The 56,081-nt window shown below is 60.1% G+C and carries 60 protein-coding genes and 1 pseudogene (1 of these 61 cut by a window edge); 35 read left to right on the plus strand and 26 right to left on the minus strand.

Features of this window, described 5'->3' with window-relative positions:
- Window positions 1–288: the 5' portion of a PAS domain S-box protein gene (locus NKH52_RS06820; protein ID WP_352728499.1), read on the minus strand. 2,115 nt of this gene lie to the left of the window's left edge; 288 of the gene's 2,403 nt are visible here — the first part of the coding sequence; its start codon is at window positions 286–288; the stop codon falls past the left edge of the window.
- A gap of 527 nt (window positions 289–815) precedes the next feature.
- On the opposite strand from NKH52_RS06820, the gene NKH52_RS06825 reads away from it, so the two are divergent.
- The 6 genes from NKH52_RS06825 to xth all read left to right on the plus strand — a co-directional run bounded on the left by NKH52_RS06825 (window position 816) and on the right by xth (window position 5,992).
- A complete protein-coding gene (locus NKH52_RS06825) occupies window positions 816–1,136 on the plus strand; it encodes an ArsR/SmtB family transcription factor (protein WP_352728497.1) in 321 nt (106 codons plus the stop codon).
- A complete protein-coding gene (locus NKH52_RS06830) occupies window positions 1,129–1,614 on the plus strand; it encodes an SRPBCC family protein (RefSeq protein WP_352728495.1) in 486 nt (161 codons plus the stop codon). Before NKH52_RS06825 ends, NKH52_RS06830 begins: the two co-directional genes overlap by 8 nt.
- Window positions 1,615–1,688: 74 nt before the next feature.
- Window positions 1,689–2,102: an MAPEG family protein gene (locus NKH52_RS06835; RefSeq protein WP_352728493.1), complete on the plus strand. Its 414-nt coding sequence runs from the start codon at window positions 1,689–1,691 to the stop codon at window positions 2,100–2,102.
- 1,424 nt (window positions 2,103–3,526) lie between these two features.
- The gene (locus NKH52_RS06840; protein WP_352728492.1) at window positions 3,527–4,279 is read left to right on the plus strand and encodes a DUF4142 domain-containing protein; all 753 of its coding nucleotides are present in this window, start codon (window positions 3,527–3,529) and stop codon (window positions 4,277–4,279) included.
- Between the two features lie 30 nt (window positions 4,280–4,309).
- Window positions 4,310–4,915 (plus strand): hypothetical protein, encoded by a 606-nt coding sequence (locus NKH52_RS06845; RefSeq protein ID WP_352728490.1) that lies wholly within the window; start codon window positions 4,310–4,312, stop codon window positions 4,913–4,915.
- 279 nt (window positions 4,916–5,194) lie between these two features.
- The gene (xth, locus tag NKH52_RS06850; RefSeq protein ID WP_352728488.1) at window positions 5,195–5,992 is read left to right on the plus strand and encodes an exodeoxyribonuclease III; all 798 of its coding nucleotides are present in this window, start codon (window positions 5,195–5,197) and stop codon (window positions 5,990–5,992) included.
- A gap of 78 nt (window positions 5,993–6,070) precedes the next feature.
- Here the strand turns inward: xth and ligD are convergent, their stop codons facing one another.
- From ligD to NKH52_RS06885, 7 genes are all read right to left on the minus strand, one after another.
- Window positions 6,071–6,457, minus strand: coding sequence for a non-homologous end-joining DNA ligase LigD (ligD, locus tag NKH52_RS06855; protein WP_352966734.1), 387 nt, complete (start codon window positions 6,455–6,457; stop codon window positions 6,071–6,073).
- Between the two features lie 420 nt (window positions 6,458–6,877).
- On the minus strand, window positions 6,878–8,650 hold the full coding sequence (locus NKH52_RS06860; RefSeq protein WP_352728486.1) for an SLC13 family permease: 1,773 nt from the start codon (window positions 8,648–8,650) through the stop codon (window positions 6,878–6,880).
- Between the two features lie 154 nt (window positions 8,651–8,804).
- Window positions 8,805–9,098 (minus strand): PAS domain-containing protein, encoded by a 294-nt coding sequence (locus NKH52_RS06865; RefSeq protein WP_352728484.1) that lies wholly within the window; start codon window positions 9,096–9,098, stop codon window positions 8,805–8,807.
- A 277-nt stretch (window positions 9,099–9,375) separates the two neighbouring features.
- Complete coding sequence (locus NKH52_RS06870) at window positions 9,376–9,555, minus strand: hypothetical protein (RefSeq protein ID WP_127297448.1); 180 nt, start codon at window positions 9,553–9,555, stop codon at window positions 9,376–9,378.
- Between the two features lie 433 nt (window positions 9,556–9,988).
- Window positions 9,989–10,201 carry a hypothetical protein gene (locus tag NKH52_RS06875; protein ID WP_127297446.1) on the minus strand — a complete coding sequence of 71 codons (213 nt, stop codon included), beginning with the start codon at window positions 10,199–10,201 and terminating at the stop codon, window positions 9,989–9,991.
- 633 nt (window positions 10,202–10,834) lie between these two features.
- A complete protein-coding gene (locus NKH52_RS06880) occupies window positions 10,835–11,503 on the minus strand; it encodes a Crp/Fnr family transcriptional regulator (protein WP_352728836.1) in 669 nt (222 codons plus the stop codon).
- A gap of 1,361 nt (window positions 11,504–12,864) precedes the next feature.
- The gene (locus tag NKH52_RS06885) at window positions 12,865–13,815 is read right to left on the minus strand and encodes a LysR substrate-binding domain-containing protein (protein WP_352728834.1); all 951 of its coding nucleotides are present in this window, start codon (window positions 13,813–13,815) and stop codon (window positions 12,865–12,867) included.
- A 123-nt stretch (window positions 13,816–13,938) separates the two neighbouring features.
- Here NKH52_RS06885 and NKH52_RS06890 point away from each other — a divergent pair, with 123 nt between their 5' ends.
- From NKH52_RS06890 to NKH52_RS06980, 19 genes are all read left to right on the plus strand, one after another.
- Complete coding sequence (locus NKH52_RS06890) at window positions 13,939–14,979, plus strand: aromatic ring-hydroxylating dioxygenase subunit alpha (RefSeq protein ID WP_127297837.1); 1,041 nt, start codon at window positions 13,939–13,941, stop codon at window positions 14,977–14,979.
- Entirely contained in the window at window positions 14,976–16,103 is a 1,128-nt protein-coding gene (locus NKH52_RS06895) for a 2Fe-2S iron-sulfur cluster-binding protein (RefSeq protein WP_352728481.1), read from the plus strand. The genes NKH52_RS06890 and NKH52_RS06895 overlap by 4 nt, the downstream gene beginning before the upstream one ends.
- A 46-nt stretch (window positions 16,104–16,149) precedes the next feature.
- Complete coding sequence (locus NKH52_RS06900) at window positions 16,150–17,271, plus strand: aminotransferase class I/II-fold pyridoxal phosphate-dependent enzyme (protein ID WP_352728479.1); 1,122 nt, start codon at window positions 16,150–16,152, stop codon at window positions 17,269–17,271.
- The gene (locus NKH52_RS06905; RefSeq protein ID WP_352728477.1) at window positions 17,268–18,275 is read left to right on the plus strand and encodes an FAD-binding oxidoreductase; all 1,008 of its coding nucleotides are present in this window, start codon (window positions 17,268–17,270) and stop codon (window positions 18,273–18,275) included. Before NKH52_RS06900 ends, NKH52_RS06905 begins: the two co-directional genes overlap by 4 nt.
- A complete protein-coding gene (locus NKH52_RS06910; protein WP_352728475.1) occupies window positions 18,181–18,786 on the plus strand; it encodes an FAD-binding oxidoreductase in 606 nt (201 codons plus the stop codon). Before NKH52_RS06905 ends, NKH52_RS06910 begins: the two co-directional genes overlap by 95 nt.
- A gap of 71 nt (window positions 18,787–18,857) precedes the next feature.
- Window positions 18,858–20,828, plus strand: a complete 1,971-nt coding sequence (locus NKH52_RS06915) for a DUF2817 domain-containing protein (RefSeq protein ID WP_352728473.1) — start codon at window positions 18,858–18,860, stop codon at window positions 20,826–20,828.
- A 72-nt stretch (window positions 20,829–20,900) separates the two neighbouring features.
- Window positions 20,901–21,698, plus strand: a complete 798-nt coding sequence (locus NKH52_RS06920; RefSeq protein ID WP_352728471.1) for a transporter substrate-binding domain-containing protein — start codon at window positions 20,901–20,903, stop codon at window positions 21,696–21,698.
- Between the two features lie 76 nt (window positions 21,699–21,774).
- On the plus strand, window positions 21,775–22,482 hold the full coding sequence (locus NKH52_RS06925) for an ABC transporter permease (RefSeq protein WP_352728469.1): 708 nt from the start codon (window positions 21,775–21,777) through the stop codon (window positions 22,480–22,482).
- Between the two features lie 4 nt (window positions 22,483–22,486).
- On the plus strand, window positions 22,487–23,257 hold the full coding sequence (locus NKH52_RS06930) for an ABC transporter permease (RefSeq protein WP_352728467.1): 771 nt from the start codon (window positions 22,487–22,489) through the stop codon (window positions 23,255–23,257).
- A gap of 644 nt (window positions 23,258–23,901) precedes the next feature.
- Complete coding sequence (locus NKH52_RS06935; protein WP_352728465.1) at window positions 23,902–24,606, plus strand: heme-binding protein; 705 nt, start codon at window positions 23,902–23,904, stop codon at window positions 24,604–24,606.
- Window positions 24,603–26,483 (plus strand): methanol/ethanol family PQQ-dependent dehydrogenase, encoded by a 1,881-nt coding sequence (locus NKH52_RS06940; protein WP_352728463.1) that lies wholly within the window; start codon window positions 24,603–24,605, stop codon window positions 26,481–26,483. The genes NKH52_RS06935 and NKH52_RS06940 overlap by 4 nt, the downstream gene beginning before the upstream one ends.
- Window positions 26,464–27,333 carry a substrate-binding domain-containing protein gene (locus tag NKH52_RS06945; protein ID WP_352728461.1) on the plus strand — a complete coding sequence of 290 codons (870 nt, stop codon included), beginning with the start codon at window positions 26,464–26,466 and terminating at the stop codon, window positions 27,331–27,333. The genes NKH52_RS06940 and NKH52_RS06945 overlap by 20 nt, the downstream gene beginning before the upstream one ends.
- On the plus strand, window positions 27,330–27,863 hold the full coding sequence (locus tag NKH52_RS06950; protein ID WP_352728460.1) for a c-type cytochrome: 534 nt from the start codon (window positions 27,330–27,332) through the stop codon (window positions 27,861–27,863). The genes NKH52_RS06945 and NKH52_RS06950 overlap by 4 nt, the downstream gene beginning before the upstream one ends.
- 14 nt (window positions 27,864–27,877) lie before the next feature.
- A complete protein-coding gene (gene coxB / locus NKH52_RS06955; RefSeq protein ID WP_352728832.1) occupies window positions 27,878–28,873 on the plus strand; it encodes a cytochrome c oxidase subunit II in 996 nt (331 codons plus the stop codon).
- A complete protein-coding gene (ctaD, locus tag NKH52_RS06960) occupies window positions 28,870–30,843 on the plus strand; it encodes a cytochrome c oxidase subunit I (RefSeq protein ID WP_352728458.1) in 1,974 nt (657 codons plus the stop codon). Before coxB ends, ctaD begins: the two co-directional genes overlap by 4 nt.
- Entirely contained in the window at window positions 30,840–31,445 is a 606-nt protein-coding gene (locus tag NKH52_RS06965) for a cytochrome c oxidase subunit 3 (RefSeq protein ID WP_352728457.1), read from the plus strand. Before ctaD ends, NKH52_RS06965 begins: the two co-directional genes overlap by 4 nt.
- Before the next feature lies 1 nt (window position 31,446).
- Window positions 31,447–31,788: a hypothetical protein gene (locus NKH52_RS06970; RefSeq protein ID WP_127296109.1), complete on the plus strand. Its 342-nt coding sequence runs from the start codon at window positions 31,447–31,449 to the stop codon at window positions 31,786–31,788.
- Window positions 31,785–32,663 (plus strand): cytochrome c oxidase assembly protein, encoded by an 879-nt coding sequence (locus tag NKH52_RS06975; RefSeq protein ID WP_127296108.1) that lies wholly within the window; start codon window positions 31,785–31,787, stop codon window positions 32,661–32,663. Before NKH52_RS06970 ends, NKH52_RS06975 begins: the two co-directional genes overlap by 4 nt.
- Window positions 32,644–33,060 (plus strand): c-type cytochrome, encoded by a 417-nt coding sequence (locus NKH52_RS06980; RefSeq protein ID WP_352552145.1) that lies wholly within the window; start codon window positions 32,644–32,646, stop codon window positions 33,058–33,060. Before NKH52_RS06975 ends, NKH52_RS06980 begins: the two co-directional genes overlap by 20 nt.
- 80 nt (window positions 33,061–33,140) lie before the next feature.
- On the opposite strand, the gene NKH52_RS06985 is transcribed toward NKH52_RS06980, so the two are convergent.
- The 5 genes from NKH52_RS06985 to NKH52_RS07005 all read right to left on the minus strand — a co-directional run bounded on the left by NKH52_RS06985 (window position 33,141) and on the right by NKH52_RS07005 (window position 37,211).
- A complete protein-coding gene (locus NKH52_RS06985) occupies window positions 33,141–33,980 on the minus strand; it encodes a hypothetical protein (protein WP_352728454.1) in 840 nt (279 codons plus the stop codon).
- Window positions 33,977–34,369, minus strand: a complete 393-nt coding sequence (locus NKH52_RS06990; RefSeq protein WP_352728452.1) for a phage holin family protein — start codon at window positions 34,367–34,369, stop codon at window positions 33,977–33,979. The genes NKH52_RS06985 and NKH52_RS06990 overlap by 4 nt, the downstream gene beginning before the upstream one ends.
- Window positions 34,366–34,974: a hypothetical protein gene (locus tag NKH52_RS06995; protein ID WP_352728450.1), complete on the minus strand. Its 609-nt coding sequence runs from the start codon at window positions 34,972–34,974 to the stop codon at window positions 34,366–34,368. The genes NKH52_RS06990 and NKH52_RS06995 overlap by 4 nt, the downstream gene beginning before the upstream one ends.
- Window positions 34,975–35,275: 301 nt before the next feature.
- Window positions 35,276–36,121, minus strand: coding sequence for a manganese catalase family protein (locus NKH52_RS07000; RefSeq protein ID WP_352552153.1), 846 nt, complete (start codon window positions 36,119–36,121; stop codon window positions 35,276–35,278).
- 172 nt (window positions 36,122–36,293) lie between these two features.
- A complete protein-coding gene (locus tag NKH52_RS07005; protein ID WP_352442897.1) occupies window positions 36,294–37,211 on the minus strand; it encodes a glycoside hydrolase family protein in 918 nt (305 codons plus the stop codon).
- 359 nt (window positions 37,212–37,570) lie between these two features.
- Here NKH52_RS07005 and NKH52_RS07010 point away from each other — a divergent pair, with 359 nt between their 5' ends.
- Window positions 37,571–38,743, plus strand: a complete 1,173-nt coding sequence (locus NKH52_RS07010) for a glycosyltransferase (protein WP_352728448.1) — start codon at window positions 37,571–37,573, stop codon at window positions 38,741–38,743.
- A 2-nt stretch (window positions 38,744–38,745) separates the two neighbouring features.
- On the plus strand, window positions 38,746–39,888 hold the full coding sequence (gene glf, locus NKH52_RS07015; RefSeq protein ID WP_127296102.1) for a UDP-galactopyranose mutase: 1,143 nt from the start codon (window positions 38,746–38,748) through the stop codon (window positions 39,886–39,888).
- A gap of 87 nt (window positions 39,889–39,975) precedes the next feature.
- Here glf and NKH52_RS07020 read toward each other — a convergent pair whose 3' ends face one another.
- Complete coding sequence (locus tag NKH52_RS07020) at window positions 39,976–41,142, minus strand: beta-glucosidase (protein WP_352728446.1); 1,167 nt, start codon at window positions 41,140–41,142, stop codon at window positions 39,976–39,978.
- 205 nt (window positions 41,143–41,347) lie between these two features.
- On the opposite strand from NKH52_RS07020, the gene NKH52_RS07025 reads away from it, so the two are divergent.
- From NKH52_RS07025 to NKH52_RS07040, 4 genes are all read left to right on the plus strand, one after another.
- Window positions 41,348–42,223, plus strand: coding sequence for an MBL fold metallo-hydrolase (locus NKH52_RS07025; RefSeq protein ID WP_352728445.1), 876 nt, complete (start codon window positions 41,348–41,350; stop codon window positions 42,221–42,223).
- A gap of 338 nt (window positions 42,224–42,561) precedes the next feature.
- A complete protein-coding gene (locus NKH52_RS07030) occupies window positions 42,562–43,296 on the plus strand; it encodes a Crp/Fnr family transcriptional regulator (protein ID WP_127296099.1) in 735 nt (244 codons plus the stop codon).
- Between the two features lie 19 nt (window positions 43,297–43,315).
- Entirely contained in the window at window positions 43,316–43,552 is a 237-nt protein-coding gene (locus NKH52_RS07035) for a DUF6894 family protein (protein ID WP_127296098.1), read from the plus strand.
- A gap of 285 nt (window positions 43,553–43,837) precedes the next feature.
- A complete protein-coding gene (locus NKH52_RS07040) occupies window positions 43,838–44,014 on the plus strand; it encodes a hypothetical protein (RefSeq protein WP_352728442.1) in 177 nt (58 codons plus the stop codon).
- Between the two features lie 599 nt (window positions 44,015–44,613).
- Here the strand turns inward: NKH52_RS07040 and NKH52_RS07045 are convergent.
- The 3 genes from NKH52_RS07045 to NKH52_RS07055 form a co-directional block, all read right to left on the minus strand.
- Window positions 44,614–45,666, minus strand: a complete 1,053-nt coding sequence (locus tag NKH52_RS07045; protein WP_352728441.1) for an NAD(P)/FAD-dependent oxidoreductase — start codon at window positions 45,664–45,666, stop codon at window positions 44,614–44,616.
- Entirely contained in the window at window positions 45,663–45,947 is a 285-nt protein-coding gene (locus NKH52_RS07050; protein ID WP_127258401.1) for a DUF6894 family protein, read from the minus strand. Before NKH52_RS07050 ends, NKH52_RS07045 begins: the two co-directional genes overlap by 4 nt.
- Window positions 45,948–46,058: 111 nt before the next feature.
- Window positions 46,059–46,307 (minus strand): hypothetical protein, encoded by a 249-nt coding sequence (locus NKH52_RS07055; protein ID WP_352728439.1) that lies wholly within the window; start codon window positions 46,305–46,307, stop codon window positions 46,059–46,061.
- Between the two features lie 516 nt (window positions 46,308–46,823).
- On the opposite strand from NKH52_RS07055, the gene NKH52_RS07060 reads away from it, so the two are divergent.
- Entirely contained in the window at window positions 46,824–47,150 is a 327-nt protein-coding gene (locus NKH52_RS07060; protein WP_352721459.1) for a low affinity iron permease family protein, read from the plus strand.
- The gene (locus NKH52_RS07065; protein WP_352728437.1) at window positions 47,095–48,483 is read left to right on the plus strand and encodes a phospholipase D-like domain-containing protein; all 1,389 of its coding nucleotides are present in this window, start codon (window positions 47,095–47,097) and stop codon (window positions 48,481–48,483) included. Before NKH52_RS07060 ends, NKH52_RS07065 begins: the two co-directional genes overlap by 56 nt.
- Before the next feature lie 114 nt (window positions 48,484–48,597).
- Here NKH52_RS07065 and NKH52_RS07070 read toward each other — a convergent pair whose 3' ends face one another.
- The 5 genes from NKH52_RS07070 to NKH52_RS07090 form a co-directional block, all read right to left on the minus strand.
- The gene (locus NKH52_RS07070; protein ID WP_352728435.1) at window positions 48,598–48,819 is read right to left on the minus strand and encodes a hypothetical protein; all 222 of its coding nucleotides are present in this window, start codon (window positions 48,817–48,819) and stop codon (window positions 48,598–48,600) included.
- A 9-nt stretch (window positions 48,820–48,828) separates the two neighbouring features.
- Window positions 48,829–49,029, minus strand: coding sequence for a hypothetical protein (locus NKH52_RS07075; RefSeq protein WP_127296093.1), 201 nt, complete (start codon window positions 49,027–49,029; stop codon window positions 48,829–48,831).
- Between the two features lie 741 nt (window positions 49,030–49,770).
- Window positions 49,771–50,064 carry a hypothetical protein gene (locus NKH52_RS07080; protein ID WP_352728433.1) on the minus strand — a complete coding sequence of 98 codons (294 nt, stop codon included), beginning with the start codon at window positions 50,062–50,064 and terminating at the stop codon, window positions 49,771–49,773.
- Window positions 50,065–50,249: 185 nt separating this feature from the next.
- Window positions 50,250–50,852, minus strand: a complete 603-nt coding sequence (locus NKH52_RS07085; protein WP_352728431.1) for a DUF4142 domain-containing protein — start codon at window positions 50,850–50,852, stop codon at window positions 50,250–50,252.
- Window positions 50,853–50,906: 54 nt separating this feature from the next.
- Window positions 50,907–52,304 (minus strand): cytochrome B6, encoded by a 1,398-nt coding sequence (locus NKH52_RS07090; protein WP_352728429.1) that lies wholly within the window; start codon window positions 52,302–52,304, stop codon window positions 50,907–50,909.
- Here NKH52_RS07090 and NKH52_RS07095 point away from each other — a divergent pair.
- Window positions 52,288–52,617 carry a hypothetical protein gene (locus NKH52_RS07095; RefSeq protein WP_352728427.1) on the plus strand — a complete coding sequence of 110 codons (330 nt, stop codon included), beginning with the start codon at window positions 52,288–52,290 and terminating at the stop codon, window positions 52,615–52,617. The genes NKH52_RS07090 and NKH52_RS07095 overlap by 17 nt on opposite strands.
- Here the strand turns inward: NKH52_RS07095 and NKH52_RS07100 are convergent.
- Entirely contained in the window at window positions 52,596–52,841 is a 246-nt protein-coding gene (locus NKH52_RS07100) for a hypothetical protein (RefSeq protein ID WP_352728425.1), read from the minus strand. The genes NKH52_RS07095 and NKH52_RS07100 overlap by 22 nt on opposite strands.
- 702 nt (window positions 52,842–53,543) lie before the next feature.
- Between NKH52_RS07100 and NKH52_RS07105 the strand changes: the two genes are divergently transcribed.
- Window positions 53,544–54,053: a ferritin-like domain-containing protein gene (locus tag NKH52_RS07105; protein WP_352728423.1), complete on the plus strand. Its 510-nt coding sequence runs from the start codon at window positions 53,544–53,546 to the stop codon at window positions 54,051–54,053.
- 121 nt (window positions 54,054–54,174) lie between these two features.
- Here the strand turns inward: NKH52_RS07105 and NKH52_RS07110 are convergent.
- The 3 genes and pseudogenes from NKH52_RS07110 to NKH52_RS07120 form a co-directional block, all read right to left on the minus strand.
- Window positions 54,175–54,327: pseudogene (locus NKH52_RS07110) on the minus strand (NADH-quinone oxidoreductase subunit D); the annotation flags it as partial.
- Window positions 54,328–54,375: 48 nt separating this feature from the next.
- Window positions 54,376–55,221 (minus strand): SIR2 family NAD-dependent protein deacylase, encoded by an 846-nt coding sequence (locus NKH52_RS07115; protein ID WP_352728421.1) that lies wholly within the window; start codon window positions 55,219–55,221, stop codon window positions 54,376–54,378.
- Between the two features lie 41 nt (window positions 55,222–55,262).
- On the minus strand, window positions 55,263–55,571 hold the full coding sequence (locus NKH52_RS07120; RefSeq protein WP_352728419.1) for a hypothetical protein: 309 nt from the start codon (window positions 55,569–55,571) through the stop codon (window positions 55,263–55,265).
- Between the last annotated feature and the right edge of the window lie 510 nt (window positions 55,572–56,081).

Below are 56,081 nucleotides of genomic sequence, written 5' to 3' on the forward strand. Positions count from 1 at the left end.
CGTGCGTAACGCGACCGCCATCGGCGTTTCAGCGCGATTGATTTCCTGGCCGCCGAAATAGAGTTTGTATGAGCCGCAGAAGAGCTCGGTGTCGTCGCCGATGCGCGGAGCGCGGCCCCACAGATCGACGGCACGCTTGTTGAACCATAAGACACGCCCTGAAGCATCGCAGGCATAGGCGGCGACCGGGAGCAATTCGACGAAATCCGGTGGAATGTCGAGCATGGCCTGAAGGCGGTGTGAGTCGGACTGGATCTCACCGATGGCGTGAGAGCTTGACTGGGTCATTTTGGCGCTCCCTGATGGGACTTCGGCACTTGCCCGTCCGGTTCCCTCAGCCAGTGCAACGAAACATGTTGCGACTGGCCGAACAGTCTGACTGGATTCCTACTAAGCTCTTTCTGATTAACACCGACTCCCGCCAAATGCGATATGAAACGCATGGCCGAACGGCAGCCGGACCGGCGCCCTGGTATTAGGTGGTTCGCCTTCCCATCGAATGGTATATCGGGCACCGAACATGACGTAGGTCGTTTCATATCCAGAATCGGACGCACATTGGATCTCGCACCCGACACGCCCCTCAACCAAGCGCTTGAGGCATCGTTCCATGGACATCAACCCTACCACCGATCAATCTCCCTGGCGGAGATCCTGGGGCAGGATCCGAACGCATCTTGCCGCCTGCGCTCTTTCGGACGGTGAACTCGAAGCAGTCGTGACAAGCAACGCAACGGTACAGGGGTTCAACATCCCATTGCAGCGTCCACCACTTCAGGTTGACAGGTCGGGGTCATCGATTTAAGTTCGCGTTAGTGGTAACTAACGCGAACTACTGGACAGCGCTCGGAGATCCAACGAGGCGCACGATCTTCGAACTGTTGGTCGAACAGCCTTGTTCGGTCAGCGGACTTGCTCATGCGCTGCCTGTAACCCGGCCGGCGGTCTCTCAGCACTTGAAGGTACTCAAGGATGCCGGGCTTGTGGCCGACACGCGCTTTGGCAAGGAACGCATATACCGTATCGATCAGGACGGCCTGGCAAGGCTGCGCGCGGAAATCGACCAGTTCTGGAGCAAGACCCTGGCGGGCTACAAATTAGCCGTCGAGCATCCAAAAGGGGACCAGCATGAGTAAGAAACCTGCACTCGCGCCCGTAAAGCACTCCGTCGTTGTTGAGGCACCTATCGCGCGTGCCTTCAGAGTCTTCACCGAGGATTTCGGCAGGTTCAAACCTCGCGAGCACAATCTTCTCGCAGTGGCGATCGCAGAGACGATCTTCGAACCTCGGGTCGGTGGTCACGTTTACGACCGCGGAGTAGATGGCAGCGAGTGCCGCTGGGCTCGTGTGTTGACTTACGATCCGCCCAACCGGCTGGTTCTGAGCTGGGACATCAGCCCTCGGTGGCAGATCGAGACCGACCCGAACAAGACGAGCGAATGGGAAGTCCGGTTCACCGCCGAGACCGAGAATAGTACCCGGGTTGAGATCGAGCACCGGAATTTCGAACGCCATGGCGAAGGCTGGGAGGGCGTACGCGGTGGGGTGGATGGCGATCAGGGCTGGCCGCTCTATCTGCAGCGGTTCCACGCTCTTTTCCCTCCTCGGACCTGACCCGTTCTGCGGTTCAAGGGGCGTGACTCGCAAATACCATTTGGTTCACTGCGATTCCACGGAGCGGAGACAACATGGAAGGCTATTGGTTAAGCATCCTCGGCTTACTCGCGCTCTGTCTGCTATCGGTAGTGTTGGCAGTCTACTCGGGTTCGTCCAAGGGATTTGCAGGAGCGCTTTCAGGACCGGTAATCCCGGCAGACGACGACAACCCGCTCTACAGGATCGACCGAATCCACATGAACTCGGTCGAGGCACTGGCGCCCTTCGTCGTGCCGGCGGTGCTAGCGATGATGGTTGGTGTTGGAGCGGCCACTTTGGCGGCGCTTGTGTGGGTCCACCTGGCGATACGCTTGCTCCATCTGGGAATCTACCTGCGTGGCGGAAACGCTGCCAAGGGAGGCAGTGTCAGGACAATCTTGTACGTCTCTGGAGCGCTGGTCACGCTTGCCCTCATGCTTGTGACTGGATGGGCAGCACTCAATTGACGCTTTGGCTTCACCTCTCGGAGAGGCAATGTCGCCTGCGCCGGCGGCCACGGCCAGGATTTCGTGATTTTCAAGGATATGGCTACCACGGCCAAGGGCAGCTGCTGCGGTTGACGACGTAGCGCCTTCGGTCAGTTCCGGTGCCGATTCTAGAGGTTCGGATCGTGCTGGCCGAGGTCAGTCTTCACGTCCGGCTCGGTCATCGTGAAAGGTAGCTCCTCGCTCTGTCCGCCCGCATGCAAATGCAGCTTTGCCGTGAAGGCGTGCGGCTCGGCCGGCGCTGTCTGGCTTTCGAGCCAGTGATGATCGCCATCGACCCGGGATAAGCGGCAGCGTTTCGATCACGCCCCCGGAACGCTCGATGGCAACGCGTGCATGCAGCCCTTCGGCGTGCCGGGAAACCCTCAGGCGCATGCGTTCGCCCTGAGGCGTGGCGACAATTTGCAGAAGGCCGTCGCCAGTCTGCCTCCCACGTGAAACGGCTGTGGCGCGTGATGAGACAACCGCCCTGATGCGCTTCCTACGCTTCGCGCGGAGCGGAACCACCGTTCAGTTCTCGGCATTTTCACTTCCAACATTTCGTATGAAGGATAAAAACACGGATCTCCAAAAGGCCTGAAGATATGAACCCTTCAGCTCGTTGCTAAGCGCAGCCTCCTCGCACCAGCTTTCGCAACAACATGACCAGGCCTGGAATCGCGCAAAATCTTAAGGCTGAGGCTCTTAGCTCTTGGCATGCGGCAGAAGCGCAAAAAGCAACCATCTGGGAATGGCGTCGTAAGGGGGGCGCCATTACTGGCTCCGGTCCTGCCGTGGCTCTAAGTCTATCGTCCCCGTCATAGTGCACCTTGTCTCGATCTCCGTCGTTCGTTTTGACAGGGGTTTGGCAGCAGCCTCCCGTGTGTCCCGAGCCTTACCCTTGCAGGCCCCTGGCCCGGCATGTCGCGTGATGATTTCGGCGTCCATGATAGTTTTCCCTTCGGATTTGTTGTCCGGACGAAACACGTCGACGATTGTTAAGTTCCCCTCTTCCGCGACGAGGCACGCGCGCCAGATATTGCGCAAATACGCGATCCACGAGCCGAATTCGGTCACCCCGCGGCAGTGACGCCCAGCGGCGGGTGTTCAGCGCTTGGCTTCGGCCGCTTTCGGCGACTTCGCCGGCCAAGCTTTAAACATCGGCGGTACATGCCACCGGGCAGAGCTTCTTCTGAAATGGCTGGCGTGTCTGTCAGCACTAAGAACACCGGCACGCGGATAGAAAGTCCGGTGGGGTAGCCCGGCCAAGATCAAAGGTAATAATGCACCAGCTTCGGCGGACGTCTGAATTTTAGTCGGTTGGATAATCGCTCATGCAGCGGAACAAAGCCGATTGACGCTTGTTAGCTCGACAGCACATCCGTGCCCAACGAGGACAAGCCCCTATGAAAACTCACCTTATTCTGGCTTCCCTGGCCACCGCCACAGCCATGACGTTCACCCTGCCCGCGTTCGCCGCCGACAGCGCGCAAGGCTTCGTCGACAAGGCTGCGGCCGGTGGGATGTTCGAGGTTGATTCCAGCAAGATCGCCGAGGGCACGGCTCAAGACCAGTCGGTCAAGGATTTCGCGCAGAAGATGATCGACGACCACGGCGCAGCCAACGCCAAGCTTGAGACCATCGCCGGCAAACAGAAGCTGACGTTGCCGAAGGAACTGGACGCCAAGCGCAAGGCTGATCTCGACACCTTGAAGACCGCTAAGGGCGCCGTCGACAAGCCTTATGTCCAGATGCAACGCGATGCGCATTCGGAAGCGGTCACGCTGTTTGAGAGCTATGCAAAAGACGGCGACAATGCGCAGTTGAAGACATTCGCCGCTGAGACGCTGTCGACGCTCAAAATGCACAAGGACATGATCGAGAAGATCGCCACCACGGGCGACGCAGCGTCCACCACGAGCTCTACGACGCCAGCCGTAGCCACGACCGGCGCCACAAACCCCGCCGCCCCGGTTCCCGGCGCCAACAGCTTCACCGAGGAGCAGGCCAAGACCCGCCTCCAAGACGCCGGTTTCACCGATGTGTCCGCGTTGACTAAGGACGACAAGGGTATCTGGCGCGGCCAGGCAACCAAGGACGGCAAGAACACGACGGTGGCGCTCGACTATCAGGGCAACGTCGTTGCCGGCGCCAACTGACCAACCGAACCCAGATCGAGGAGATTTACCATGAAGACCGTAACCGGACTTTTCGACGATTACGATGACGCCTCCGATGCCGTAGGCGAACTGGAAGCCAGCGGTGTTCCGCATGGCGACATCAGCATCGTCGCCAACAATTCAGATGGTCGGTACGACGATGGCTACCGCTCTGACGCTGCCGAGGATGCAGCCGGCGGTGCCGGTCTCGGCGCGGTGATCGGGGGCGCCGGCGGTCTCCTGACAGGGCTTGGCCTCATGGCCATCCCGGGTGTCGGCCCCGTGGTGGCCGCAGGCTGGCTGGCTGCTACGGCAGCCGGTGCTGTGGGCGGCGCAGTCGTGGGCGGTGCGGCCGGTGGGATCGTCGGCGCGCTCACCGATTCCGGCGTGCCGGAAAGGGATGCCCATGTGTATGCCGAAGGCGTCCGTCGTGGCGGCGCTCTGGTGACGGCCAAAGTCAGCGACGGGCTTGTCGAGCAAGCGGAGCGCATTCTCGGGCAGACCAACTCGGTCAATTTGGAACAGCGCCGCAGCGCATATGAAGCCGACGGCTGGAGCCGCTTCGATGCCGATGCCGAACCTTACGGCGACATAAAGGCCGAGCGCGACAGAATTCGCAACGCCAGCCCGCTCTGAGGATCAAGGCCCCGCCGCCAAAAAAAGCGGCGGGGCGTTCGTCCCATTCCCTTATCCAGGAAGCATTGAATCGATCGCAACCAGCGCGGGTCGCGAGGATCGAACTCGGTAGGCTGGATGACCCGCCGTCTTCAATGTGCGCGCCGGCCCAGCGGCGGGAGCAAATTGGCGAGGCCGCAAAGTTCTACAAGGCGACTGGCAACTTCCCGTGCAACGTGGAGGGATCAACTGCTGAGCCATTCACGTTAATACCGTGAAGAGTTTTGGAGAGAGATCCTGATGACCCGTATCGCAACATTCAACGTCAACGGTGTGAACGGTCGCCTGCCCGTGCTCATCAAGTGGCTGGGTCAGACCGACTATGACATCGTGTGCCTTCAGGAATTGAAGACCTCGGATGAGAAATTCCCCGCGGAAGCCATCAGGAACGCCGGTTACTGCGCAATCTGGCACGGGCAAAAGTCCTACAACGGCGTAGCCATACTCGCTCGTGGAAAAGAGCCGCTGGAGCGCCGACGTGGGCTCCCGGGCGATCCCGACGATACGCACAGCCGATATCTCGAGGCTGAGGTGGATGGGATCGTCGTCGGCTGCCTTTACCTGCCTAACGGCAATCCCGCTCCTGGCCCGAAATTCGATTATAAGCTGCGCTGGTTCGACCGCCTGATCAGCTACGGCCAGCTGATGCTCAGGGAAGGTATCCCCAGCATTCTCTGCGGCGACTACAATGTCGTGCCCACCCCGATCGATGCCGTGGTGCCGCGACGTTGGCTAGGCGATGCAGTCTACTTTCCGGAGAGCCGGCAAGCCTATGCCCAGATGCTTGATGGCGGCTGGATCGATGCTGTCCGACATATCCATCCGGAGAAAGGCGTCTATACGTATTGGAACTTCGCCTATCAGGGCGGCTATGATCGAAGTTCCGGCCTGCGGATGGATCATCTTCTGGTCAGCCCATCACTTACGAACAGATTGTGCGACGCCGGCGTCGACGCTGACGTGCGAGGTTGGGAAAAGCCGAGTGATCATGCGCCAGCCTGGATAGAACTCGACCGGTCCGGCAATTACACGACGTGATCGGTTGTTCGGGATGGCTACGCGTCTTTGCTATTTGCCACTGAAATCCCGGCGAGATTTTCGTTTCCGGCGATGCGCTCACCCTGCTTTTCTGACGGCTGTCCTGAACGGACGGTCGATGGTGAAGACACCTGGACGGATGGCTCCCTCAACCTGGCTCCAGGTCATCGGATGGGCGATTGGACAACCGGGCCGGACCCGCGGCGAGAAGGCGCCGACCGGAGCGTTGCCGAGCCCATTGGGGAGATAATCAATGAAGATGCGGCCTGTTCGGGCTGACGGCGCGGCGGACAGCAGGTGGCGTCGCTTCAGCGAGCTGATTGGCGATCGACTTGGCCAAAAGGCGGCCGCTGTCCTGCGTGATCTTCGCCTCCAGCGGGGCATCAGGTGAATGCCCTTGCCCAGGTCACCTTCGTTCGGCCAGCTCTCCAGCCCTTCCGCTTCCAGGATGTCGCAGAGCGCCAGTGGCCTCGATGAGGTCCCGCTCGACGCCCTCGCCTAGGCCAAGGCCCAGAACGATGCGGCAGTCCCAGCAGCCGGCAAGGTCTGCACGCCGCACGCGAACACCTTCGCCACCTTCGCGCTTCTGCAGCCGCAACTGATGCACCCCCGCCGGAATCTTCGGCAGTGCGCCTCTGTGATAGAAAGTCGCGCCATGAGATGGCGGACCAGCTCAGCGGACGGTGGCCGAGATGGACCAGGGCGGCAGTGATGGCGTTCTTGTAAGGGACATGGATCACGCCTTCGGTACGACCGAGCAAGCGGACAACTCACAAAGTATGCCCCCCGTCTTCTGAACTGCAGCCCGAGCCTGCGCGGCGGTGACCTCATTCACGAATGTAGCGTCATGTGGGATTTCCGAGGAGGGCATCCGAATATCGGATGTCAGTTCATTGGCCAAACGATCATAAGCATCGGCACCGCAACAATGACTACGAGGAAAGATAGGGGCAGTCCCAGACGCGGATAGTCGCTGAAGCGGTAGCCACCCGGGCCCATGACGAGCGTGTTGCACTGGTGTCCGATCGGGGTGAGAAAGTCACAGCCGGCGCCGATGGCGACAGCCATCAGAAACGGTTCCGGCCTGTAGCCTAGATCACTAGCAAATTCGGCGGCGATAGGCGCCATGACAAGGACGGTGGCGGCATTGTTGAGGAATGGCGTAACGGCCATGGCGGCGACAAGGATGAGCGTCAGTGCGCCGGACGCCGGAAGGAGGGTTCCCAGTCTAGCAAGCTCGCCGGCAACTACTCCCGTCGCTCCTGTACCGCGTAGCGAATCGCTCACTGGAATGAGAACGGCGAGCATGACGAGGATAGGCCCATCGAGTGATTGGTAGACGTCGCGGAGCGGAATGACCTTGAAAAGCACAATCGCGACCGCGGCCGCGAAGAAAGCGACGGAGACTGGCAGTAGCCCAAACGCCGTCGCCACCATGGCGAGAGCAAGGACTACTACCGGCACGATACCCTTGCGGACGCTACCAAGAAGGATAGCCCTTTCTGCCAGCGGTAGGCAGCCGAGTTCACGAAGTATCTCGGGCATCGTCGCCGCACTCCCCCGCAAGACGACAACGTCGCCGAGCCTCAGCTCGACTTCGGCCAGCCTGCGGTCGAGGCGCTCCCCGCGACGGCTGACAGCCAGGAGGTTGACATTGAAGCGATCGTAAAGGGCAAGGCGCTGGGCGGTCCAGCCGATCAAAGAGGAGCTTTCACCGATTACGGCTTCGATAGCGACCATTTCGTTGGTGGTGTCGTCACCACCGACCCTATCCCCGGTCACACTGAGCCTGCCCTGGGAGACAAGGCGATCCAGCGCTTCTGGGTCGCCCTCGAGCAAGAGGATGTCATTCACCTTGAGGACCGCGTCGGGCAGTGGCGTCATCCGCATCGTGCGATTGCGCAGGATCGACGTCACGATTGCATCGCCGCCGGCGAGCTTCATGAGGTCTGCGACGGTTTTCCCGAGCACTGTGGAATCGCTGACAATTCGAGCCTCTGCAAGGTAATTCTTGATGTCGAGGGCTTCATTCAGTGACCCGCCAAGCTTTTCGCGCACCGGCAACAACCAATAGAAAAACAGCAGGAAGATCGTTCCGGCAGCGGCTATGGCAGCTCCAACAGGTGTGAAGTCGAACATTGTGAAGGCGGTTCCGGTCAGCTCCTCTCGCACTCGGGACACAACGATGTTGGGAGATGTTCCCACCTGCGTCATGAGACCGCCGAGCAGTGACCCGAACGCCATAGGCATCAGGAATATCGAGGGTGAAATGTTAGACCGGCGCGCGAACTGGAAGGCGATCGGAATCATGATAGCGAGCGCCCCGATATTCTTTACAAAGGCAGAAAGGATCGTGACCACGATCACCAGCAGCGCCAGTTGCGACCGAACTCCCGATAATTTCGGAGCAAAGCGCTTGATGGCGGCCTCCATAATACCCGAGCGTGCTATCCCTGCGCTCACCAGCAGAGCACTGCCGACAATAACCACGATATCGTCGCTGAACCCGGTGAAGGCTTCGTCAAAAGGCACAATGCCAACCGCGAGAGCAAGCAACAGTGCCGCAGCCGCGACCAGATCATATCGATAGCGACCCCACACGAATGCTGCCATCATCACGAAGGTTACGGCAAATGACAAAATTTGCGGCGTAGTCATGTCTTCGAATGCCCCAGCCGCCAATGCGACTGATCAGAACGGCCAAACCGCCCCTTTTGTTGCTTCGCTGATTGCGGCTTTGCCAGCACGATCCTGAATGCCGTCGGGCGGATGGCCGCTGACCCACGGCTTCCAGCGCAGTCGCCTGCGATCGTCAGCTTTCAGGCAATGGCAAAACTGACCTGTGCTTGATGGATCCGTCCCGTGCTCTCAAACGGGCGGGATATCTCGTGATCTTCTCGTCACGGGTGAGCCGGCTTAAAATGTCGTTGATCAAGTCCCGTTCGAGGTAGAAGTCGGCGACGTGGCGACCGACATAGTCCTCGGCAGGATAGCCAAAGAGATGGAGCTCTGCCTTGGTGGCATGGAAGATGAGGCCATCGGCGCTGATCAGATCGAGCAACCGCGCCGCTTTCAAAAAAATCCTGGTAGTCGAAATCGCTGTCATTGCCCGACGAACCGGGGTTGTTGAAGGCGACAACATTCGCCCGTAACACCCCATGCATCCCAGACCCCAGCTATTTGTAATTCAACCAATTATAATGGGGCTTGGAGCAATGGTTACCGTCGCTTGGCATCTCCACCTTAACCGCATGGGAACTTGTTCCCGAAGGATACGCAGCGTCGATTCCTGCTTGATCTACAAATGTGCGATCATGCACATATGGGCAGGCCGGGCAGCAGAAGATGACCGGATAACTTTGCTCTGAGCACCTATCTTCGGCCTAACGCAGGCGTTGCCGGAGCAGTTGCCGCGCCTCACGAAGCAGGGAATTGCGGTCGGTGCCGATCAGGCGAATGAGCTCGCGCACCTGACCCTCGGTGATGCCGGTCTCTCTGACAATTGACCGCACTACTGCTTCATTCTCTTTCTCGCTCTGACGGTCGTCGTTGTCGTCGCCCATGGTGAATTACGCCTTCTCCATAGCCCCAACCTCTCAGTCTGGTAACTTGTTCCTCGACAGCACGGTAAACCTTATTGTGCGCGTTTGAGCGGCAGGCAGAAGTAGCCTCAATTGTTTCCGCTTTCAGGACCCTGGCCTCGCGCAGCAACGATGACCAGTCAGCTCCCACCACATTGAGCAGGACCGAATGGGAACAGTGTGCATCCCCGAGCGCTTCACGTCAAAGCAATGGAACAATTATGGCTAGGTTTGGTTCATCTCCGCCGTGCGGCTATAGCCGCCAGAAATGCACGGGCCGCTGCATCGCATGCCACGCGCGAAGGGCCGTTGGAAACCATGATGATTTTTGCGGCCTTGATCGTCAAACCATGTTTAGCAGCGAACTCGGAGGCTTCGTATGCCGGATCGTCTGGGTCAACATTTCCCCCCAACCTTACTTCGGCCACGAGACCTCCAGATCTCGTATGTTCTGGCGGGTTTGTTGCAGCGAGTGGTGCATGCGAGCCAGCAATTCATCGGCGGCCGCAGTCGGGCTGCCTTCGTGGGCGAGCAAACCCGCAATGATGTCCTGCTTGGAAACGATACTTTCGGTGTGACCAAGTTGGCCCATCAAATACGCGAATCTGATCTCTAACTGTGCAGACATCGGCTTTGTCCCTGCTGGGGTGAAAGCCTGATGATCGCTCCCAAACGCCCCATCCCTGTTTGTTCTTGCTTTTGAGGCGACTTCGACAGTCTGCGCTTGTTAGGCGTCTATAGCGATCGTTCGTTCGGTTACGTTTTGACGTGCGCGTTAGGCTGCCAGCCGACCTCCGCTGCGCGACTATCCCGTCGGGGGAGTGATGCGCGAACTGCCTCGGAACATCTATGCTGACGTGGTTCTAGCCATGGTCATCTACTTGATGACCACGCAAAGATGACATCGGTTTCGCTCGCAGATGCGATTGCGGAAGTTCACAGGGTCGTCAGTACCAAACTCGCCAACGACATTGAAGTGCTTGTTGTCAAAATGGCCTCATCGCGCGCCTTGGCGGTGATACTTGACCGAAGAGTGGCCGGAACCTAACGATCGGGGGCGAGCTTAAGTCTAAAAACCCAGGGCCGGCATGAGGGCGCCGAACCCGATGATGAACGGGAGAATTCCTCGGCGATAGGCGGGACCTTCGGCAATGATTATAGCATGAAAGCTCACCATACGCCGCCCGATCTCGGCCCATGATGCGAACCGGCTCATTGAAAGATGCGCCCTGCCCGGGAGATTTGATGGTCCACGTCAGTGTCAGTGAAGCTGCCCGATCAAGCGCGCGTACTCGGCTTCGGGCTTTCCGTATGAGCCGGCCGCGGTCTCGATGAGACCGGCCCGGTCGCGGATGACGACCTTCCCACGCGTTGAGCGGATCAAACCCTGGCCCTCCAGTGTCTGGAGCGCGATCGTCACGCCCGGACGTCTCGTCCCGAGCATCACCGACAAGAATTCATGCGTTATTGCCAGACGCTCCCGTTCGACGCGGTCAGCACACATCAGCAGCCATCTGGCCAGTCGCCCGACGATGTTCAGTCGGGCATTGATCAGCCCGGTGTAGCTGGCCTGCAGGTGAAAATAATGGACGTACCGGAGGAGGAAAGGCCGCAAGGTCGGGCTCTTTGCAAGCGCTGCGGCGAACGGGCCAGCATCGATGCTCAGAGCATCGGCGTCCACTTGAACGTAGCAGTCATGCATGGATTGATCGTCCCCCATGATGAGGGCCGATCCGGTCATCCCTTCAAAGCCGATGATGCCCACCTCCGCTTCGATCGCCGAACTCAGTTCGGCCACCACCGACCCAACCCCGCTCTCGAAGAAATATACCGCCTGGATCTTTGCCCCCGCTGTCTCAAGCTGGGTTCTCAGCGGGAGGGACACGCTTTGCAGATGAGGCCGCAGAAGTGCCAGGTCTGCTGGGTACATCCTCAGCAAGAGCTCATTCCTGTAAACAGGCTCTTGGATGATGATAGGTTGGGCAGAAATGTCCGATTGTCGATTGGAGCTAGTCATAGCCACCTGCCTGGTTGGGGCGGAAGCACGATGATCGCTCACAGCCGGCGGTGCCCTGAAAACTGACCGCCGATCAACGCACGGTACGCTTATCTCAGCGCATGTCGAATCTTCTCGTTTACCTTCATCGAAACCTCGTGCGCTTTTTCGACGATCTGCAGCAAATCTCTTATCGATTCCGCCATGAAGGAGCGATTACGACGGCATTCCTCCCGAAGAGCCTCGCCGTCCTCTGAAAGGACCATGTGAACGTGCACAAGCTCATCGATGCGTCGCTGACCCGGGTTCATCGTCCCTTGCCACGCAACACCTCGTAGAAAGCAGCCTCGTCAAAAACCTCGCCGGTGTGTCGGAAGAGCGACATTGCTCGCGCGCTCAATTCCGCCGCGTCCGGGCTACCTTCACGCAGCACATTTTCTCGGCAAATCCGGTCATACACCCTCCGCAATGCGGCGAGTTCTTCTGGATACGCGATGCGAGTTGAGAGTGGAGTTCGGTCATGGCTTCCTCCTCATGGAGCGGAAGCGCGATGGTCACTCACAGCCGGGGAGGCCCTGAAAAACTTCCGCTAACAGACATGGTAGAACCGAATCTATGAGAGTCGAGCCGGGTCCTGGTTTTGGTTATGAACGTACAATCGGACAAACAGTGCTGATCTTTGTCTGCTATAGCAAATGTCCCGAGCACTGAACGACCTTGCTCAAATGAACGAAAACCCCGCCACTTGAGGTCCCACCATCCGCCGAGACTCGGCGGCATCTAATGCGGGGAACCTGCCGTTTCGCTCCTAGCCAACGGTCCGCACAATTGACGTCTGGCACGCCCGCCGGGCGTCGTTTTGCATTCGACAGGCGCTGAACGGTGGCGTGCCCCGCCACTGCACAACAGACGCCAAATGTCGGTCCAGTATGCCGTGACCAGCGAATCCAACGCACGGCAGCCTTGCCCGCCAATTCCCGAGCTTCCACCGGTCACGCCGGCCCGACCGCGAATAGATGCCGGCTGGCCCGGTGGAGAGCTCGGTCCAGCGCGCGCTCTCTCGTCCAATGATCGGCCCAACACCGCGAAGAAAATGGTTGCACGCCCTGGCAAGTGGGCGACGTGGCTGTCGGCTCGCCATTCATCTTCCTTGGCAGGACATCATCCCTGCCTTCGCCGCTATCAACCCGCACGCGACAGCCCCAAAGCTCATGGGGTGGTCCTTCGGTCTACCAGCGTCGCTATCTGACTGGAAAGCGCGAAACACTCGTGCCTTTCATGTTCATTTTTCGGCTCTATCGCCGCAGCATCTCCAGATCAGTGTTCGACTGTCCTGCTAAGGTTGCACCCAGTTGCCTGGAAATCGAAACAATCCAGGCTCGCAACTCAGGACCAAAGGACTTCTCCAGTATAGCCCGATCCCAAGCCAAAAAATAGGGTTCCGGCAGTCTGATCCGCTTGTCGAACGGAGCGACGAGCCTGCCCGACGCGATATCGTCGCCGGCCATCGACAGTTGCGCCAGCACAAAGCCCCTTCCGTTGGCCGCCGCATCAATCGCCGCGCTCGACAGGGAAAAGGCCACTTCGCCGGATGTTCTGCGGTGCACCTCGCCGATGGTTGCGGCCCATTCCGCCCATGTCGGCGGCGAGCGGTGATCGCGGGCCCATTCGATGCTGAGAAGCGGCAGATCGAGAATATCGGCGGGCTTGCCGACCGGATGTTTCGCCAGCAGCGTTGGCGAGCAGGCCGGTACCACCCAGTCTGTGAACAATTCGGTGTAGTGCTCGAAATCACGATATTTCGTGCCGTACGAAATACGGAAGTCGACTTGTTCGGCGCCCAGCCTTGGCTCCGTCTCGGCGCCGACCAGCCGCACGGTCGCGCCTGGGTGGGCAACCTGCCAATCCAGCAATTGCGGTCCGATCCATTTGCTGGCCAAGGACGGCAGGCAGGAGATGGTCAAAGTGTCCGCGGACCGGGCCCGTTCGATGAGATCCTGGGCTTCGCGAATGTGTTCTAAGCCAACGGAAACCGCTGCGTGGTAAACGCGGCCCAGCGCGGTAAGGGCGACACTCCTGCCGCGCCGTTCCAAAAGCCGCGCCTCCAGGGCCTCTTCGGCCTTGCGGATCTGCTGGCTGACCGCGCCGACGGAGACGCCGAGCTCGTTGGCCGCTGCCGTCACGCTGCCACGCCTTCCGAATGCCTCGAAGGCCTGTATCGCACGAAGTGGGGGCGTCTTCTTCACCTGGGCAACGATCTTGGGGTCAGCTTGATTTAGTTTTTCTAAAATAGAACGCAGATGCAAGCCCTATGTCGCCCCAGGCCCGCAAGATATTGGTTTAAACGTTCACAAGCTCGGGAGGACGCCATGTTTCTTCGAAACTGCTGGTACGTTGCCGCATGGGACCATGAGGTCGCCGACAGGCTGGTGCCAACCCGGATACTTGGCGAGGATATTGTCCTCTACCGCCGGACCGATGGCGTGGTGGCGGCGCTTGAAGATGCATGCCCTCACCGCAAGCTGCCGCTGTCCATGGGCCGCATCAAAGGCGACACTGTCGAATGCGGCTATCACGGCCTGACCTTCGACAGCACGGGAACCTGCACACGGGTGCCAGGCGCGGAAAAAATACCACATGTTGCCTGCGTCCGCTCCTATCCGATCGCTGAGCGCTACGGCTTGCTCTGGGTCTGGATGGGCGAGGCGGCAAAGGCCGATCCCGCGCTGATTTTCGCGGTCGACCACTGGGGCGATCCGGCGTGGGGCGTCAATCGCGGCGAGTCCATGGCGCTCGATTGCAACTACCTCTACATGACCGACAACCTGCTCGACCCCTCGCATGTATCGTGGGTCCATCAATCCTCCTTCGGCGGTGTCCAGGCCATGGAGGATGCGCCGCTCGAAACCACCGTGGGCGCTGATGGCGTGACGGTGTGGCGCTGGGTAGTCGATGCCGCGCCGGCTCCCTTCTATGCACCCTTCCTCAAATTCTCCGGCAATTGCGACCGCAAGCAGCACTACGAGGTGCGCTACCCCTCCAACGCCATCATCAAGGCGATCTTCGTGCCGGCCCGCACCGGCGGCGAGGACAAGCCGCTGCACGAGGACGTGTTCCTCATGGACAGCTACAATTTCATGACGCCGGTCGATGAAAACCAGACGAAATACTACTGGTTCCAGATGCGCAATTTCGCCCCCGACGATCTGGAGGTTTCGCGCCAGTTCGCCACCTCCGTGCGCGGCGCCTTTGACGAGGATCGCACCGTGCTCAATGCCGTGCATAAAGGCATGGCCAACAAGCGCACGCCCAATCTCGATCTCAAGATCGATGTCGGACCGCTGCGCTTTCGCCGCAACCTGGCCAAGCTGATCGCCAGCGAGAGCCAGCAATTGGCGGCTGCCGAATGAACGCATTCACCGCTCGCGACACCATCGCAACGAGCGGGTTTCGCGACCTGAAAGTGGTCGCGAAGGTGCGCGAAAGCGCCATCATCACGTCGTTCCATATCGAACCGGTCAATCCACAGGACTGGCGCGACTTCGAGCCGGGCCAGTTCCTGGTGTTCCGGATTCCGGTAACGCGGGAGGCAGCCGGCGAAAGGGGATATGTGCTGCGCAACTACAGCGTCTCCTGTTCCCCCGACAGCACCCGCTACCGGATCAGCGTGAAGCGTGAGGCAGCACCCGCGCCAGGGCTGCCCGACGGGGTAAGCTCGTGCTTCCTGCACGACCGGATCGAGGTCGGCGATGTGCTTCAGGCCGAAGGGCCGCGCGGCGATTTCGTGCTCGACAAGGGCAGCAACCGGCCGGTCGTGCTGCTCAGCGGTGGTGTCGGGCTGACGCCGATGGTGTCGATGCTGCATGCGCTGGCTTCGATGCCGGACCGCCGCGCCGTCTTCATCCACGCTTGCGAAAACGGCGATGTGCATGCCCTGCGTGACGAGGTGACCGGCCTGGTCACGATCCGGCCCCGCCTGGCCGCGCACTACTGTTACCGGTCCCCGTCCGAGCGCGACAAGGCCGAGCAGCGCTTCCACAGCGAAGGCATGATTTCGCGGGACGTGCTACAGCGCCTGCTGCCGATCGATGATTATGATTACTACCTCTGTGGTCCACCGCCGTTCATGCAGGCGATCTACGCCCTGCTGCGCGAGCTTGGCGTGCCGAGGCATCGCATTGCCTACGAATTCTTCGGCCCGGCGACGGTGCTTGAGCCCGATGTCGTGCAAATTCCCGCGGTTCCGGCGCAGCCGGCAAGGGTCGAGCCGGCCGGGGAAGCGACAACCGTGGAATTCCGGAAGTCGGGGCTGACGGCCGTCTGGGATAGCTCGGCCGCATCGTTGCTCGACTTCGCCGAAAACCAGGGGCTGTTGCCGCAATTCAGCTGCCGGGCCGGGATCTGCGGCACATGCAAGTCGCAGCTGATCTCGGGCGACGTCGCCTATTTCGAAGAACCGCTGGACGAGCTTGGGGAAGGCGAAGTGCTGCTGTGCTGCTCGAAGCCGCGCGGATCAGTCGTTCTGGATATTTGACTAGTCATAATGCCGCGTGCGGGTGCGGGGAAACGGAAATTGGGATTTGGAACAGTCGGTCAAACCAGCGTCGAGCCTGCCGCTCAATCCATATGTTGCCGCCTTGCCGCCCTACAATGCCGGCATGAACATCGCAATGGCGCGGGCGCTGAGTGGCCGCCACGATATCGCCCGGCTGGCCAGCAACGAGAACCCGGATGGGTGTTCTCCCGCTGTCTTGGCCGCATTGGCTTCGTCAGCTTTCGAGCCATGGCGCTATGCCGATCCGGCCTGCATTGCACTGCGGTCGGCGCTTGGCGAAAAACTGGCGGTCGATCCAGGCCTGATCGTTGTCGGCAATGGTTCCGAGGAGATGATCGCTGCCATCTCGCGCGCCGTCCTGGTGCCGGGCGCCTCGGTCGTCACGACGGTGCCGAGCTTCGGCCTGCATGAGATAGAGCCGCTGGCGGCGGGTGCCGATGTCGTTAAGATTGCGATGACACCCGAAATGGGGTTCGATCTTGCCACGCTCGAAGCGGCGATCGCCGTCGGGCCTCGGATCGTTTTCATATCCTCGCCTTGGAACCCGGTCGGGCCGGGTCTTGACCACCCCAGCCTGCAGCGGCTGATCGCCACCGTGCGGCCCGGCACGCTTCTTGTCCTGGACGAAGCTTATTTCGAATTCGCCGATCCCGGCGCGCCCGACGGCATCGAGGTCCTGCGCGACACCAGCATCGATTATGTGGTGCTGCGGACATTTTCGAAAGCTTATGGGCTGGCGGGGCTGCGCGTTGGCTATGCTGTCTGTTCCGGCCTCGAACTGGCAAGAGTGATCGCAGCCGCCAAGACGCCGTTCAACGTCAATGCGGCGGCGCAGACCGCCGCCATCGCGGCACTCGCCGACGAAAGCTGGATGAAGGCGTCGGCGGGCCGCGTCAGGGCCGAGCGCGCGCGCACCGCCGCCGCACTTGCCGGCCTTGGCTTCGGGGTTGCGCAGTCGCAGACAAACTTCCTTTTTTTTGACTGCAGGAGCGACAGTTCGAGCCTTGCGGCGGGTCTCCTGAAGCAGGGGATCATCGTCAAGGCGTGGCGCGAAGCCGGCTACGAGCACTATCTGCGCGCCACCATCGGCTTGCCGGCCGACAACGACCGGCTGATCACAGGACTTCAGGGATTGGCGGCGCGATGAGCAGCCTCGCGTCTCCCAGCCAAACGACCTGCATCGAGCAAGCGGTGCCGTTGTCGGTTGTCGCCGCGATCCGCGATGTCGTTGGCGCCTCGAATGTGCGGACCGGTGATGATGTCGGGGCGATCGAGCTTGGTTCGAACGGGACTGATTGCGGCGCCGGCATCGTCGTTGCGCCTTCATCGACCGGCGAGGTCGCGGCAGTGGTGCGCTTCTGCCGCCAGAACGAGATTCCCATGGTGCCGCAGGGCGGGCGGACCGGCCTGGTCGGCGGCAGCGTTTCGCGGCCGGGCGAGATCGTTCTTTCCCTAGCACGCATGAACCGGATCGAGCGGCTCGATCCCGTCGAACGCGTGGCGGTCGTCGGTGCCGGTGTTACCCTCGAAGCTTTGCAGTCTACCGCATTTGAGCACCGGCTGGAGCCCGGTATCGATCTTGCCGCGCGCGGCTCGGCGACGATCGGCGGCATGGTGTCCACCAATGCGGGTGGCGTGATGGCCTTTCGCAACGGGGTCATGCGCCACCGCGTCCTTGGCCTGGAGGCCGTGCTGGCCGACGGATCGGTCTATTCCGATCTGACCCGGGTGGTGAAGAATTCCGCCGGCTACGATCTGAAGCATCTTTTCATCGGTGCCGAGGGCACGCTTGGCATTGTGACCCGCGTGGTCGTCAAGCTCGACCCTTCGCCGCGAGCCACCGCCACCACCCTTTTCGGCCTGCCGTCGGTTGAAGCGGCTCTGCAGACCATTCGCCTGGCGCTTGAATCGGATGCTGGGCATCTGCGCGCGGCGGAAGCGATGTGGACCTCGTATTTCAGCCTGGCCGCCGCCGCGCATGAATGGTCCGAACCGAGCGTGCCGCTCGACCAGCCGCTGTTCCTGCCTGTCGCTTGGCGGCGCGCGCGAAGAGGCGTTGCGCGAGGATTTCGAGCGCATCTATTCGGAAGTGATGGAGTGCTATCCCGAAGCCACCGGCATCATCGCCGGCTCGCGGCGGCAAGAGGATGACCTGTGGCGGTTGCGCGAGGACACCGGTGTGCTCTATCGCGCCCATCCCAATGCGCCGTCCTTCGACGTGTCGGTGCCGTTGTCGGAAATTCCGGCCTATCTCGGAAGAATCCTGCCCGGGCTCGCCGCGATCGAACCGGGTCTGGCGCCCTATATCTTCGGGCATCTGGCCGATGGGAACCTGCATATCATCCTCAACCGCCAGGGGCCGCTGGCGCCTGACATGGCGGAAGCTGTCGAGGGCGTCCTGTATCAACAACTGCAAGAGATTGGCGGTTCCTTTTCGGCCGAGCACGGTGTTGGGTCGAAACGCATCCATTCCTTGTTGGCGACGGCTGATCCGACGAAGCTCTTCGCGATGGAGCGGGTGAAACGAGCCCTGGACGATCGATCGATCATGAACCCCGACAAGGTGCTTCCCTCCGACGCCTGGTTCGTCCGGTCCTCCAGGCCATTCCTTTCCGGCAAGGAGCGCCGATTGCCCTCACAACGCGAGCGATCACAACGATGAATAGGCCCACGGTGGAACGACAGGGAATAAACGGATTGACCGCAACCGCCAGCCGTCCCGTGGGATCAACCATGCGCCATGATGAGCCGGCATCAGCCTATGCCTTTGATTTCGCCACCCTGCGTCAGGGATTTCGCGAAGCCGCTGAGCGGGCGGGCGCGGAACTGTCTGAATATGTCCATCCGCTGAACGGCCCGGATGGCGAGACGCTGGCGACGGATGTGGCGCTGCTTGGCCGCCGCGATGCGCGCAAGCTGATCGTGCTCATCTCCGGCACGCATGGTGTCGAGGGGCCGTTCGGCTCGACCTGCCAGACCGCCTGGCTCGGCCAGAAGAACCTGCGGCGCTTACCCAACGACACGGCGATCCTTGCCATCCACCTCATCAATCCCTGGGGCACAGCTTGGTCGCGGCGCGTCAACGAAGACAATGTCGACCTCAACCGCAACTTCATCGACTGGTCTTCGAGCACTCCGGTCAACAACGGTTATGCCGGCCTGCACGACGCCGTGGCCTATCGCGAATGGGAAGGGCCGGATCGCATAGCGGCCGACGAGAAGCTCGCCGTGGCGCGCAAGAGGCTTGGGCATGCCGGGCTGGCGGCGATCGTCGAAGCCGGCCAGTATGAGTTCGCCGACGGCATGTTCTACGGCGGTGGCGGCCCGGCCTGGTCGAACCGCACCTTGAACGAAATCCTGAAGACCTTCGCCGGCGCAGCACGCCAGGTCATCGTCTTCGACCTGCATACCGGCGCCGGGCCTTACGCTTATCCGGCTCTGCTTTCTGTGGCGAATTCCGAGCATGACGGCCTTGCCTGGGGCAAATCCATCTTCGGGCCGGCGCTGGCGACAGTCCTGACAGGCCAGGGTGCCAAAACCGACACCGGCATCGCAGCAACGGCGACCGGCTATGTTTCCGACGCCGTGCGCAAGGCAATGCCGAATGCGCGTGTGCTGCCACTTGTCGTCGAATGCGGCACGCTGGACGGCCCGGCCGTCATGGAGGCGGTGCAGGCCGACAACTGGCTGCATCAGTTCGGGAAACTTGATTCGCCCCTGGGCAAGCGGATCCGGGACACGCTGCGCGCTGCCTTCATTCCCGATGATCCGGATTGGCGGCGCACCTGCCTGTCCAGCAGCCTGCGCTATTTCGACCGGGCGCTGGCGGACCTGCGGACTGTCGAGGTAACCCAGGACGCGGCCCTCAGCAGGGAACAGACGCCGCCAACAATTCCCGCCGTGGCGGCCGACACGGCGCCCGCCGACGAAGCGAACATCGCCACGCCGGCCGTGCAGATCGACGAGCTTCACAAGAGCTTCGGCTCGCTTCTGGTGTTGAAGGGCGTCAACCTCACCGCCCATGCCGGCGAAGTCATTTCCATGATCGGCTCGTCGGGCTCGGGCAAGAGCACGTTCCTGCGCTGCATCAATCTTCTGGAGCAGCCTGATGGCGGCAAGGTCGCCATCGACGGTGAAGTCATCAAGATGAAGCCGCTGTCGAACGGCCGTCTTGGGCCTGCCGACATGGCGCAGGTCGAACGCATCCGTGCGCGCGTCGGCATGGTTTTCCAGAACTTCAATCTGTGGCCGCACATGACGGTGGTGGAGAACATCATCGAGGCGCCCCGGCACGTGCTGAAGGAGCCCCGCGACAAGGCCGTCGAACATGCGCACGCCTTGTTGAAGAAAGTCGGGCTCGCCGACAAGCACGCCCACTATCCGGGCCAGTTATCAGGCGGCCAACAGCAACGCGCCGCGATCGCGCGCACGCTCGCGATGCGTCCCAAAGTCATCCTCTTCGACGAACCGACTTCGGCGCTCGATCCCGAACTGGTCGGCGAGGTGCTGCGGGTGATCCGTCAACTGGCGGAGGAAGGCAACACCATGATCCTCGTGACACATGAGATGCAGTTCGCGCGCGAGGTCTCCCACAAGGTTCTGTTTCTCCACCAGGGAAAGGTGGAGGAAGAGGGTGCGCCCGCGGAGCTGTTCGGCAGCCCGCGCTCGGAGCGTCTGCGCCAATTCCTGGCACGGACACTGTGAGGGAAGCCCGCATCCTCGAAGCGTCCGGTTCGCACCGGACAACCGCAATGAAGATCAACAAGGGGAACTGACATGAAACTGAAATTCTTGACGCTGCTCGCATGTCTCGCGGGAAGCATGGGAAGCGCATTGGCGGCCGAAGGCGAGTTGTCCATCGGAACGGAAGGCGCCTACCCGCCATGGAGCATGTCCGACGCCAATGGCAACGTCACCGGTTTCGACGCCGATGTCGGCGCGTTGCTGTGCACCAAACTCGCGGTGACCTGCCATTTCGTCGTGCAGGCGTTCGACGGGTTGATCCCGGCGCTGAAGGCCAAGCGCTTCGACGTCATCATCTCGGGCATGTCGATCACCGCCGATCGCAAGAAGGAGATCAATTTCAGCGTCGGCTATGCCGAACTGGCCAACATGTTCGTCGCGGCCAAGGGTTCTGATCTGGCCGCCATCACCGACGTCGACACGCTGCTGAAGTCGCTCGACGGCAAGAAGGTCGGCGTGCAGGCTGGCACCACCCACGCGCATTTCCTCGAGAAGCGTGCGCCCAATGCCGACCTGAAAACCTACGACACGCTCGACCAGATGCAGATCGACCTGGCGAGCGGCCGTATCGACACGGCTTTCGCCGATCAGTCCGCCTTGCAGGATTTTCTGGACAAGCCCGATGGCAAGAACTTCCAACTGGTCGGCGTTGAGATCAAGAGCACATACGACCCGACGCTTGGCGAAGGCATCGGCGTCGGCATCGCGCAGGACAACACCGAACTCAAGGCCAAGATCGACAAGGCGCTTTGCGAGCTGATCGCGGACGGCTCGGTCGGCAAGGCAAGCCAAAAATGGTTCAAGACGGACATTTCCCGGCCCTGCAAATAACGCGTTGGAAACCTCGCATGCGCCCGGACCGCCGGGCGCATGCGCTTCATTGGCACGACAGACTAGGGCAACGCAGATGGAATTCGGTCTCTGGCAGGTTTGGGAAGCGGGTTGGGTGACCGCCATCCTGCGTGGCGCGTCGATAACGATCCTTGTGGGTCTTGTCAGCATGGCCGCCGGGTTGGTGATCGGCATTGTCTGCGGCCTGATCAAATGGGCCCGGATAGTTCCGCTCTCGCTGCTCGTTGATGCCTATACTTCGCTCGTGCGTGGCGTGCCCGAACTGCTCATCATCTACCTGTTGTTTTTCAGTTCGGTTGAATTCGTGACCAAGGTCGTGACCGCCTTCGGCTATGCCGGTGTCGCGGAGAGCGGCTATGCGTTCGTCATCGCGGTCATCGCCATCGGCGCGATCTCCGGCGCCTATTCGACCGAGGTCGTGCGCGGAGCCTTGGGGGCGATCCCCGATGGGCATATCGAGGCCGCTCGCGCGCTCGGTCTATCGGGCGTGCGGATCTTTCGCCGCATCATCGCGCCGCAGATGCTGCGCATCGCGGTTCCCGGCATCAACAATGTCTGGCAGACCACGATCAAGGACACGGCCCTGGTCTCGGTGGTGGGCCTTCAGGAATTGATGCGCATTTCATTCATTGGCGCCAATTCCACCCGCCACCCGTTCATCTTCTACCTGATTGCGGCTGCCGTTTATCTGGTCATCACGCTTGTAAGCCAGGCCGGTTTCGATGGAATCGAGCGCCTGCTCAGGCTCCGGACAAGAAAGTAGCACGATGGAACTCATCCAACTCGCGGTTCCGGTTTTGCTCAAAGGCCTGGGGATGACGGCGATATTGACGGCCGTTTCGGTGCTGATCGGCTTCAATCTTGGTCTGGGATTGGCGCTGATGCGGCTATCGTCGAACCGCTTCCTGTCGGGCTTCGCCAAATATTACTCCAATGTCTTTCGTGGGACGCCGCTACTGGTGCAGATTTTTCTCTTCTATTACGGGCTCGGCCAGCTTTCCCTGATCAAGGACAACGCGGTTTTGTGGTGGTTGATTAGTGACGGCGCGCGCTGCGCCGTGCTGGCGCTTGCGCTGAACACCGCAGCCTACACGTCCGAGATCCTGCGCGGCGGATTGATGTCGGTTCCGATTGGCTTCGTCGAAGCTGCCCAGGCGTGCGGCATGTCGCGCATGCTGCGGTTCCGGCGCATCGAGTTTCCGCTCGCCATCCGCCAGGCGCTGCCAGCCTATGGCAATGAGCTCATCCTCGTCGTCAAGGGGACCAGCCTTGCCTCGACGATCACGGTGCTCGAGATCACCGGCTACGCCAAGCGGCTGATGAGCCAAACCTTCGCGATCTTCGAAATCTTTGCCATTGCCGGCGTGCTCTACCTCGTGATCAATCTGCTGCTGATTGCGATCATCCGCGCCATAGAGCGTTTTCTCATGCGCCACGAGGCCTCCTCTGGCCGACATTTGACCGGGCCGCAACCAAATCGGCCATCAGCGCTGATCAAATGGAGAGCAACCGCGCCGTTGTCGAAAAAATCCTGGTAATCGAAATCGAGGCCGTCATTGCCCGACGAGCCGGGGTTGACGCCATAGCTCAAGACCCCTCAAGCGCATCAGCGCAGCGTTGCAAAAGGTCAAGCTGCGTTGCGGACCTCGGGTCTGCCGTTCGTTCTCCTCCGTCACGGCTGGTATACGGAGAACCACACGCCTTCCGTGATCCCTGACCTCTCTGGGCAGCATGATCCCGACCGCGATCATTTCCACTAAATTCAATGCTTTATGAGGAAAGCCGGTGGTACCGTTGGATGGGATCAGTTCACCAATCAAGTAACTGTTTTTATTACGTTTTCTTCCTGCCGGGTGTTGTTTGTATCACAATACGTATCACAGCAGGTAGCACAATCTCGGCCGCGGATATTCCGCCGGCGACACGGACAGACGGCAACTTGCATCGGCGTACGAGGGGCTGCGCAATTTTTTGCAGAAGCAGGAACATAGCTGCATCGCCCAAGTTAAATACCGACGGCATTGGATCACGGATTCATTCTCGTATTTTCCGGTCTGCCAGAGTGCTCCGGGATTCTTTGACGCTCGAACGAATGGGCAGGACAATGTATCGCTGTCAGCTTTTGCTATCAGCCTTTGGTCTGGTGTTATTGACGGGTGGCCTGTTCCCAAAGGGCCAGGCCATGGCACAGGCGCCCTGCCCGGCCGACCACGATAAGCTGCTCGCTGTCCTCAAGGCCAATGTGAAAGCAAGCGGCGGACCTGCCAACGGTGGCTTTGAGACCAACGAATGGGCCGCTATCGTCGCCCGCGACGGCGCCGTATGCGCGATCGCTTTCAGCGGTCCCACCGCCGATTCGCAATGGCCAGGCAGTCGCCTCGTCGCGGCAGAGAAGGCCAACACGGCCAATGGACTCAGCCTGGCGCAGATGGCCCTATCGACGGCCAATCTCTACGCGGGGGCGCAGCCGGGCGGGCCGCTTTTCGGCTTGCAGGAGACCAATCCGGTCAACCAGGCCGCGGCCTATGCGGGCGATCCCAAAGCGTTCGGAAGCGCCAGCGATCCCCTCGTCGGCAAGCCGATTGGAGGCGTCGTTGTGTTTGGCGGCGGGCTTGCCCTCTATGACGGCAAGAGCATCGTCGGAGGCATCGGAGTCTCCGGAGATTCCTCATGCGCCGATCACAATGTCGCCTGGCGTGTTCGCGCGGCGCTCGGCCTCGACAAGGTTCCAGCCGGGGTCAATCCCAGTCGCAAGGACGCCATCGTCTACGATCTCGATCCCGGGGGCAAAAGCGCATCGGGCTGGGGCCATCCGCTTTGTGCCGGCACCGAGGCTGACATCGCGGCGGAGCTCGGCGCCGGCGTGGGAGGCTCGATCCACAAATGAAAGGCATGCTGCACCCGGCACCGGCGCGCGTTGACGCAGGACGAGGCGCCCGCGCATTGGCGATCTGGAATTCTTTTCGCACCTGCATACTCTCGGTGATGCTGCTGGCATGCGGCCCATTCCTGAGCGGTGCCTCGGAGCCCCCATCGGCAGCGGCTATTGCGCCGCCCGCCGCCGCAGCGCCACCCGACGACGGGCAATGGACGATGCCAGCCAAGAACTACGCGTCGACCCGCTTCAGCGACCTGACCGAGATCAACGAAGGCAATGTCAAGAACCTGCAGGTCGCCTTTACCTTCTCGACCGGTGTGAACAAGGGCCAGGAAGCAGCGCCGCTGGTCGTCGGCAACATCATGTACATCGTCACGCCCTTTCCCAACATCGTCTACGCACTTGACCTCTCCAGGCCGGGTGCGCCGATGAAATGGAAGTACGAGCCCAACCCCGAGCCGGCGGCACAAGGAGTGGCTTGCTGCGATGTAGTCAACCGCGGCGCGGCCTTCGCCGACGGCCGCATCTTCTTCAACACGCTGGACGGCCATACGATCGCGCTCGATGCCAATACGGGCAAGCCGATCTGGAACACTCATATCGGCAACATCAACATCGGCGAGACCATTACCATGGCGCCGCTGGTGGTGAAGGGCAAAGTTCTGGTCGGCAATTCCGGCGGCGAAATGGGCGTCCGCGGCTGGGTCAAGGCGCTCGATGCGGAAGACGGACATGTTGTCTGGACGGCTTATGGCACAGGGCCCGACAAGGATGTGCTGATCGGACCGGACTTCAAGCCCCACTACGACATGGACAAGGGCAAGGACCTCGGCGTGACGACATGGCCGCCGGAAGCCTGGAAGATCGGCGGCGGCAACATGTGGGGCTGGATCTCCTACGATCCGGACTTGAACCTGATCTTCCACGGCACAGGTAATCCAGGACCGTGGAATCCGGATTTGCGGCCAGGCGACAACAAATGGACGTCCGGTATTTTTGCGCGAGACGCCGATACCGGAGCGGCGAAGTGGTTCTATCAGTGGAGCCCGCATGACCTCCATGACTATGACGGCATCAACGAGCAGATCCTTCTGGACATGACCTGGCAAGGCAAGCCGCGCAAGGTCCTGGTCCGACCGGAACGCAACGGCTATCTCTATATCCTCGATCGAACCACCGGCGAGGTGCTGTCGGCCACAGCCTATGGCCCGGTCAATTCCAGCAAGGGCGTCGATCTGAAGACCGGCCGGCTGATTGCAAACCCCGACAAGAGAACCGGCACCGGCAAGGTGGTCCGAGACATTTGCCCGACAGCGTCCGGCCTCAAGGACTGGCAACCATCGGCCTTTTCGCCGAAGACCGGCCTGCTCTACATCCCCCACAACAATCTCTGCATGGACGAAGAAGGCGTCGAGGTAAACTACATCGCAGGCACACCCTATGTCGGCATGAACGTACGCATGATCCCCGGGCCGGGGGGCAATCGGGGTGCCTTCACCGCCTGGGATGTTGCCGCGGCCAAGCCGGCCTGGGTCCTGAAGGAGAACTTTCCGGTGTGGAGCGGCACCGTCGTCACTGCCGGGGATGTGGTCTTTTACGGCACCATGGAAGGCTGGTTCAAGGCGGTCAGCGCCAGGACTGGCGATCTGCTTTGGCAGTTCAAGACATCGTCCGGCATCATCGGCCAGCCGATCACCTATCGCGGCCCCGATGGGCACCAATATGTCGCAATTCTGTCGGGCGTCGGTGGCTGGGCCGGCGCCATCGTTTCGGGCGACCTCGACCCACGCGATGCCACGGCGGCACTTGGCTTCGTCAACGCGATGAAGGATCTGAAGAACGCTACCACGGCGGGAGGCACGCTTTATGTGTTCCGGCTTCCTTGATGGATTGGACTTGACCGTCCGTCCGACGCGCAAGGCGTTCCAACGGGTGGCGATCGGCATGGCCGGGCTCGCCTTATTGCTCTTGCCGGCTATTGCCAATGCACGTGAGTTGAGAGTGTGCGCCGACCCGAACAACATGCCGTTTTCCAACGCGGCCGGTCAAGGCTTCGAGAACAGGATCGCGGAAATTATCGCCACTGATCTCGGCGCCAAGCTGACGTATACTTGGTGGGCGCAGCGCCGTGGCTTCATCCGCAACACGCTGAAGGCAGGCCTTTGCGATCTCATGCCCGGCACGCCTGCCAATCTCGAAATGCTGCGCACCACCACGCCTTACTACCGTTCGTCCTATGTCTTCGTGACCCGCCAGGACGGCCCGGACGTGGCCTCATTCAACGACCCGCGGTTGCGAGAATTGCGCATCGGTGTTCAGCTCATCGGCGACGATGGCGCCAACTCGCCGCCTGTCCAAGCGCTTGGCCGCCGCGGCATCGTCGGACATCTGATCGGCTATCCCGTCTATGGCGACTACTCCGCTCCCAACCCTCCGGCGCGCATCGTCGAAGCTGTCGCGAACGGTGAGATTGATCTTGCCGTGGTCTGGGGTCCGCTCGCCGGCTATTTCGCCCAGAGGCAAAAGGTGTCGCTCCGGATCACGCCGGTCACGCCTCGCATCGACGGACCGCAACTGCCGCTGATGTACGACATCTCAATGGGTGTTCGGCGCGAGGACGATGCGCTGCGTGGCGATGTGAATAGCGCGCTTGCCAGACACAAGGCCGAGATCGACGCGGTTCTGGCGCAATACGGCGTACCGCGTCTGGACATGGCCGGGAGTCCGGCGCGATGAGGCAGGCTCTGGCGATGTTGCTACCCTTGACGCTGGCCCTGGTCGCCTGCCAGCGTGAGGAGCGCGATACCCGGCCACAATCGGCGCTCGGCTCAGGCGAACAGCCGACACCGGTGACCGCGCTTGAGCCCGGCGGCCAGCGGCCTTCCCCCAGTGACAACAAGGCGGCGAGCTTCGAGGCGAACGCCTTTCACCTTAGCGAGGGCAAGCGCCTGTTCGGCTGGTTCAACTGCTCGGGCTGTCACGCCAATGGCGGTGGCGGCATGGGTCCGGCGCTGATGGACGAAAAGTGGCTTTACGGCAGCTCGATCGAAAGCATCCATGCCACCATCCGCGACGGGCGACCAAACGGGATGCCGAGCTTCCGCCAGACGATACCCGACGACCAAATCTGGGAACTTGCGGCCTTCGTACGCGCACTGAGCGGCAACGCGCCCTCCTCCGCCGCGCCGCAGCGCAACGACGATATGATGGTGCACCCGTCTGAAAACCGCCTGCCGGATGCCGCGACGCTGGGAAAGTCGCCGTGAGACGGCTCGCCTTCATGGCGCTTGTCCCCTTCTGTGTCCTGCTTCTGCAGGGATGCGCAGGCTGGCAATCGGCGCTGGACCCGAAAGGCCCCGCAGCCGGCGAGTTGGCCTGGCTGATCTGGTTCTTCACCGCGCTTTGCGCGGTTGTGTGGGTGCTGGTGATGATCGCGCTCGCAGCACCGCTGGTCATGCGATCGCGTCCCGGCGATGAACCCCTCTTACTCAACGCAGGGGCCGAACGCCGCAAGATGCGCGTGGTTGTCACCGCTGTCGGGCTGACCGCCATAATCCTGATCGGACTTACGCTGCTGAGCTTTTTCGCCAACAGGACGCTTGCCGCCATTGGCTCGGACGCCGCGCTGACAATCAGGGTAACCGGGCATCAGTGGTGGTGGGAGGTGCGTTACGAGAATGCTACGCCGAGCCGCATCCTGACGACGGCGAATGAGGTCCACATCCCCGCCGGCGAGCCGGTGAGGCTTCTTTTGACCTCGACGGATGTGATCCATTCGTTCTGGATTCCAAGCTTGGCCGGTAAGCTCGACCTTATACCGGGTCACATGAACGTGCTGGACATCAAGGCGGACAAGCCGGGCGTCTACCGTGGTCAATGCGCTGAATTCTGCGGCGCGCAGCATGCCAATATGGGCACCTTCATCATCGCTGAGCCGCGTTCGAAATTCGATGCCTGGCTGAACGACCAGTTGCAGCCGGCCGGCGCGCCGGCTAGCGGCGAGGCCAAGGCCGGCGCGGACCTGTTCCTCAAGGGCCCCTGCGTGATGTGCCATAGGATCGGGGGGACGCCGGCCGGCGGAACGGTGGCTCCCGATCTCACCCACATAGCAAGCCGGAAAACATTGGCGGCCGGAACGCTGACGATGAGCCGCGGCAATCTCGCCGCCTGGATAGCCGACCCGCAAGGCATCAAGCCGGGTTCCCACATGCCAGTGGCAGATCTCAATGGCGACGAGCTCAACGCAATTGTGGCTTATCTCGAGGGACTGAAATGAGCAGCGCCGATATCACAGGCGACCGCCACATCCCGGAACTGGATACCGCCTCCAAGGGCGACCTCGCTCCCGAACGCGACGGACCCCGGGATACGGGAATGGATGATGCCAGTCTGCATCGCTGGCTCGAACGCACTTGGCGGACGCCGTCCGGTATCTTTGGAGCGCTGTCTAGCGTCGATCACAAGGTGATCGCACGACGCTATTTGATCACCGCATTTGTTTTCCTGTGTCTTGGCGGCCTCAACGCTGTGGCCATGCGTATCCAGCTCTCGGGACCGCAACGCGGCCTGATTGGGCCGGACCTCTACAACCAGCTGTTCACGATGCACGGCGTTACGATGATGTTTCTGTTCGCCGTGCCTATCGTGCAGGCGACTGGCATTTATCTGGTACCGCTGATGGTCGGCACCCGCAACATCGCGTTTCCGCGCCTGAACGCGTTCAGCTACTGGATCTACGTCTCGGGCGGCGCTTTTGCCTGGGTGTCCTTCGCCCTCAACATGGCCCCTGATGTCGGTTGGTTCGCTTACGTGCCGCTGTCCGGCCCCGAATTCGCACCGGGCAAGCGCGCCGACGTCTGGGCGCAGATGATCACGTATACGGAAGTGTCGTCATTGGCCGTGGCGGTGGCGACCATCGTCACCGTGTTCAAGCAGCGAGCCCCCGGCATGTCGCTGGACAAGATCCCGCTCTATGTCTGGGCGATGCTGGTCACTTCCTTCGTCGTCGTCTTTGCGATGCCGGCGGTGATGATCACCTCGACCTTCCTGATCCTGGACCGGCTAGTCGGCACACATATCTTCAACCCGGCTGAGGGTGGGGATGCCCTGCTGTTCCAACATCTCTTCTGGTTCTTCGGCCATCCGGAGGTTTACATCATCTTCCTACCGGCGACGGGCATGGTCTCTTCGATCATCCCGGCTTTCGCCAGGCGACCGACATTCGGCCATCTCGGGCTTGTCCTGTCACTCTTCGCTGTCGGCCTCCTGTCGTTCGGGCTCTGGGTCCATCACATGTTCGCCACCGGATTGCCGAAGCTCGGCGCAAGCTTCTTCACCGCGTCCAGCATGATGATCGCCATTCCGAACGGCGTGCAGATCTTCTGCTGGCTGGCAACATTATGGGATGGCAGACCGGTGATCCGGACCCCATTGCTGTTTGTCTTCGGCTTCTTCTTCATCTTCGTCATCGGCGGGCTGACCGGCGTCATGCTCGCCTCTGTGCCATTGGATCTTCAGGTGCACGACACCTATTTCGTCGTCGCGCATTTCCATTACGTGCTGATCGGCGGCTCGGTGTTCCCGCTGCTTGGCGCTGCTTATTTCTGGTTCCCGAAGATCAGCGGCCGCATGATGAGCGAACGCCTTGGGCGTTGGCATTTCTGGCTGGCCTTCATCGGGTTTAATGCGAGCTTTTTCCCGATGCATCTCGTCGGCCTATGGGGCATGCCACGACGGGTCTACACCTATCCGGCCGAGCTTGGCTGGGGCAACATCAACCTTTTCATCTCGGCCGGGGCGCTGCTCTTCTTCCTGAGCTTTGTGCTGTTCACCTTCAACCTTGTGCATGGCGCGTTGAAAGGCACCTCGGCCGGCAACAATCCGTGGGACGCAGGAACCTTGGAGTGGGCAACATCCTCGCCGCCGCCGAGCTATAATTTCGCACGCATTCCCATCGTCACCCATATCGAGCCGCTCTGGGCCGAGCGCGAGGCGCTCCCTGTAGGGACCGGGCTCCGCGTCGATGCGCGCGAGCTCCTCATCTCCACCGTGGCGGAAGCTCATCCCGACATTCGTGAGAAATCGGCCACACCGTCGATCTGGCCTCTTTTCGCGGCGCTCGCCGTCGGTGGTACGTTTCTCTATTCGATTTTCACGCCTTGGGCCATCGTCTGGGGCGCCGCGCCGATCGCCATCACGTTGATCGGTTGGTTCTGGCCGAAGGGCGATCCGGAGGACCAGGAATGAAGCATCGAGTTGCCGCCGATCTTTCAGGACTGCCGACCTTCGGGCATGGTCCGCACAGCCCCACCTGGTGGGGCACGCTGGGCTTCATGGCGCTCGAAGGCACAGGTTTCGCGCTGGCGGCAGGCGCATATCTCTACCTTGCGCTGTCATGGCCAGCATGGCCGCTCAGCGCACCGCAGCCGAACCATTGGCCCGGAACGATCGTCACGATTTTGTTTGTCGTCAGCCTTGTGCCCAACCACATCCTCCACCGCTATGCCAAGCAATGCTCCATGGTACCGGTGCGGATCGGCCTGGTGGTCATGTCGCTGCTCGGCATCGCTCCGCTCGTCGTGCGCTGGTTCGAATTCCCCGCCCTCAACATCTATTGGGACACCAACGCCTATGGATCGATGCTCTGGGTGCTGCTTGGCCTGCACACCACGCACCTCATAACCGATGTCGGCGACACCATCGTGCTGATGGTGCTGATGTTCACGCGCCACGGCTATAGCGGCCGGCGCTTCGGCGATGTCGGCGACAATGTCTTCTACTGGGATTTCGTGGTCCTGACCTGGATCCCGATCTATGTGCTCATCTATTGGGCGCCGAGGCTAGGCTGACATGCGAGCGTTGCGGTTTGGAACGTCTTGGGGTGGTCTTCTGTCAGGTCCGCTGGCCTGGGCGGTCTCGACACAGCTGAATTATGCGCTGGTGCCTTGGCAATGCAATCGCCAGGTGCCGGTCGTGCTTCCCGTGGCGCTGCTGCTCGTCTTGTTGTCGCTGCTCGGCGGGGCGCTGTCGTGGCGGGCGAAGCGGCGAGGCGGTGCCGCATTCAAGCCGGAGCGTACGCGCGGCACAGAGCGCTTCGTCGCCAACCTCGGAATGTTGTCGGCGTTGCTGTTTGCGCTTGTGATCCTCATGCAAGGCAGCGCGGCGCTGATCCTGGATGAGTGCCTGCGATGAACCTGGACGCGCTGTTCTCTACTTCCATCTGCTACGGCGCCGGCGCACCCGAGGCCGGGTGGACGCTCGCGCTGCCCATTACGCTGCCGCTTGCCGTCCTCGGACTCGCCTATGTCGTGGGCGCGAGCCGGCTTTGGCGGCGCAGCAGCCGCGGCAGGACTTTGCGGCTGCGCCAGGCTCTGCTGTTCACGGCCGGATGGGGCGTGTTGACAGCCGCATTGGTCAGCCCGATTCATGCGCTCGGCGAGCAGGTATTTGCGGCGCATATGATCGAGCATGAACTTCTGATGGCCGTGGCGGCGCCGCTGTTGGTCTCTGCCTGCCCGGCTGCGGCGTTGATGTGGGGCCTGCCCACCCGGTTCCGGCGCATTCTGGGAATTGCCGGGCACGCCAATTGGCTGAAGGCAGTCTGGGCTTACGCAACGCGGCCGATCAGCGCGACCATTATCCACGGCATAGCCATATGGATCTGGCACATTCCGGTGTTATTCGAAGCCGCGCTCGAACGCGGCGTGCTGCACTATGCACAGCACGCGAGCTTCTTCGGAACAGGGCTGCTGTTCTGGTGGGTGCTCTTGCCGCGTCCCGGCCGCCAGCATGCCTATGGGAGCGCAGTGATGCACCTCTTCATCACCTCGCTGCATACCGGTCTGCTCGGCGTTCTCCTGTTGCTCTCGCCACGGCTCTGGTACCCGGAGAACGCCGAGGGAGCGGCACTGTGGAATTTGAGTCCCCTGGAAGACCAGCAGCTTGCCGGGCTGGTCATGTGGGTTCCAGCTGGACTGATCTATGGCGGCGTAGCGCTGCTGCTGGCCGCGCTGTGGATCAAGGCGAGCGGAAGCAGGGAGGCGGCGCATGCGTACGAGCTTGTCTAAACTGCTTGCCGCCGTCAGCGCCGCGCTGGTGCTGCTCGTCGCGGCCGTGGCCGGAATGACCTGGTGGTCCGATCGGGCCGCACGCGTCCGCCACGAGGCGGAGGCGGCCACGGGCGGTGACACTGCGAGGGCCTTGCCGATCATGACGGCGAACGGCTGTTCCGGCTGCCATACGATTGCGGGCGTGCCGGGCGCGCAAGGGCAGGTCGGCCCTCGCCTGGATGCCAGTCTTGCTGACCGCGTTTTTATCGGCGGCGGGCTAGCCAACAATCCAGAGAACCTGATCCGCTGGATACGATCGGCAAGGGAAGTCAATCCGCACACGGCCATGCCATCGACACGGATCACGGAGCAGCAGGCGCGCGATATCGCGGCCTACCTCTATGCTCTGAAATGACTCGAGCGGTTCACCGTTCGACGGACAACGCCGACCCCTTTCTGGAGGAGACCGACTATCGTTGATCTAGGATTATCAAGCTAGGTTTGGCGCTGAGACGGATCGGAAATCCGCTCCCGCACGGCACGCTCGGTCTTGTCTGCTGTGGACTTCACAATCTCGCCGAGCTGATCGGCCATCGTGCCTGCTTCCATATGTTGCCGGCCAGCTTCCTGCTTGATGGTCTCATAGGCATCGGCGGCGACCTGCTTGGCCTCATCGAGACCCCTGTCGAGCATGGTTTCGGCGGTGTCGCGAAGCTTGTCCCCATAGGCGCCTAGTTGCTCATCCTCCGTTGCCGTATGGGGCAGCATTGCACCTATAGCGGCACCGATGGCGAGACCGACGGCCGCTACGGCCAAGGGTTGGTCTTCCAACAGATATTGGGCGGAGCGGCTGGCTTTCGCCGCCATGTCACCAGTCGTCGAGCTTGCACTGGCAGCGCTTCCCGTCAGACCCGCCGCAGCGGCTCTTGCGGTGCTCGATATGGTATCGCCGACGCTGGTAGCGCTCGATGAGAGCGATTCCGCGGCATCGGAGAGCGTGCCGCTGAAGCCGCCGCGCTCACCTTCATCATGCCGTCCCGGCGCTGGAGGCAACGGGTAGCCAGCCGAACCGTGGGCCGTGTTTGAGGTACCGCTGCCGAACATCAGCCAAGCCAGACCCGCGCCCACCATGGTGACCGGCAAAGGATTGTCTCGGACCTGCGTTCTGAGATTGCTGAGCATGGCCGAGCTCTCTCCTCCCGAGAACAGCCCGGTGAACTCATCCAGCAATTGTCCCGGCGTCATCTTGCCTCGAATCGATTCGGCGGTGTCCATCACCCGGGCGCGAGCCGCCTCGGCCTCGCGTTCAAGTTCGGCTGCGGATTTCTCTTTCATCTCACCTGTTCCTTAATCACGCTCGCGTCGCGCTTGAGCTGTTCCTGGGTCCGGTCGGGGGTAAGTTCCGAAGGCGCCATGCTGGCCATCCCGGTCCGCAGCAGGATGACGCCGAGGACCGCCACGACCACACCGACCAGCAGAGAAGACCACCCCGCGCCAAGCCCTGCCCGCGTCAGTGCCATAACGAGTGCCTGCAGCAACACCAATAGCGCGGCGAGGAGGCAAATCGCACCGCCCAGCACTTCCGCGGCACCTGCTCCGGCTTTGGTAAGCTTTTCAGAGAGCTCGGCCCGAAACAGCCTCGCCTCGGTTTGCACCAGAGTGGTGACATTCTGGGCCAAGTCGGTGATCAGCCCGGCAAGGCTGGGATTGTCCTGGGTGTTCATCTCTCCTGCTCCGCCTTCTGCATAGCCCCGTCATCGCCGACGAGGCCAAAATCCTGCGAACGATCAGCGGACCAACCCTGTGGCTGACCGGTGTGTGATTTGAGGTCTCCCGGAGCAGCCTGAGATTCCGGCCTTGCCGGCGGAGAAGCCTTGATGAACCGCCCGAGCGCCAAACCGGCCAACACGGATCCCGCAAGCAGGACACCGGGATTTTGCCGGCCAAAGGACTGCACCTCCTCAAGGACCTGGCCGAACGGTTTTTGTTTCAAGGACGATGAAAGCCGCTCAAGCCCACCGGCAGCATCCAAAGCGAACTTCGATGCGTTCCTTTCATCGTTGTTGGCCAGGTGATCGCTGGCCGCGCGCAGTGCACCGCCCAACGCCGCCAGGCTCGATCCGATGTCGCGTTGCGCCTCCTCCGCCTTGTCGGCGATGACCTCCTTGGCTTCAGATGCATAGTCGCCAGCCTTGCGGGTCACCGCATCACGCGCGTCGTGAAGCAACTCGCTGGCACGTTCCTCTTCCTGGCGAAGCCTGTCGGAAACTTCGCTTTTCGTCTTGTCGAAATCGGTGGGCTGTCCGCCCTGATCGTTCTCATGCTGCATGGGCCACCTAGTGAAAACCGAAGAAGGAGAGGACCGCGAGCACGACAACGATAAGGCCGATAAGATAGATGACACTGTTCATGTGCACGTCCTCCGTGGCTGCCCAACTTCGAGGAACCTGCGATGTTCCCTTAGGTGAAAGCATTTATGATCAGGCTGAAACGGAGAGCTCGTCAGGCACGCAACAGTCGCCAATGAGTTGCGCTGTCCCTCGAACGGAGCGCTCGGTACGACCGGGTGCGCGGGAGCCGCAAGCAGGAGACAGCCGAGTGCCGGCTGTCTCCGGTATTGCTATCTCTGCTTATTCGGCGGCCCGCCTGTCGATCATCTGCTCGCTCTGGGCGCCGGAACTTGGCCGTGGCGGCGAAAGCATGGGCTCCTCGCCCATTGGTGCGCCGGCGACCAGGGAGAACTCTCCCTTGCCGTCCATCGAGGGTCCATCGCTCCAACGTCCCCGCGCTGGTTCGACACCTTCGACGAAGCAATTGATGAAGGCATAGGATACGTCCTGATGCTCCTTCTCCTGCGGGAAGGAGTTGGGGACCGGCAGAGACGCGTTCAGTCCACCCATGTCTTCGATGGCCGCGAGCCACTGCTGTTGGTGCATGGTGTCGCGCGCAATGAGGAAGGACAGCATGTCCTTCATGCCGGGATCGTTGGTCATGTTGTACAGGCGGGTAGCCAGTACGCGGCCGCTTCCTTCCGCGGTGACGTTTGCGACCATATCCGCGGCAAGATTGCCGCTGGCATAGACATGCGAAGCATTGAAGGGAACGCCGTTGGCGTTTTCAGGCAGTGCGGCCAGGCCGGTCGACAAGATATGGCGGAAGTTCATCCCGTTGAGGACCGAGCCGCCGACCGTGTCCGACGAGATGTCCTCCTGCAGCGAAAGTGGTGCACCCTCTAGATTGAGGGCGACCGCAGTCGCCAGCATTTCGATATGGCCGAGTTCCTCGGTCGCCGTGTTCAACAACAGGTCGCGGTATTTGGCCGGTCCGCGGCATCCCCATGCCTGGAAGAAATACTGCAAGGCGACGCGGATCTCGCCTTCTACTCCACCTATGGCCTGCTGCAACGCGCGGGCAAAGACTGGATTCGGCGTTTCCACACGAACCGGGTACTGCAATTTCTTGTCGGTGTAATACATGGCTGACTCCTGGTTTGAAGTCAGCCGAACCTCAGCTCGGACGCATTGTTCCGTAGGAGGAACGTTTAATTCCGGCAGGCTTCCCGACGGAACGTCTCGAGCTACGGAAGCTCATTGCGCAATGCGAGCCGTCCAGTCGGTCTACGCCGTGGGTGCCCATTGGCACCGGGGATCATGCGACCTTGGAAAACAGGGCGACGTCGCATCTGGCCAGGCCGTAGCGCCACCGATGATCGGTCGTGGCGACCCGGCTTTGGTAAAACAACGATAGTTGGCTGCCTTCGATCATCACCGTCGAGTGGCCGTTCTCTCCCGGCTGGCCTGGCTCCAGCACCGGGCCGATCGATACGTAAGGTCCAGCAACGTCATCAGCGATAGCGAAGAACACGCGTTGCCGGTTCCCCCGAAGTCCATTCGGCAGAAAACAAGTGGCATTGAGAAGCACCCGACCGTCCGGCAACTCGACCAGCTGTGCGCCTTCTATGCCCCATTCATAGTCGGGATCCTCTCTCGTATTATGGTGAGGGACATCATTATGGTCGAGGATCTTGCCGATCCGCTTCCAGGGACCGAACCACGAGTCGGATTGGCTCCGTGCGAGGTAGATGTCGGGTTGCGGCACCCTGGTGAATTTTGGCATCGCGGAATAGACGAGGTAGCGCTTGCCGCCAATAACTGCGGGATGCGGATCGTAAATGCCGTCCTCCTCGGTGTCCGGGATGGCAAGGATCGCCGGGCTGAGAACCACCCACTGGAATCCGTCATTGGAAACCGCGTGCTCGCACCGGCCGCCAGACTTCATGAACTCGGTCTGGATGAACATATGAAAGACGCCGCTTTCGTGGATGACACCGGGAGCCGCAACACCACTCCCGTTAATAGGAAGTTCGATCGGCGGATGCTCGGTCCACGGTCCATAGAGATCGGGCGCCGTGGCATGAAGGATCCTCCACGTCTCGGTGGTCACCGTGCCACTTGAGCCGAAGACGTGCCACAGACTGCCATCGAAGACAGGGCACGGATCTTTGAGATCATCCACGCTTTGCGGATGAAACAGCGGAAAAACATTGGTCGCAAAGTCGATCTTCATATCAGCCCCGGAATCTTGCCCTGCCAAAACCGAATCGCCAGTCATGTAGGCGAATCAACGTGATGTTCTGCACATTTTATAGCCGACAAGTTCAACGCAAATACGGCAATGCCGTTTTCCACCAGCATTCCCCAGTCGCCCCGCGCCTCAAAGCCCGCCGACACACGACAGCCGCTCCCGACCCAGCGAGCGGATCTCGTTTCGTCTATCGAGCGGCGACTGAAGGCGCTCCATTTCACCTTGGAACAACTCACCTCGTTGAAAGTTAGGAGACGGGAACGAAGTTTAGTTCTCTCCCGTCCGCGATTAACAAATGTTAATCGGAACATAAACGACAGACTAAAGGAAGGAAATCTTCAATGGAAGCAGCCTTGGGTGGGGCAGTCGCCAGTAACCGCGCTGGCAGGGAAAATCTACTGGTTTGCTTCTCCCACTTGCGGTGGAATTTCGTTCATCAACGCCCGCAACATATCCTCAGTCTCGCCTCCATGCAGCAGAGAGTGGTCTACTTCGAAGAGCCTGTTTTCGAAGACCTGCCACAGCCGCTGATGCGGACGAGCGAGGCAGCGCCAAGCATTCTAATTGTGACGCCAGTGCTTCCGCTCGGCGTGTCGGCCGCGAAAGCAGATGCCGTCCAGCGGAGATTTGTCCAGCAGATCATAGCTTCAATGCCGCACAGCCGGTTGATTGCTTGGTACTACACGCCGATGGCTCTGCGCTTCACCGAGCACCTCGACCCAGACATATGCATCTATGACTGCATGGACGAACTCTCCGCATTCAAGAATGCGCCGCCCGAGCTGGGGCAGATGGAAAAGGCCCTGCTGCGCCGCGCCGATCTCGTTTTCACCGGAGGCCTAAGCCTGTTCGAGACCAAGCGTCACCTGCACCACGCGATCTTCCCTTTTCCTAGCAGCATCGATGTGAAGCACTTTCACACTGCGAGACGCCCAGGAAAGGAGCCAACCGACCAGGCCGGCATTCCTCATCCGAGGGTCGGATATTTCGGAGTTATCGACGAGCGGCTGGACGTCGAGCTCGTAGCGCAGGCGGCGGAGACTATGTCGGACGTGCATTTCGTGATGCTTGGGCCGGTCGTCAAGATCGACCCCGCAACCTTGCCCAGAGCCGAAAACCTGCATTGGTTGGGCGCGAAGGCCTACTGCGACCTGCCCCACTATCTGCGCCATTGGGATGCCGGTTGGATGCCGTTTGCACTCAACGAAGCGACCCGCTTCATCAGTCCGACCAAGACGCCAGAATTCCTGGCGGCCGGCCTGCCGGTGATCTCGACGGCAATCGTTGACGTTGTGCGCAGCTACGGCGCTGCTGGACTGGTGGAAATCGCCGACAGTGACGATCTGGAAATCAAGCTGCGCTCCATTCTATTGCGACCTCGTGAGACGTTCCTGCCGCAAGTCGACGCCTATCTTGCGGACATGTCTTGGCAAAAGACATGGAGTGGCATGACCGCTCACATCGAGCGTGCCTATCGAGGTAAGAAGGTCATCCCTCTCCGCAGGAGTGCATAGCCATGTTCGATTGGCTGATCGTCGGCGCGGGATTTGCCGGCAGCGTGCTTGCTGAAAGGATAGCCTCCCAGCGCCACGAAAGTGTTCTCCTGGTCGACCGCCGCAGCCATGTCGGCGGCAACGCCTATGATTGCTATAATGAAGCCGGCATCCTCATCCATCGTTATGGGCCACATATTTTTCACACCAACAGCCAGTCGATCGTGGACTACCTCTCGCAGTTCACGGAATGGCGCACATACGAGCATAGGGTGCTGGCGGCCGTGGATGAGAAACTGCTTCCCATCCCGATCAATCTCGACACGGTAAATCGCCTTTACGGCCTCGACCTGAATTCCACACAGTTGGAGGAGTTCTTCGCGTCGCGGCGCGAAACCGTAGAGGACGTACGAACGGCCGAGGACGTCGTCGTCAGCACGGTGGGACGCGAACTCTATGAGAAATTCTTCCGTGGCTACACCAGGAAGCAATGGGGCGTCGATCCTAGCCAACTGAGCAAATCAGTGACGGCACGAGTGCCGACCAGAACCAACCGCGATGACCGCTATTTTAGCGACAGCTTCCAGAAGATGCCGGCCGGCGGGTACACGAGAATGTTCGAACGCATGCTCGACCATCCGAACATCAAGGTCATGTTGCAGACCGACTTCCGCGAAATTCGTGACGAGATACCATTCAACCGCCTGATCTATACCGGCCCGATCGACGAATACTTCGGCTGGCAGCTCGGGCGTCTTCCTTATCGCTCGCTCCGTTTCGAGCACGTCACCCTCGACCAAGAGCAGTTTCAGCCGGTTGCCGTCGTCAACTACCCCCAGACGGAAGATTACACCCGCATCACCGAGTACAAACATCTGACCGGCCAGCAGAACGCGCGGACCAGCCTGACCTACGAATATCCCACCGATATCGGGGACCCGTACTATCCGGTGCCGCGGGCCGAAAACGAAGAGCTCTACAAGCGTTACGAAGCGCTCGGCGCAACCTGTCCCGACGTGTGGTTTGTCGGCCGCCTGGCAACCTACCGCTACTACAACATGGATCAGGTGGTCGGGCAGGCCCTGGCAACCTTCGCCCGCATCCAAAAGAGCGTCCCGGAATGGGCGAGCGCGGGGAAGGCGTCGTTGGCCGAAGGGGCGCTGTAGCTCCCCACCTAGACGTACTTGGGAGCATCGGACGTGGCAACGCGGCGCCAACAGGCGCTCGCAACAGTCCTCGTGCCGCTGATGTATTTAACGCGTCGGGTTCGCCGCGAACAAAGTTTGCTGGCGGGCCAATTCATCCGCGATGGGCGTGCGGACGTGTCGGCTGCCGTTCGCCTGGATGACCGAAAACAATCCCACTTCCGCATGCCGCGAATTGTCCCAGCCCGGATAGGCGGTTATCGGGTATAGGCAAATACCTTCGATCGGCGCTTCGAGACCGATTGCGGCACGCACCTCGTCGCAGACATAATGGAGCCAAGCCGCCCCGCCCGATCCTTCGGAGCCGGTCTCGGCGATGAACATCGGCTTGCCGTATCGACGCGCGACCTCAATCAGCATCTCCGATAGGGCGCGGTACTCGTGATGCCCCATCGGAATCGTCGGCCCGTTTAGGTACCACTGATTGTGTGGGTAGAAATTCAGGCCAACGACATCGACAACATCTTCGCTGCCCCCTAACTCAGGTTCTGCCCGGCCCAGCAGCATGTCGTAAGCTTCGAACTGTCCGAGACGGGCATTTTCGGCCCGGCGCCGTTCGGTCCGCGTTCGGTCGCGAGGAGCAATGTGGATAAGCGGCTCGGCCCAGACAAATCTGCAAGCGGGATCGACCTCCCGCATCGCCCGAACGCCAGCTATTGCAGCTTTCACGAGGTGCCGCTTGAACCATCCCCGCTTCTTCGGGCCGACGCGCGGGAAATAGCCAACCTCAACAGCCCAGGCGAAAAACGAAATTTCGTTGATCGGACACAACAGAGGCGCTGTACCGGCGATTGTACGATGAACCCTCACAGCTTCCGCAGCAAACGAGGCATAGGCATCGATGAAATGCATCGACCCCTGATCAACGTGGTCTGGAGATCCGTAGTGGAAAATGTCCCAGATGACCTGGACACCTGCCGATTGCGCTGCTTCGACCATCGGCGTCCAGCTTGACCAGTCATAGGTCCCAGGAGCGGTTTCGATGAGGTGCCAGCGCAAACCGTCGCGGATGGTACGAAGACCGAGTTCGGCGCAGCCGCGGTAGTCGCCCAGGGCATGCAAATAATGCGACGTCGCGCGGATAAGATCGAGGCGAACGCCGTCCTTGCGCCGGTGCGACGAGCACTCAAAGCCAGCCATGAAAAAACTGGCGAACGCCGACGTGCCCGCAATCGAAGTCAAGCCATCGCTATCGCTTTGTGCTGCTTCGCTCATGCGGCAACCCCTTCTCATTTGCCATGCTGCACCATCGTCCAGTGTATTACTCAGGGCCAAACCCGGATGGTCGAGCCTTTGTTCCCCGATCGAGACCACCGAGCCGGTGGAGCAGACAGGAGCCAGGGAACAAGGTGCGCCGAGGCAAGTTCGGGACCGAGCCGTCATCGATTGTCCGGCGGTTACAACGGAGGCAGGGAACAGCATGACCGTTCAGATTCGACTTTCCGACATCGACCATGCCAGGCGCGAGGATCGTGGCGACGGCGTCTGGAGCATCGCGCCGGATTTGGCCTATTTGCGGCTGACAATCGTGAATGTCGTGTTCTTCGGCGCTCCCGGCAGCGGAGATCGAAACTGGGTCCTGATCGATACGGGTTTGCCGACGTCGCGAAGCAGCATCCTGGCGGTCGCGGAAAAGCGCTTTGGAGCCGGCGCGCGGCCCGCCGCGATCATCTTGACCCATGGCCATTTCGACCATGTGGGAGCGGTTGTGGATCTGGCCGGCACATGGGATGCGCCCGTTTTCGCGCACCCGCTCGAGCGTCCCTATTTGGACGGAACCGAGTCCTATCCACCGCCTGATCCTTGGGTGGGGGGCGGCCTGATAGCGCTGCTTTCGCCACTCTTTCCTCGTGGCCCAATCGATCTCGGAGATCGCCTGCAACTCTTGCCGGCCGACGGATCGGTCCCCGGCATGCCCGGATGGCGCTGGCTGCACACGCCCGGGCATGCGCCGGGGCATGTCTCTCTCTGGCGCGAAGAAGACCGCTCGCTGATCGCTGGGGACGCCTTCATCACCACGGGTCAGGAGTCGGTCTATGAAGTCGCCGTTCAGGACTTGGAGATGCATGGTCCACCGCGCTACTTCACACCGGATTGGGATGCGGCGGAAAAATCCGTGAAACAACTGGCTGCGCTGAAGCCGCAGATGGTGATCAGCGGACACGGAGCGCCAGCTGCGGGAGTTGGCATGCGCCAAGCCCTCGACAGACTGGCTGAGCGGTTCACGGCATTCGCCGTGCCGCCGCGGATGAAGTTCGTGCGTGAGCCAGCCACTGTTTCAAATAGCGGAGCTTAGCGGAGCGTCAGGAGCTGTATTGCCGCTCCAAGGCGCTTGCAGATTGTCTCGGCGGAACAACCTCGTAGCGCAGTTGGGGCATATGTTCCGTTGCGGACGTCAAAGCCTTGCCGAATTGGCGCCAATGGTTATCTCAGCGACAATTTCGAACACAGCCCATGTCATAGGTTAATGCGTGGCTCCGCAGGCTCCCCTATGGGCGGCATAACTGCGGGTTCGATTGTGCGGCGGTCCAATCACCCGCCGAACCGGGCCCGTTCTCCGCCGCCGCTCTGTAATGTCACGGAACTTTCAGCGCGATTGCAAGTTCGATAAATAACATAAGCTAGGTAGCCAATTTGTCTCCCACCTCATCCTCGGATGTACTTATCCGCAAACTCCTGAGCATCTCGGATGTTCGACAGACCGACATCGACGTTTTGAAGAGCATCCCGATCCAGGAGAAGGATTTTTTGCCCAACTACGACCTGGTGCGTGAGGGGGACCGTCCTGTCAGTTCGTTTGTCGTTTTGGATGGCCTGCTCGGTTCCACCAAACTTACCGGCGACGGCAAACGGCAGATTACATCCTTCTTTGTGGCTGGGGATATTCCGGATCTGCACGGACTGCATCTGTCGATCATGGATTGCAATTTTACGACCCTCACAGCAGCTAGACTGGGCTTCATACGACATGACGCTCTTCGCGCCGTTTGCGAACAGCATCCTCGAATCGCGACGGCTTTTTGGCGGTCGACCCTGATCGATGCAGCTATTTACAGGGAATGGGTCACTAATGTGGGAAGACGCGAGGCATACACGCGCATGGCGCACATATTGTGCGAATTGATTTTTCGCTTGCGCTCGGTTGGACGCATCCAGGATCACGTCGCGGATCTTCCCATTACCCAGGCAGCCCTTGGCGATGCATTGGGCTTGTCCACAGTCCACGTCAACCGAATGCTTCAGGAACTTCGACGTAGAGGCCTCATCGCCACCACAGGATCAAGAGTGCATGTTCTGGATTGGCTTGGCCTCACTCATGCAGGTGATTTCGACACGACCTACCTGCACCAAAGGAACCCTGCAGTTTAGTGGTGACGGAAGCTCTCGCATGGCACGATTTTTCTTTGATAGTGGCGATCACGATCTGGTCTTCGAGGACCAAATCGGCATCGAATGTGCCGGTTTGGAGGAGGTGCGCCGCGTGGGCTTCGAGGGTCTTATCGACCTTACGAGAGATGCACTCACTGAGGTGGACGGGCAGCAAGTGTTTGTTGAAGTGCGGAACGAAAACGGCGACAGGATTCTGAGGCTGAGCATCTCGCTTCAGATCAAGTTGATGAGGTGACGTGCGCACCGGACTTGCTGCGTCAGAAGGCTGCCGAGCGACGGCACATAAACCCGAACGCCGCGTGATCGGACAGTCGCACGAAGATGTCGCCGCATTTGCGACCTACAGGCAAGCTTCGGTTCCCCGCAGGGAAGAAATCGGCAAGGCACAGCACAAGGCCATGGCCCGTCCCATACTTGGCCCAACCCGACTGATTTTAATCGGTGTCGCGTATTTTTTGATGAAGTTCTGGAACGCGCACTTTCGGCGCTCGTTCATGTTGTCTCAGCAGTGGGTGTCGAAGTGCAACGAAAAGCGAACGAAGCAAGCCGGGTAGCGAAAGGCCAGGAACTTGAGGTCGAACATCTGGTCGAGCTCACGGACATTGAACCCAAGCAGGCCCGAACGCTGCTTCGCAAGCACGGCGCCGATTGGCCGAAGCTCAAAGATGAGGCGGAAGCTCTGAAGAAGGAAGACTAATCGTCACCTTCCCAGCGGTTGGCGAGAAAGCTGTTCTAGCTCATCCTCGTCCGTGATCCCCGCCTGGTAGTAGGCCAGAATACGTGATGCGCGGCGTTCCCTCTCGGTTGCGGTTTCGTTTTTGATTTTGCTGCGTGCGAATACGCGACTGAGTAGGGCAAGTTCTGATGGCGTGAAGGCGTCTCTATGCATCGCATCTCAACTCCGCGCGCCGCCCGTCTCGAGAGGGGCCGAGGCGGGCTGAAGCTGTGGTTGCAACCTCTGATGCCGGCCAGCAAGAGATCGCAGAACAGGTCGTCCGGCGCGCGCTAACGCTGGACGAGAAAGAATGTTCCACGTGTTTTCTTAGATGGAAAGCCCGCCCCGGACAAAGCCGAGACGGGCCGAAGCTGCTTCGGCAGCCTCAAGGCCCAGACAATGAGGGAGGATTGTAGGCCTGCAGCCAAACCTCGTGCCGCAGTGAATGTTCCGCGGCTGTAACTGTTGGCGGGATCATATGCTGCGATTGCAGGGCGCGGCAACTTCTTGTCGGCCGGGGTCGAGACGTTCCGACGCGCCATCAAGCGGCCGCCATCCCGATCAGCCGCGTGGTCTCATGTTCATTGAGAAGGCTGATCTGCAAAGCCAGTCCGCTCGGCGCTCTCCAGCTCTCTATGGGCATGCGACGCGGCAATGGCAGCCTGTCCAAAAGCGACGGCTATCTGGTTCAACGCTTTGACAACGTCACCGATGGCGTACATGCCGTGGATGGAAGTCTGCTGATGCTCGTCGACCGTGACATAGCCGTCTTTACAACATCTTGCGCCAACGGCCTCGGCGAGTTGAGAACGTACCTTGCACCCCAGTGCCAGATAAATGGCATCGAAGCGGTCTGACGTCCCATCTTTCAAAATCGCCTCGCAGCCGTCTGCTGCCGGGCAGAGCGTGTCGAGAGCGTCACTGATGACTATGCCTCTTGCCCTCGCCGCACGACGAGTGTTGGGCGAAAAGTCGGATGCGTCGCTCCCAAGCATCGTTGTGAGCGGTGTAAACCGACTGAGAAAAATGGCCTCTTTCAAGGCTCTCACGTCGTGCCCGACGACCGCAATCTTCTGGTCGATCGCCTCATACCCATCGCATACTGGGCAGAGTCGAATGACACCTGCGGCAATTGCCTCGCGTAGACGCGGAATGACGGGCGTCGTGTCGGTGATCCCTGTCGCTAAAAACACCTTGCGTGTCCGGATTGCGCCAATCGAGGTCTCAGTGACGAACCCCCCATGGGCAGGGGCGAGGGAATAGACCTGCCCTCCAACCAGAGTGGCTCCATACAAGGTGGCGTGACGTCGGAGGCGATCCAGAATATCGGCTCCACTTATCCCTTCGGGAAAGCCAGGACAGTTATGGCTCGTTGGAATCAAAGCGGCACGAGGATCGCCGGCATCGATCACCAGCACGCGATGGCGAAAACGGGCAAGATATTGAGCGGCGGTCAGTCCTGCCGGCCCGCCTCCGACGATCAGGACATCTTCGGTCTCGGCGGCCGGTCGACTGACGTGGCTATCGTGCATGGTTCGGCGCATCACCGGCCAACGATTTGGTTCGTACGATGTTCCAAGGGCGGTCTTCGGGACATCCGGCTCGATGGCGACAGCGTAGACACCGGGCTTCAACCCGACCGCAAGACGCCAGGCTCCTCTGTTTCCTTGAACTCTTCCGTATCCTTGGGCGCGGCGACCAGATCCTGGAATCCGAGAGTGGCGACGAGATAGCCTGCCTCATCGTAAACCTTCGTCACCCAACTGGTCGGGTCCACGCCGTCGACAATTCCGTCGAGCATGGCCTCTTTGGCAGCGCGCTTCGCCTCCCTGACAGCCTCATCTCGATCAGCCATATCGGCGAAGATTGCAGGCTGCGACATGCCTTCGATAAACTCGAAGCGAAATTTCGGCATCGGTTGCTCCAGTCGGTGTGCCAGCAGATCGGCCATTTCTGGCAGGTTTGACGGTCAACGCGGCGGTGTCGAAAAGGATGCAGCGGGTGGTGTTCGCATGACCATCCAACGTCAGGCAGCGTTGCTGCGTCCCATCTCCCAATCGTCCCGCCAACGTGCGCGCACGGCAATCATCAGCGTGGCCGCTTCCGTCATTCCTGTTTGGAACAGCCTGATCAGCTCTCTTGCGACGGCATAGGCCGCCGCCGTGTCAGGCAAAATAGCAAATTCCTGGCACAGCGCGTCAAATGCCGCGCGAAGGATGTTCAGGTCACTGGGGTAGAGAGCTTCTGTGTGCATGCGGATGGGTCGGTTAAGCATCAGGCTCCTCCAAATGGGCGAGAGTGGAATAGTCGCTCCCAAGCAGCGAAACCCGTTACACAGCCGCTGACCACGGCTTTATGCGGGACAGCCCACCAGCTGTCATTAAACTATGATGCAGTCGGCCGTTGTTCATGCGTGAAGATGCTCCACGGTCCATTCATCGCTTAACCTTCGCGCAAGGTGTAGACGGCGAAGCCCTATACTCCAGCGACTATAACTCTTCGCGGTGCGATTGATGGGGCACAACGTGCAGCAGAATTTACCAGGCGCAACCGCGGGTGCCGAAGCGGCTGAATCCAAATCGCCTCGTCGCCGATATGAGCGAATTACTGAACCGAACGCTTGGCGGGACTATCCAAATCAAGACCGTTCTCGATGCCGGACTATGGCATGTGGAGGCCGACGCAGGACACCTGGAAAGCGCGCGCTGCTCCAACTGTACCTTTTGTTGATTCATGGCGGGGCGATATAATGCCCCGCGGGAACCAGGGGCACTGCCCCGAGTTCTGTGGAATGGCAAATCATCCGGTCACGAGCGCCCTTACCTCAATCGGCACATTGACTTCCCGTCCCGCAGCGTTCCTGGTGTTGCTGGCCTATGCAATCCTTTGGATGATTTTCGAGCGACAGAGCTTGGATTGGCATGGAGCCGCTACATTGTTTACTTGGGCGATGACGCTGTTCATCCAGCGCGCGGAGCACCGCGACACTCAAGCGATCCACGCCAAGCTTGACGAGATTCTGCGGTCAGATCACGCGGCTTCAAACATCACGCGGATCGACGATGAAGAGCCCGAGGAGATCGAAAAACATCGCCATCGCCGGCAGCGGGGCGATTGACGTGCAGCCTTTCGGTTCCGTTGCGTCAGGCGCCCGCAAGAAGACCTCCGGCATTGAGTTCTGGCGAAAGGTGCTCATCTATCTGGCCATTGCCGCTATCGCCAGCCTGCTCACGGTGTTGATCATAAATCTCACTCCAGAGTCGCGCGTTCTACGATCAATCGTTCCCCATCGGTTCGACGCTACGGATCCCCAATTTTCCAAGACGATGAGCAGCTATTCGCAAGGGCAGATGTTCGGTTCCAATGCGGTCCAAACTCTCATCAACGGGGACGAAATATTTCCGTCAATGCTGCAAGCAATCGGGGCGGCTCGATCCAGCGTCGACATCGAGACATATATTTATTGGTCGGGAGCCATCGGCTACGAGTTCGCAATCGCATTGGCGGCCAAGGCCAGCGAAGGCGTCGAAGTCCGCGTGAACGTCGACGGGGTTGGCAGCCTTCCCTTCGACGAGGACTTGATCCACATCATGACCACGGCCGGTGTGAGGTTCGAACGCTATCGGCCGCTACGCTGGTATACGTTGGACCGTGTAAACAACCGAACTCATCGCAAGCTGCTGATCGTCGATGGCCGGGTCGCTTTCACTGGCGGGGTCGGCATTGCCGATAATTGGCGCGGGAACGCACGCAACTCAAATGAATGGCGCGACACGCACTACCGGATCGAAGGACCCGCCGTGGCCGCATTCCAGGCGGCGTTCGCCGAAAACTGGCTGGAGACGACCGGTGAGACATTGCAGGGCGGGAAGTTCTACCCTGCAGTTGCGCCCGCTGGTGGGCTCGATGCCCAACTAATACTTTCTTCGCAGCCAAACGGCTCGGAGAACATGGAGTTGATGATGTTGGCGGCAATAGCCGCGGCCAAGGACCATCTGCGCATCGGCATGGCCTACTTCGTGCCGGACGACATAGCCCTGCAGCAGATTCTTGATGCAAGGAGGCGAGGCGTCTCGGTCGATATCATCGTTCCCAATTGGCTGACGGATGTGCCTATAGTGCGAAAGGGTTCACGGTACTTCTGGGGCGAATTGCTCAAGGCCGGTGTGCGCATCTTTGAGTTTCAACCCACAATGTACCATCCGAAGCTTTTGATCGTCGACGATGTCTGGGTGAGCTTTGGTTCGGCTAATTTGGATGAGCGTTCCTTGCGCCTCAACGATGAGGCCACTCTGAATGTCTACGGCATGGAATTCGCGCGGACGCAAATAGACGTTTTCAACGAGGACCTGAAACGATCAAGGCAGGTCAGTGTGGAAGAATGGCAAGCTCGTCCGCTAAGCGAAAAGGTCACCGACTACTTTGCGAGCAGGTTTCGCTCCCAGCTTTAATAATAGCGAGGGTGCGGAGATGCAAAGTACCCGCGATTGCTCGCCATTGGTATTGATAGACGCTCTCGGTCGAAGTTAAACGCCGTGCCGTGGTTCTGCACGGATGTGGAGATCCTAAAATACTTCAATCACCTTACGGCTTCTCTTTTTGAGAGCCTGGATGGATTTGCGATGAATTTTCGGTTGCGCCGGCGACGTCTCCACCAGATGCTGTGCAAGCCTTGCTTGTCTCAGCCGCGCCGTCTTCTCGGCCCGTTCCGCTCGTTCAGCGTCCAGCATCTCTTGGCTGATACGCTTGGCGCGGTCGTATCTTTCCTTGTCGTGATTGCGAGTCACGGACACCTCCTAGCCAGCAACAAAAATCCTGCGAACCTTTTTGGTGACACGTGGCTTGCGTTCGATGGGACCGCGCGTGACGGCTTGTGCTAGGCGCGCTTCCTTCAATCGCGCCGTCTTGGCGGCGCGCTCAGCACGTTCCTTGTCGACAATGAGTGCTGCAGCCGATGTGGTCTTCTCGTTGCGACCGTCATCATTGGTCCGCGGCATCTCAGCGCCTCGCCTTAATTCTTGCCGCCCGCGGAGCCATTTTGTACCTGGGTCGTGCTCTAACCTGGTCTATCGTCCTCTTGGCGGAGCTTTTGCCTGCATGAGCCGGCTTCTTGCGCAGGTGGTTGTCGTTGTCCGCTTGTGGGATGGCCATCTCGGTTCTCCTATGCGGGCCCAACTTCGAAATGGCGGAAGTGTTCCCAGCCAACTCGCAAGTTGCTGGGCTATTTCGGATGCAGCGGCGGATCCCAAGGCATGCGATCCGGGCTTGGCGTCGTTTGCCAACTCGCGTCCAGCGATTGATAACGGCCCACCTTGCAGGTGCGCGAATGAGCAGCGGGACGGCTCGAGGCAGGTTCAAGCTGATTTGACTTGGAACACGGCGTCGGTCTTTAGGTTGTCCAAACGGTGTGAGGCCGCAGGTGTCGACGATGAACTTTCCTCGCGACGCGATGGTTCAGACTTTGCTGCAGCAAGGGATCCCACGGAAACGCATAAGCTCGGCATTGCAGGGAATTGGGCGCTTGAGTCGTTGAACCACTACCGGGTGCGTCTGCAGTCAACCTTACAGGCAGCCGCAGTTCCAGACGAGGAGCACGGTTCCAAGCGCATACGGGACCAGAAGCAAACCTATCGATACCCAGAAAGCCGGCTCTGCCAAGGCGGCCATGTCCTTGCGAAACTGCTCCATAGGGCTACCCCGGCAACTTCGACAAACGAATAGAGCTAACCTGATAAAACCTATGGCCCGCTTTTGGCATCTTCGACCTCCAGCGCATCCATGACGGCTGCCACATCGCTGGCTTCTCGGTCGACGCCACCATGCACCCCAGTTCCGGCATTCTTTAGCGCTTGCTCGATCGCATCTTCAATGTTTCCAAGCTCGTCCTCACGCACCTCGCGACCATAACCGGCCGCTTCGGCATCCTGCTCGAATTGCTGGGCCAGCACGGCGAAGCTGACTTGCTCTTCGCCAGCCAGAGTGCCGACATTCTCCTGCAGCCAGTTTTCAAAAAATTCTTTGGTCGCGTTCATCTGATAACTCCTCCGCCGGGTTAAGCGCGGCGGCGATCCGAAGTTCCGCCATGCCGTCACTTTCCCAATCAGCAAGGGCTACGCTCAGGGATAGGCTTGGCTGATCATCTTACGAACAGACGCTCATGCGCTGACATTCATGGAAGACAGCCTGAACTTTCAGGGGTTCACATGGACCGGCCGCTTCATTTGGTCTTTTGCGCATCCGGCGCAAACAGGGCCTGCCCCGCCAGCTTCGCGTGCAATGCGCGGGCCAGGTCAAGATGTTCCAGCACCGTCGGCAGCTTTTCGGAGGCGAAGCGCTGAAGCGCTGCATCCTCGCCCGAGCCTATCTCCCAAGCCAGGAGTTGCGCCGTCTTTTGGTGATCGACGATCTGCGCTCCCAGGTAAGCCAGCTCAAACGCGGTGCCGTCGAGTTTTTCGAGATCGGAACGGATTTTTTTGTGATCTGGATCGAGCCCTTCGGGAAGCGAAATTTTGCTTTTATCTGCCACGGATTTCAGCTGCTCATTGGCCTTGTCGTGATCATCGACCATCCGATTTGCAAATTCCCGAACGTCATCGTGACTTGTCTTTCCAGCCGCGAGCCGACCTAGCTCTATCTCGGACCTGCCGCCTACCGTAATCAGCTGGGCGAAAAGCCGATCCTGATAATTCGTCTGATGCGGTGCTGGAACTCCAGGCTTCTCCATACTCGTATCGGGAGCAAGGCCGGCTGGATTGCCGATTTGCGCCAGCGCACAGCAGGGCGACAATGCCAGGGCGACTGTCATTACGGCAGCACGCATGATGTCCTCCATTCAGTACCGAATTAACCCTTCGGCCGCGGTTTCCCCGGTGTTCTAGAGCGTGAGCAGATAGGCCACCAATGCATCCTTTTCCGATTGGTCGAGCTTCGTTCCGAGCACCAGGTTGAAGAACTCTACGGTATCGCCCAGCGTCATTAGGCGGCCGTCATGAAGATAGGGCGGAGAATCCTTGATCCCGCGCAACGTGAAGGTCTTGATCGGTCCATCTGGTATGGCAACCTGATCGTTGAACGTCTGGCCAACTTTGTAGAATCGCTCAAGCTTCAGATCGTGCATGTTGTTGTCCATGAAGGACAGACCTGGAACATGACATTCGCCGCAGCGGCCCTTTCCCATGAACACCTGCTCGCCCTTGATCTCCAGCGCATTGGCGGCAGCCGGGTCAAGTCGTCCGAACGGATCGAGCTTCGGTGCCGGCGGAAAATCGACGATGTTCTGCATTTGCGCCATCATCGCAACCTGGTTGGGCCGATCCGGCAGATTCACGCCCTTGCGGGTGGCGCTCACGTGATCGCCGTTGAAATAGGCGGTGCGCTGTTCGAACTCCGTAAAGTCCTCCACGGAACGCAGCGAGCGTTTGGACCCGTGGATCTGCTGGTTGAACAAGCCGCGCAGACTGGTTGTGTCGAGCCGGAAGCGCTCGGCTTGCGGCCGCACGTCCGGGGTGAGGTGAAACGCCGCGTTGGTGTGGAAATTGGAATGGCAATCGAGGCACGCCACACCCGTGCTTTGCATCGCTACCTTCCTGTCCTCGGTCTGATTGAATTCCTCCTGCGGAAATGGCGTCAGCAGCAGACGAAGCCCTTCCATCTGCACGGGCGTGATGATGCCGTTCATGTATTCATAGAAGTTGCGTATCGTCAGCAGATCACCTCGCGACACATCGCCAAGCTCCGGGTGCGTGGTGAGAAATATTGGAGGTGGAAATTCCGGCGTAAGATAATCCGGCAGGTCGAAATCGACATCGAAGCGACGCAGATCCCGTCCTTCATCAGCGCCGATCTCTCTAATCTGACTTTCAGGAAAGACCTGACCTCCAGTGGCCTGCTTGACGTGCGGCAACGGCAGGAAACCTTGCGGCAACAGACCACGATCACGAATTTCCTGAGGAGTTTTCGCTGCCAGGCTGCTCCAGGTTTCGCCTGCCGACAGTTTCACTCGCGAGCCTTCTTGCACAGCTTTGCGCCCGCCCGACATCATGACGCCCCGCATCGGCCGGTCAGCCAGATCGTAACGTCTCTCAAGCAGGCCGCGTTGCCGTTGTGTCACTGCCGGTTTTTGCGCTTCGTCAGTCTCCTTGACCGCGGAAAAAGGCAAGCTTGGCAATGGACGATACGTCAAATCCGGCGGCAGCGGGTCCGAAGCAACATTGAGCGCGAATGTCGCAGCCCCAAGCAGGACTGGCAAACCAAGATTGAAGATACGCGACATATCTCCTCCCCACAGCGTTGAATTTGACCCCAACCAGTGCGCGCCAGCTTTGTTCCCGAGCTTTGGAAAAAGCCGATCAGCCGCCGACTGGACAACGCAACGCATGATTCCCACGCTCGGCTTCTCGGTGATCACCGGTGTCGCTGTTTTGGAGGTGCGTCGATCTGCGTGCCTGAACGCGACCACGATTGTGCTGCTCGAACTATTGCCCGCGATCCGTTCTCGCCATTTTCTGGCTGATGACTGCACGCCCGCCGATCGACTGGTGCCTTATAACCCTGCGAAGCTATTCTATCCCGACAGTTCGGATTGAATAACCTCATCGGTTGTCGACCCATCAGACGTGACTGCGCCTTTGGGCTGGTCCATCCCGAACTGAGCGACCTGAATCATCATAGCCTTGGCCTTTGCGATGAGTTCATCGTCGGGAAGACTATGCCCGGCCTGCAGGGTGACTGTAATACACTCGCCCCCCTCCCCGCGGAATTCCAGGACCGGAACCTGGTCTCGGCTGACGACGATTTCCATCATCTGCATAAGAACCTCCTCGTCGCTTCGACTGTAGCGGCCAGCCGAAACTAAACGCACGGCCGTCTAATCCTTGACATAAGCCCCAGGCTGACGACCGCCTCTGGGCGCCTTGGCGTCTTTCGAACGCTCGGCGATCGCAGGACCTGCTCCAGAGGTTTTCTCTGCGGCCGGTGAAGGTGTTGCCTGCTTTGGCGGGCTCCTGCCACCCGATTTTTCGGGGCGGGGTGATATGCCAACTGAAGAATTGTCTGAAGAAGTCATGGCTCGTTTCCTTGGTTGCGAAATTCCATTACCAACCTGCGAAACGCCGTGACGTTCCATTGCAATTCGTTCGTGAAAACAAGATCTCCGCTGGTGAACCTGGGGCCTCGCTGAGCCAACGGGCTGTTTTCGCAAGACAAACGGTAAATGCCAGACAGCTCGGGCAAGACAGAGCTTAGCCTGCCACATGGCAGCGTGGCAGCAGAATACGAGCCGACACGAAACTCGTAGAGATACCCATCGCCGAACGCGGGGACGGCAGCACCTTCGGTCATTCTGCAGAATGCGTTTCAGCGCCGCGGCAATGCTCATCGATCGAGGTCCAGGAGGCTGAATCCAGCGCCGACCAGAAAAAGGCTCGCGATACAGGCCGAGGCCGCAGCTCAACCGATGAGGAACAATATCTCCCTTTGAAAGTTCTGGCCGACCCGTGAAGGAGAATGAAAAATGTCAGAATCGCGCGAATGGCTTGTCCAATGGCTTAGGGATGCTCACGCTATGGAGGAGCAGGCCGAGACCATGTTGAATGGGCAGCTGAACCGAATTGAGAACTATCCTGAGCTCAGCGACCGGATTCGCCAGCACGTTCAGGAGACCAGACAGCAGGCTGCTCGGCTGGAAACTTGTCTCGACCGCATCGGACAAGGATCTTCCACATTGAAGGATGCCGGCGGCAAGCTGACGGCAATGGCGCAGTCGCTCAGTGGGGTCTTCGCCGGTGACGAAGTGATGAAAGGATCGCTTGCAAGCTACACGTTCGAGCACATGGAAATCGCCTCCTACACAATCCTTATCGCCGCTGCCAAATCGCTAGGTGAAGCAGAGGTCGCCCAGGTCTGCGAAGAGAACCTGCGTGAGGAAGTCGCGATGGCGGACTGGCTGAAAAGCCATATTCCAGCGACAACCGAACAGTTCCTCGCGCGGGCAGACTCGGAGAGTGAGAACGCCAAGCGTTGATCGGTCGGTATAGTCATTTGCCGGCTAAGAGATCGCGCGTTGCGCCGAGCTCGGCGCAACGCGCATTGAGGTTGAGGCGTTACCGGTGTGAAAGGCACTTCGAAGTAAAGGCAGTTTTCGTCAGTTTCTCCGTGCCGCGATTCAGCATCCCGACATGCAGGTCGAGCCAAGGACATCTCCATCTAACTCAAGAGCCAGGCGAAGCACGTCATGTGCGGCAAGATGTTGAGGGCCGGAATTGAACATTGAAATTCCGGACGGAGTTCTCTGCCATGGGGCCGTTCCTGAAAGCTCGCCGAACTGCCGTTTACCCCGATAGTTCCTATTGCTCGCTGTTTCGCGACACTTCCCCATCCCCAACCATCTCCGCCAGCCGGCTGAGGAAGTCCATCAAAGCAGCTTGCGGCTCGTCGATTTCGCCGACGACGACCGAAATGCCCCAACGCCCAAGAACGGCCTCCTCCACAGGGTTTCGGCTGGTCATGAGGATGAACGAGGGCGGGCGATCTTTCTCATAGCCGGACCGATGCCACGTCTGCCAGAGACGGTGCAACAGCAACCGAATATTTGGGTCGGAAAGGCTATAGCCAATGAAGAGGATCGTGCTGCCGAGTGCATCCGAGCGAAAACGCACGTCCAGCGGAGAATTGAAGGACAGGCGATCGAGGTAGTCCGTTTCGGTGAGGACGAGGGACGAATCCTCGTCGAAATCACCATGGAACTTGACGATGTGGGTAACGCCTTGCCGGGCCTGCGCTACATCGCGTGCATTGGCCACTTTCACGTAGTCCCGGCCGTATATCTCATAAGCCAGTTCTAGGTTCCGGTCATAATTAGTTGTGTAGATGACAGGGAAGTCGAGCCTCACGATGAGACGATGCAACTCGGATTTCTCGATCCGGTCCTTGGGGACGGACCAGTTTCTGTCCATCCAACTGCGAAGTGGCCCGATGCTGCCATGCTTGATCCGATAGTACTCGGCCAGGGTTTGAAAACGATCGCGTCGCGTGGAAAATTCGTCGTCGACGCCGAGCTCCTTTGCCATTCGCTCTATCAGCTTCTCCCAGGAGGGTAGTCCAACACTGATCGACACCCCTGCCCCAACAAACAGAATTGCGCTGCGATGGCGAATTGCGTTGGCGAGCGAATCTACAGGGTCATCGTTCATCAAGTCTTTCGAGGCCAGCCGCGCAGGTCGACCTTCCTCCCTCACATCTGGTCGTTGTTAGGCTGCTTGGTGATCCCCACCTGCCTGGCCAGCTCGGAAAACGGTGGCACACTCGCTTCGAACTGCTTGGTGTTAGCCAGCCGCAAAAGACGCAAAGGGAAACACACTGCGTCGCGGTTAGCAGGCGACATATCCTCGAAGAGGCGCTCATCAACCGTGAACGAGGCTTCGGCGTTTTTCAACGCCGTGTCGATATCATCGACCGAGAGAAGGCCTCTGCGGACCAAGGCGTTATTGACGGCCGCGACCGCCATGAGCAAACCTTCCAATTGCACGTTGGCGACGTTCATGGGCCATGTCCTTCATATCGTTGGAAGCCCGTCGATAGATTATCCTGCTCCGGAGACCTTGTGCCGTGCCGGTGATGGGGTTGCCGCTTGCCAGAGCGTTTCGGCTGCGCGGCGGCGCCGGGATTGGCATCTGGTGGCGCCATGGCTTGGATCTCCGCTGGGCTGCTGGACAACTCTCCACATGCCTCGAGGTTCCGGATCGCCATGGCAAGCTTGCAAGGTAGAGGCAAGGCTTCAGCGGGAGCCACCCAGCGTGTCTGCCGGCGAGCCATGCGCGGGAAAACTCGCGGATGGAACCGGAATACCGTGCCGCTCGTAGCCAAAAGCAACCGTTGCAAGGCGTTCGGCAACTTTAAAGCTCCGACTGTGCCTCCGGGATGGGCCATATAGAAACGACCAAGCTGATGCCTGCTAAGGTCTCGGGATCTCGTTTTATCGACGACATCAGGCTGCCGCGCTCGGCAGGTCAGCAGATCCGATGGATGGGAACAACCCGGCACGGTGATGGTT

It is taken from the genome of Mesorhizobium sp. M1066 (genome assembly GCF_040318635.1).
Lineage (GTDB): Bacteria > Pseudomonadota > Alphaproteobacteria > Rhizobiales > Rhizobiaceae > Mesorhizobium.

Coding starts and splice junctions, on each gene's coding strand:
- NKH52_RS07105 (WP_352728423.1), top strand. CDS start 53,544: ATGTCAGAATCGCGCGAATGGCTTGTCCAATGGCTTAGGGATGCTCAC.
- NKH52_RS07035 (WP_127296098.1), top strand. CDS start 43,316: ATGGCACGATTTTTCTTTGATAGTGGCGATCACGATCTGGTCTTCGAG.
- NKH52_RS06905 (WP_352728477.1), top strand. CDS start 17,268: ATGAGCAGCCTCGCGTCTCCCAGCCAAACGACCTGCATCGAGCAAGCG.
- NKH52_RS06980 (WP_352552145.1), top strand. CDS start 32,644: ATGCGTACGAGCTTGTCTAAACTGCTTGCCGCCGTCAGCGCCGCGCTG.
- NKH52_RS07050 (WP_127258401.1), bottom strand. CDS start 45,947: ATGCCGAAATTTCGCTTCGAGTTTATCGAAGGCATGTCGCAGCCTGCA.
- NKH52_RS06880 (WP_352728836.1), bottom strand. CDS start 11,503: ATGTACCCAGCAGACCTGGCACTTCTGCGGCCTCATCTGCAAAGCGTG.
- NKH52_RS07020 (WP_352728446.1), bottom strand. CDS start 41,142: ATGAGCGAAGCAGCACAAAGCGATAGCGATGGCTTGACTTCGATTGCG.
- NKH52_RS06870 (WP_127297448.1), bottom strand. CDS start 9,555: ATGGGCGACGACAACGACGACCGTCAGAGCGAGAAAGAGAATGAAGCA.
- NKH52_RS07055 (WP_352728439.1), bottom strand. CDS start 46,307: ATGCTTAACCGACCCATCCGCATGCACACAGAAGCTCTCTACCCCAGT.
- NKH52_RS07075 (WP_127296093.1), bottom strand. CDS start 49,029: ATGCCGCGGACCAATGATGACGGTCGCAACGAGAAGACCACATCGGCT.
- NKH52_RS06890 (WP_127297837.1), top strand. CDS start 13,939: ATGTTTCTTCGAAACTGCTGGTACGTTGCCGCATGGGACCATGAGGTC.
- NKH52_RS07025 (WP_352728445.1), top strand. CDS start 41,348: ATGACCGTTCAGATTCGACTTTCCGACATCGACCATGCCAGGCGCGAG.
- NKH52_RS07090 (WP_352728429.1), bottom strand. CDS start 52,304: ATGTCGCGTATCTTCAATCTTGGTTTGCCAGTCCTGCTTGGGGCTGCG.
- NKH52_RS07005 (WP_352442897.1), bottom strand. CDS start 37,211: ATGAAGATCGACTTTGCGACCAATGTTTTTCCGCTGTTTCATCCGCAA.
- glf (WP_127296102.1), top strand. CDS start 38,746: ATGTTCGATTGGCTGATCGTCGGCGCGGGATTTGCCGGCAGCGTGCTT.
- NKH52_RS06860 (WP_352728486.1), bottom strand. CDS start 8,650: ATGACTACGCCGCAAATTTTGTCATTTGCCGTAACCTTCGTGATGATG.
- NKH52_RS07010 (WP_352728448.1), top strand. CDS start 37,571: ATGGAAGCAGCCTTGGGTGGGGCAGTCGCCAGTAACCGCGCTGGCAGG.
- NKH52_RS06970 (WP_127296109.1), top strand. CDS start 31,447: ATGCGAGCGTTGCGGTTTGGAACGTCTTGGGGTGGTCTTCTGTCAGGT.
- NKH52_RS06945 (WP_352728461.1), top strand. CDS start 26,464: ATGTGTTCCGGCTTCCTTGATGGATTGGACTTGACCGTCCGTCCGACG.
- NKH52_RS06990 (WP_352728452.1), bottom strand. CDS start 34,369: ATGAACACCCAGGACAATCCCAGCCTTGCCGGGCTGATCACCGACTTG.
- xth (WP_352728488.1), top strand. CDS start 5,195: ATGACCCGTATCGCAACATTCAACGTCAACGGTGTGAACGGTCGCCTG.
- NKH52_RS06995 (WP_352728450.1), bottom strand. CDS start 34,974: ATGCAGCATGAGAACGATCAGGGCGGACAGCCCACCGATTTCGACAAG.
- NKH52_RS06865 (WP_352728484.1), bottom strand. CDS start 9,098: ATGACAGCGATTTCGACTACCAGGATTTTTTTGAAAGCGGCGCGGTTG.
- NKH52_RS06925 (WP_352728469.1), top strand. CDS start 21,775: ATGGAATTCGGTCTCTGGCAGGTTTGGGAAGCGGGTTGGGTGACCGCC.
- NKH52_RS06845 (WP_352728490.1), top strand. CDS start 4,310: ATGAAGACCGTAACCGGACTTTTCGACGATTACGATGACGCCTCCGAT.
- NKH52_RS06840 (WP_352728492.1), top strand. CDS start 3,527: ATGAAAACTCACCTTATTCTGGCTTCCCTGGCCACCGCCACAGCCATG.
- NKH52_RS06985 (WP_352728454.1), bottom strand. CDS start 33,980: ATGAAAGAGAAATCCGCAGCCGAACTTGAACGCGAGGCCGAGGCGGCT.
- NKH52_RS07115 (WP_352728421.1), bottom strand. CDS start 55,221: ATGAACGATGACCCTGTAGATTCGCTCGCCAACGCAATTCGCCATCGC.
- NKH52_RS07085 (WP_352728431.1), bottom strand. CDS start 50,852: ATGCGTGCTGCCGTAATGACAGTCGCCCTGGCATTGTCGCCCTGCTGT.
- coxB (WP_352728832.1), top strand. CDS start 27,878: ATGGCGCTTGTCCCCTTCTGTGTCCTGCTTCTGCAGGGATGCGCAGGC.
- NKH52_RS07060 (WP_352721459.1), top strand. CDS start 46,824: ATGGCAAATCATCCGGTCACGAGCGCCCTTACCTCAATCGGCACATTG.
- NKH52_RS06975 (WP_127296108.1), top strand. CDS start 31,785: ATGAACCTGGACGCGCTGTTCTCTACTTCCATCTGCTACGGCGCCGGC.
- NKH52_RS06835 (WP_352728493.1), top strand. CDS start 1,689: ATGGAAGGCTATTGGTTAAGCATCCTCGGCTTACTCGCGCTCTGTCTG.
- NKH52_RS07120 (WP_352728419.1), bottom strand. CDS start 55,571: ATGAACGTCGCCAACGTGCAATTGGAAGGTTTGCTCATGGCGGTCGCG.
- ctaD (WP_352728458.1), top strand. CDS start 28,870: ATGAGCAGCGCCGATATCACAGGCGACCGCCACATCCCGGAACTGGAT.
- NKH52_RS06895 (WP_352728481.1), top strand. CDS start 14,976: ATGAACGCATTCACCGCTCGCGACACCATCGCAACGAGCGGGTTTCGC.
- NKH52_RS07080 (WP_352728433.1), bottom strand. CDS start 50,064: ATGAACGCGACCAAAGAATTTTTTGAAAACTGGCTGCAGGAGAATGTC.
- NKH52_RS06830 (WP_352728495.1), top strand. CDS start 1,129: ATGAGTAAGAAACCTGCACTCGCGCCCGTAAAGCACTCCGTCGTTGTT.
- NKH52_RS06875 (WP_127297446.1), bottom strand. CDS start 10,201: ATGTCTGCACAGTTAGAGATCAGATTCGCGTATTTGATGGGCCAACTT.
- NKH52_RS06915 (WP_352728473.1), top strand. CDS start 18,858: ATGCGCCATGATGAGCCGGCATCAGCCTATGCCTTTGATTTCGCCACC.
- NKH52_RS07100 (WP_352728425.1), bottom strand. CDS start 52,841: ATGCAGATGATGGAAATCGTCGTCAGCCGAGACCAGGTTCCGGTCCTG.
- NKH52_RS07000 (WP_352552153.1), bottom strand. CDS start 36,121: ATGTATTACACCGACAAGAAATTGCAGTACCCGGTTCGTGTGGAAACG.
- NKH52_RS07065 (WP_352728437.1), top strand. CDS start 47,095: ATGAAGAGCCCGAGGAGATCGAAAAACATCGCCATCGCCGGCAGCGGG.
- NKH52_RS06930 (WP_352728467.1), top strand. CDS start 22,487: ATGGAACTCATCCAACTCGCGGTTCCGGTTTTGCTCAAAGGCCTGGGG.
- NKH52_RS06935 (WP_352728465.1), top strand. CDS start 23,902: ATGGCACAGGCGCCCTGCCCGGCCGACCACGATAAGCTGCTCGCTGTC.
- NKH52_RS06965 (WP_352728457.1), top strand. CDS start 30,840: ATGAAGCATCGAGTTGCCGCCGATCTTTCAGGACTGCCGACCTTCGGG.
- NKH52_RS06950 (WP_352728460.1), top strand. CDS start 27,330: ATGAGGCAGGCTCTGGCGATGTTGCTACCCTTGACGCTGGCCCTGGTC.
- NKH52_RS06940 (WP_352728463.1), top strand. CDS start 24,603: ATGAAAGGCATGCTGCACCCGGCACCGGCGCGCGTTGACGCAGGACGA.
- NKH52_RS06920 (WP_352728471.1), top strand. CDS start 20,901: ATGAAACTGAAATTCTTGACGCTGCTCGCATGTCTCGCGGGAAGCATG.